The organism is Stenotrophomonas sp. 116085_Sma, assembly GCF_056479585.1.
Map to the genome: position 1 here is coordinate 2,523,249 of NZ_CM151057.1, position 55,715 is coordinate 2,578,963.

The 55,715-nt window shown below is 64.6% G+C and carries 56 protein-coding genes (2 of these 56 cut by a window edge); 28 read left to right on the forward strand and 28 right to left on the reverse strand.

Going from position 1 to position 55,715, the window contains the following annotated elements; translation table 11 throughout:
- Window positions 1-113: the 5' end (the start) of a mercuric ion transporter MerT gene (gene merT, locus ACZK0Z_RS11875; RefSeq protein ID WP_003131974.1), read on the reverse strand. 238 nt of this gene lie to the left of the window's left edge; only the first 113 of its 351 coding nucleotides appear in the window; its start codon is at window positions 111-113; its stop codon lies off the left edge, out of view.
- Window positions 114-184: 71 nt separating this feature from the next.
- Between merT and merR the strand changes: the two genes are divergently transcribed.
- Window positions 185-619: an Hg(II)-responsive transcriptional regulator gene (gene merR / locus ACZK0Z_RS11880; protein WP_005413387.1), complete on the forward strand. Its 435-nt coding sequence runs from the start codon at window positions 185-187 to the stop codon at window positions 617-619.
- Window positions 620-3,071: 2,452 nt separating this feature from the next.
- Complete coding sequence (locus tag ACZK0Z_RS11885; protein ID WP_032966761.1) at window positions 3,072-3,848, forward strand: hypothetical protein; 777 nt, start codon at window positions 3,072-3,074, stop codon at window positions 3,846-3,848.
- Here ACZK0Z_RS11885 and ACZK0Z_RS11890 read toward each other — a convergent pair.
- Both ACZK0Z_RS11890 and ACZK0Z_RS11895 read right to left on the reverse strand, forming a co-directional pair.
- A complete protein-coding gene (locus ACZK0Z_RS11890) occupies window positions 3,845-4,252 on the reverse strand; it encodes an HNH endonuclease (RefSeq protein ID WP_349675278.1) in 408 nt (135 codons plus the stop codon). The genes ACZK0Z_RS11885 and ACZK0Z_RS11890 overlap by 4 nt on opposite strands.
- Window positions 4,253-4,424: 172 nt before the next feature.
- Entirely contained in the window at window positions 4,425-4,574 is a 150-nt protein-coding gene (locus ACZK0Z_RS11895) for a hypothetical protein (protein ID WP_324615445.1), read from the reverse strand.
- 656 nt (window positions 4,575-5,230) lie between these two features.
- On the opposite strand from ACZK0Z_RS11895, the gene ACZK0Z_RS11900 reads away from it, so the two are divergent.
- The 3 genes from ACZK0Z_RS11900 to ACZK0Z_RS11910 all read left to right on the forward strand — a co-directional run bounded on the left by ACZK0Z_RS11900 (window position 5,231) and on the right by ACZK0Z_RS11910 (window position 7,043).
- Complete coding sequence (locus ACZK0Z_RS11900; protein ID WP_197650034.1) at window positions 5,231-5,782, forward strand: hypothetical protein; 552 nt, start codon at window positions 5,231-5,233, stop codon at window positions 5,780-5,782.
- A gap of 411 nt (window positions 5,783-6,193) precedes the next feature.
- On the forward strand, window positions 6,194-6,517 hold the full coding sequence (locus ACZK0Z_RS11905; RefSeq protein ID WP_080354167.1) for a DUF3653 domain-containing protein: 324 nt from the start codon (window positions 6,194-6,196) through the stop codon (window positions 6,515-6,517).
- Window positions 6,518-6,584: 67 nt separating this feature from the next.
- Window positions 6,585-7,043 (forward strand): hypothetical protein, encoded by a 459-nt coding sequence (locus ACZK0Z_RS11910; RefSeq protein ID WP_180874476.1) that lies wholly within the window; start codon window positions 6,585-6,587, stop codon window positions 7,041-7,043.
- 13 nt (window positions 7,044-7,056) lie between these two features.
- Here the strand turns inward: ACZK0Z_RS11910 and ACZK0Z_RS11915 are convergent, their stop codons facing one another.
- From ACZK0Z_RS11915 to ACZK0Z_RS11960, 10 genes are all read right to left on the reverse strand, one after another.
- Entirely contained in the window at window positions 7,057-8,349 is a 1,293-nt protein-coding gene (locus ACZK0Z_RS11915; protein ID WP_180874477.1) for a zonular occludens toxin domain-containing protein, read from the reverse strand.
- A gap of 4 nt (window positions 8,350-8,353) precedes the next feature.
- The gene (locus ACZK0Z_RS11920; RefSeq protein ID WP_180874478.1) at window positions 8,354-8,752 is read right to left on the reverse strand and encodes a hypothetical protein; all 399 of its coding nucleotides are present in this window, start codon (window positions 8,750-8,752) and stop codon (window positions 8,354-8,356) included.
- Window positions 8,749-9,003, reverse strand: a complete 255-nt coding sequence (locus ACZK0Z_RS11925) for a hypothetical protein (RefSeq protein ID WP_049396922.1) — start codon at window positions 9,001-9,003, stop codon at window positions 8,749-8,751. Before ACZK0Z_RS11925 ends, ACZK0Z_RS11920 begins: the two co-directional genes overlap by 4 nt.
- A gap of 790 nt (window positions 9,004-9,793) precedes the next feature.
- A complete protein-coding gene (locus ACZK0Z_RS11930) occupies window positions 9,794-10,063 on the reverse strand; it encodes a hypothetical protein (protein WP_180874480.1) in 270 nt (89 codons plus the stop codon).
- 197 nt (window positions 10,064-10,260) lie between these two features.
- The gene (locus ACZK0Z_RS11935; protein WP_049396927.1) at window positions 10,261-10,395 is read right to left on the reverse strand and encodes a hypothetical protein; all 135 of its coding nucleotides are present in this window, start codon (window positions 10,393-10,395) and stop codon (window positions 10,261-10,263) included.
- Window positions 10,396-10,702: 307 nt separating this feature from the next.
- Window positions 10,703-11,005 (reverse strand): single-stranded DNA-binding protein, encoded by a 303-nt coding sequence (locus ACZK0Z_RS11940; protein ID WP_180874481.1) that lies wholly within the window; start codon window positions 11,003-11,005, stop codon window positions 10,703-10,705.
- A gap of 6 nt (window positions 11,006-11,011) precedes the next feature.
- On the reverse strand, window positions 11,012-12,118 hold the full coding sequence (locus ACZK0Z_RS11945) for a replication initiation factor domain-containing protein (RefSeq protein ID WP_180874482.1): 1,107 nt from the start codon (window positions 12,116-12,118) through the stop codon (window positions 11,012-11,014).
- Window positions 12,108-12,239, reverse strand: coding sequence for a hypothetical protein (locus ACZK0Z_RS11950; protein WP_258016710.1), 132 nt, complete (start codon window positions 12,237-12,239; stop codon window positions 12,108-12,110). The genes ACZK0Z_RS11945 and ACZK0Z_RS11950 overlap by 11 nt, the downstream gene beginning before the upstream one ends.
- Window positions 12,229-12,405, reverse strand: coding sequence for a hypothetical protein (locus ACZK0Z_RS11955; protein ID WP_176425417.1), 177 nt, complete (start codon window positions 12,403-12,405; stop codon window positions 12,229-12,231). Before ACZK0Z_RS11955 ends, ACZK0Z_RS11950 begins: the two co-directional genes overlap by 11 nt.
- Complete coding sequence (locus tag ACZK0Z_RS11960; protein WP_180874483.1) at window positions 12,402-12,680, reverse strand: hypothetical protein; 279 nt, start codon at window positions 12,678-12,680, stop codon at window positions 12,402-12,404. Before ACZK0Z_RS11960 ends, ACZK0Z_RS11955 begins: the two co-directional genes overlap by 4 nt.
- Window positions 12,681-12,810: 130 nt before the next feature.
- Between ACZK0Z_RS11960 and ACZK0Z_RS11965 the strand changes: the two genes are divergently transcribed.
- On the forward strand, window positions 12,811-13,260 hold the full coding sequence (locus ACZK0Z_RS11965; protein ID WP_414489342.1) for a DUF3693 domain-containing protein: 450 nt from the start codon (window positions 12,811-12,813) through the stop codon (window positions 13,258-13,260).
- A 220-nt stretch (window positions 13,261-13,480) separates the two neighbouring features.
- Here the strand turns inward: ACZK0Z_RS11965 and ACZK0Z_RS11970 are convergent, their stop codons facing one another.
- Window positions 13,481-13,921: a hypothetical protein gene (locus ACZK0Z_RS11970; RefSeq protein WP_197631988.1), complete on the reverse strand. Its 441-nt coding sequence runs from the start codon at window positions 13,919-13,921 to the stop codon at window positions 13,481-13,483.
- A gap of 393 nt (window positions 13,922-14,314) precedes the next feature.
- Here ACZK0Z_RS11970 and ACZK0Z_RS11975 point away from each other — a divergent pair, with 393 nt between their 5' ends.
- Together ACZK0Z_RS11975 and ACZK0Z_RS11980 are read left to right on the forward strand one after the other, a co-directional pair.
- Window positions 14,315-14,767 carry a hypothetical protein gene (locus ACZK0Z_RS11975; RefSeq protein WP_152906575.1) on the forward strand — a complete coding sequence of 151 codons (453 nt, stop codon included), beginning with the start codon at window positions 14,315-14,317 and terminating at the stop codon, window positions 14,765-14,767.
- On the forward strand, window positions 14,764-16,272 hold the full coding sequence (locus ACZK0Z_RS11980; RefSeq protein WP_414489341.1) for a S1 family peptidase: 1,509 nt from the start codon (window positions 14,764-14,766) through the stop codon (window positions 16,270-16,272). Before ACZK0Z_RS11975 ends, ACZK0Z_RS11980 begins: the two co-directional genes overlap by 4 nt.
- A gap of 89 nt (window positions 16,273-16,361) precedes the next feature.
- On the opposite strand, the gene ACZK0Z_RS11985 is transcribed toward ACZK0Z_RS11980, so the two are convergent.
- Complete coding sequence (locus tag ACZK0Z_RS11985; protein WP_049429272.1) at window positions 16,362-17,405, reverse strand: ComEC/Rec2 family competence protein; 1,044 nt, start codon at window positions 17,403-17,405, stop codon at window positions 16,362-16,364.
- 118 nt (window positions 17,406-17,523) lie between these two features.
- Entirely contained in the window at window positions 17,524-19,053 is a 1,530-nt protein-coding gene (locus ACZK0Z_RS11990) for a sigma 54-interacting transcriptional regulator (RefSeq protein ID WP_197631990.1), read from the reverse strand.
- Between the two features lie 280 nt (window positions 19,054-19,333).
- Between ACZK0Z_RS11990 and ACZK0Z_RS11995 the strand changes: the two genes are divergently transcribed.
- The 3 genes from ACZK0Z_RS11995 (at window position 19,334) to ACZK0Z_RS12005 (ending at window position 23,775) form a co-directional block, all read left to right on the forward strand.
- Window positions 19,334-19,942: a hypothetical protein gene (locus ACZK0Z_RS11995; RefSeq protein WP_049429274.1), complete on the forward strand. Its 609-nt coding sequence runs from the start codon at window positions 19,334-19,336 to the stop codon at window positions 19,940-19,942.
- Window positions 19,943-20,278: 336 nt separating this feature from the next.
- On the forward strand, window positions 20,279-23,194 hold the full coding sequence (locus ACZK0Z_RS12000) for a hypothetical protein (RefSeq protein ID WP_478449092.1): 2,916 nt from the start codon (window positions 20,279-20,281) through the stop codon (window positions 23,192-23,194).
- Window positions 23,191-23,775 (forward strand): phage tail protein, encoded by a 585-nt coding sequence (locus tag ACZK0Z_RS12005; protein WP_049429277.1) that lies wholly within the window; start codon window positions 23,191-23,193, stop codon window positions 23,773-23,775. The genes ACZK0Z_RS12000 and ACZK0Z_RS12005 overlap by 4 nt, the downstream gene beginning before the upstream one ends.
- A 17-nt stretch (window positions 23,776-23,792) precedes the next feature.
- Here the strand turns inward: ACZK0Z_RS12005 and ACZK0Z_RS12010 are convergent, their stop codons facing one another.
- Window positions 23,793-24,353: a hypothetical protein gene (locus tag ACZK0Z_RS12010; protein WP_049429278.1), complete on the reverse strand. Its 561-nt coding sequence runs from the start codon at window positions 24,351-24,353 to the stop codon at window positions 23,793-23,795.
- Window positions 24,350-26,494 (reverse strand): protein kinase domain-containing protein, encoded by a 2,145-nt coding sequence (locus tag ACZK0Z_RS12015; RefSeq protein WP_197631993.1) that lies wholly within the window; start codon window positions 26,492-26,494, stop codon window positions 24,350-24,352. Before ACZK0Z_RS12015 ends, ACZK0Z_RS12010 begins: the two co-directional genes overlap by 4 nt.
- Before the next feature lie 582 nt (window positions 26,495-27,076).
- Between ACZK0Z_RS12015 and ACZK0Z_RS12020 the strand changes: the two genes are divergently transcribed.
- Window positions 27,077-29,260 carry an AsmA family protein gene (locus ACZK0Z_RS12020; protein WP_197631994.1) on the forward strand — a complete coding sequence of 728 codons (2,184 nt, stop codon included), beginning with the start codon at window positions 27,077-27,079 and terminating at the stop codon, window positions 29,258-29,260.
- 74 nt (window positions 29,261-29,334) lie between these two features.
- Window positions 29,335-29,820 (forward strand): TspO/MBR family protein, encoded by a 486-nt coding sequence (locus tag ACZK0Z_RS12025; protein WP_049429281.1) that lies wholly within the window; start codon window positions 29,335-29,337, stop codon window positions 29,818-29,820.
- 16 nt (window positions 29,821-29,836) lie between these two features.
- Here ACZK0Z_RS12025 and ACZK0Z_RS12030 read toward each other — a convergent pair whose 3' ends face one another.
- Entirely contained in the window at window positions 29,837-30,130 is a 294-nt protein-coding gene (locus tag ACZK0Z_RS12030) for a hypothetical protein (RefSeq protein ID WP_197631995.1), read from the reverse strand.
- A 266-nt stretch (window positions 30,131-30,396) separates the two neighbouring features.
- Here ACZK0Z_RS12030 and ACZK0Z_RS12035 point away from each other — a divergent pair, with 266 nt between their 5' ends.
- Genes ACZK0Z_RS12035 through ACZK0Z_RS12045 form a run of 3 tightly spaced genes read left to right on the forward strand, consistent with a single transcriptional unit; the run spans window position 30,397 to window position 35,490 of the window.
- Entirely contained in the window at window positions 30,397-32,634 is a 2,238-nt protein-coding gene (locus ACZK0Z_RS12035) for an ATP-binding protein (protein ID WP_049429283.1), read from the forward strand.
- Window positions 32,631-33,098 carry a response regulator gene (locus ACZK0Z_RS12040; protein ID WP_100443510.1) on the forward strand — a complete coding sequence of 156 codons (468 nt, stop codon included), beginning with the start codon at window positions 32,631-32,633 and terminating at the stop codon, window positions 33,096-33,098. The genes ACZK0Z_RS12035 and ACZK0Z_RS12040 overlap by 4 nt, the downstream gene beginning before the upstream one ends.
- On the forward strand, window positions 33,091-35,490 hold the full coding sequence (locus ACZK0Z_RS12045; protein ID WP_049429285.1) for a hybrid sensor histidine kinase/response regulator: 2,400 nt from the start codon (window positions 33,091-33,093) through the stop codon (window positions 35,488-35,490). The genes ACZK0Z_RS12040 and ACZK0Z_RS12045 overlap by 8 nt, the downstream gene beginning before the upstream one ends.
- Before the next feature lie 2 nt (window positions 35,491-35,492).
- On the opposite strand, the gene ACZK0Z_RS12050 is transcribed toward ACZK0Z_RS12045, so the two are convergent.
- Genes ACZK0Z_RS12050 through ACZK0Z_RS12060 form a run of 3 tightly spaced genes read right to left on the reverse strand, consistent with a single transcriptional unit; the run spans window position 35,493 to window position 37,494 of the window.
- Entirely contained in the window at window positions 35,493-36,185 is a 693-nt protein-coding gene (locus ACZK0Z_RS12050) for a Rossmann-fold NAD(P)-binding domain-containing protein (RefSeq protein WP_100443511.1), read from the reverse strand.
- A gap of 17 nt (window positions 36,186-36,202) precedes the next feature.
- Complete coding sequence (locus tag ACZK0Z_RS12055) at window positions 36,203-36,874, reverse strand: ChrR family anti-sigma-E factor (protein WP_197631997.1); 672 nt, start codon at window positions 36,872-36,874, stop codon at window positions 36,203-36,205.
- Window positions 36,871-37,494, reverse strand: coding sequence for a sigma-70 family RNA polymerase sigma factor (locus ACZK0Z_RS12060; RefSeq protein ID WP_197631998.1), 624 nt, complete (start codon window positions 37,492-37,494; stop codon window positions 36,871-36,873). The genes ACZK0Z_RS12055 and ACZK0Z_RS12060 overlap by 4 nt, the downstream gene beginning before the upstream one ends.
- A 132-nt stretch (window positions 37,495-37,626) precedes the next feature.
- Between ACZK0Z_RS12060 and ACZK0Z_RS12065 the strand changes: the two genes are divergently transcribed.
- The 12 genes from ACZK0Z_RS12065 to ACZK0Z_RS12120 all read left to right on the forward strand — a co-directional run bounded on the left by ACZK0Z_RS12065 (window position 37,627) and on the right by ACZK0Z_RS12120 (window position 49,481).
- Window positions 37,627-38,394 (forward strand): hypothetical protein, encoded by a 768-nt coding sequence (locus ACZK0Z_RS12065; RefSeq protein ID WP_197631999.1) that lies wholly within the window; start codon window positions 37,627-37,629, stop codon window positions 38,392-38,394.
- Window positions 38,395-38,475: 81 nt separating this feature from the next.
- Window positions 38,476-39,426: an acyl-CoA desaturase gene (locus ACZK0Z_RS12070; protein ID WP_049429289.1), complete on the forward strand. Its 951-nt coding sequence runs from the start codon at window positions 38,476-38,478 to the stop codon at window positions 39,424-39,426.
- Window position 39,427: 1 nt separating this feature from the next.
- Window positions 39,428-40,705 (forward strand): NAD(P)/FAD-dependent oxidoreductase, encoded by a 1,278-nt coding sequence (locus tag ACZK0Z_RS12075; RefSeq protein ID WP_197632000.1) that lies wholly within the window; start codon window positions 39,428-39,430, stop codon window positions 40,703-40,705.
- On the forward strand, window positions 40,702-41,469 hold the full coding sequence (locus ACZK0Z_RS12080) for a DUF1365 domain-containing protein (RefSeq protein WP_197632001.1): 768 nt from the start codon (window positions 40,702-40,704) through the stop codon (window positions 41,467-41,469). Before ACZK0Z_RS12075 ends, ACZK0Z_RS12080 begins: the two co-directional genes overlap by 4 nt.
- Entirely contained in the window at window positions 41,466-42,725 is a 1,260-nt protein-coding gene (locus ACZK0Z_RS12085; protein WP_197632002.1) for a class I SAM-dependent methyltransferase, read from the forward strand. The genes ACZK0Z_RS12080 and ACZK0Z_RS12085 overlap by 4 nt, the downstream gene beginning before the upstream one ends.
- A gap of 1 nt (window position 42,726) precedes the next feature.
- Complete coding sequence (locus ACZK0Z_RS12090) at window positions 42,727-43,275, forward strand: DUF2878 domain-containing protein (RefSeq protein WP_197632003.1); 549 nt, start codon at window positions 42,727-42,729, stop codon at window positions 43,273-43,275.
- Window positions 43,272-44,057 carry a DUF1295 domain-containing protein gene (locus ACZK0Z_RS12095; RefSeq protein WP_100443512.1) on the forward strand — a complete coding sequence of 262 codons (786 nt, stop codon included), beginning with the start codon at window positions 43,272-43,274 and terminating at the stop codon, window positions 44,055-44,057. Before ACZK0Z_RS12090 ends, ACZK0Z_RS12095 begins: the two co-directional genes overlap by 4 nt.
- Window positions 44,054-45,127: a class I SAM-dependent methyltransferase gene (locus tag ACZK0Z_RS12100; RefSeq protein WP_197632005.1), complete on the forward strand. Its 1,074-nt coding sequence runs from the start codon at window positions 44,054-44,056 to the stop codon at window positions 45,125-45,127. Before ACZK0Z_RS12095 ends, ACZK0Z_RS12100 begins: the two co-directional genes overlap by 4 nt.
- A gap of 8 nt (window positions 45,128-45,135) precedes the next feature.
- Window positions 45,136-45,669 carry a lipocalin family protein gene (locus ACZK0Z_RS12105; RefSeq protein ID WP_049429296.1) on the forward strand — a complete coding sequence of 178 codons (534 nt, stop codon included), beginning with the start codon at window positions 45,136-45,138 and terminating at the stop codon, window positions 45,667-45,669.
- Window positions 45,670-45,765: 96 nt separating this feature from the next.
- Entirely contained in the window at window positions 45,766-46,272 is a 507-nt protein-coding gene (locus tag ACZK0Z_RS12110) for a GNAT family N-acetyltransferase (protein ID WP_049429301.1), read from the forward strand.
- A 141-nt stretch (window positions 46,273-46,413) separates the two neighbouring features.
- Window positions 46,414-47,160, forward strand: coding sequence for a LuxR C-terminal-related transcriptional regulator (locus tag ACZK0Z_RS12115; protein ID WP_414489339.1), 747 nt, complete (start codon window positions 46,414-46,416; stop codon window positions 47,158-47,160).
- A gap of 14 nt (window positions 47,161-47,174) precedes the next feature.
- Complete coding sequence (locus ACZK0Z_RS12120; RefSeq protein ID WP_197632006.1) at window positions 47,175-49,481, forward strand: ATP-binding protein; 2,307 nt, start codon at window positions 47,175-47,177, stop codon at window positions 49,479-49,481.
- On the opposite strand, the gene ACZK0Z_RS12125 is transcribed toward ACZK0Z_RS12120, so the two are convergent.
- From ACZK0Z_RS12125 to ACZK0Z_RS12150, 6 genes are all read right to left on the reverse strand, one after another.
- Entirely contained in the window at window positions 49,482-50,237 is a 756-nt protein-coding gene (locus ACZK0Z_RS12125) for a SapC family protein (protein WP_012480151.1), read from the reverse strand.
- A gap of 110 nt (window positions 50,238-50,347) precedes the next feature.
- The gene (locus ACZK0Z_RS12130; RefSeq protein ID WP_005409616.1) at window positions 50,348-50,620 is read right to left on the reverse strand and encodes a hypothetical protein; all 273 of its coding nucleotides are present in this window, start codon (window positions 50,618-50,620) and stop codon (window positions 50,348-50,350) included.
- A 205-nt stretch (window positions 50,621-50,825) separates the two neighbouring features.
- The gene (fusA, locus tag ACZK0Z_RS12135; protein ID WP_049429298.1) at window positions 50,826-52,862 is read right to left on the reverse strand and encodes an elongation factor G; all 2,037 of its coding nucleotides are present in this window, start codon (window positions 52,860-52,862) and stop codon (window positions 50,826-50,828) included.
- 426 nt (window positions 52,863-53,288) lie between these two features.
- The gene (locus tag ACZK0Z_RS12140; protein WP_197632007.1) at window positions 53,289-54,038 is read right to left on the reverse strand and encodes a hypothetical protein; all 750 of its coding nucleotides are present in this window, start codon (window positions 54,036-54,038) and stop codon (window positions 53,289-53,291) included.
- A gap of 62 nt (window positions 54,039-54,100) precedes the next feature.
- Window positions 54,101-54,862: a heme ABC transporter ATP-binding protein gene (locus tag ACZK0Z_RS12145; protein WP_100443516.1), complete on the reverse strand. Its 762-nt coding sequence runs from the start codon at window positions 54,860-54,862 to the stop codon at window positions 54,101-54,103.
- A protein-coding gene (locus tag ACZK0Z_RS12150; protein ID WP_197619147.1) for a FecCD family ABC transporter permease crosses the window boundary here: on the reverse strand, window positions 54,859-55,715 show its 3' portion. Its footprint extends 187 nt past the window's final position; only the last 857 of its 1,044 coding nucleotides appear in the window; its start codon lies off the right edge, out of view; the stop codon is at window positions 54,859-54,861. The genes ACZK0Z_RS12145 and ACZK0Z_RS12150 overlap by 4 nt, the downstream gene beginning before the upstream one ends.

Consider the following 55,715-nt stretch of genomic DNA (forward strand, 5'->3'; position numbering starts at 1 on the left):
CCGCTGAACCCCAAGGCGATCAGAACCAACGGCCCGAGGCAGCAAGCCGAGGCGAGGATGGCGGCAAGCCCTCCAGTGAAGAGCGCGCCGCGCCCGGTTTTTGGTTCAGACATGCGCTTGTCCTTTCGAATTGAAATTGGATAGCGTAACCTTACTTCCGTACTCATGTACGGAGTCAAGCGATATGGAAAACAATTTGGAGAACCTGACCATTGGCGTTTTCGCCAAGGCGGCCGGGGTCAATGTGGAGACCATCCGTTTCTATCAGCGCAAGGGCTTGTTGCTGGAGCCTGACAAGCCCTATGGCAGCATCCGCCGCTATGGCGAGGCGAATGTAACGCGGGTGCGCTTCGTGAAATCAGCCCAGCGGCTGGGCTTCAGCCTGGATGAGATCGCCGAGCTGCTGCGGCTGGAGGATGGCACCCATTGCGAGGAAGCCAGCAGTCTGGCCGAGCACAAGCTCAAGGACGTGCGCGAGAAAATGGCTGACCTGGCGCGCATGGAGGCCGTGCTGTCTGAGTTGGTGCGCGCCTGCCATGCGCGAAGGGGGAACGTTTCCTGCCCGCTGATCGCGTCACTACAGGGTGGAGCAAGCTTGGCAGGTTCGGCTATGCCTTAGCGTGCTTTATTTTCCGTTTTCTGAGACGACCCCTTAGAAAGCCTAGTCAAAGAGCTGTCACGAGAACACCGTTAGCTTAGCGTACGATTTTTTCCGAATTCTGCGGTTCCCCCTTCCTCCGCATCTACGAGCTTGCACTGCAGGCCAGCTTCCGCGCAGATTTCACAATAGAACAGCTATCTGCCGAGCTAGGGCTGGTGGTGGACCAACTCTGGCCGAACTTTGAGAAAGCGGTTAGCGAAGCGGGATTGCCGATCGAGCAACTCGGGACCGAGTTGGTGCTTGGTGGATGGTCGTTGAAGAACGGCCGGATGATGGCCACGGCGTATGCGAAGAGTGACAGCCGGCGCCCTTGCGTTGTCCAGCCGATCGGGGGGCAGATGGCGTCGCCGGGCGAACCGCTCCAGGCCGCGACCCCTAGCATGGCCCAGGTGGATCTGCTGGCCCATGCGCGTCTCCAGGTCAGCTACCTCAATGGGCAATTGGGCCGGAAAGTAGCAGGAGGTCGACTGCTAGTTGGGTTTCTGCAGAAGGGGCAAGCCCTGCTCAAGGATCTAGGAGAGATCTAGGTCGCGGGAGTCAAATACGCTAGGGGCTGAAATCGAAGTTCAGGTCTGGCCCTAAGGCAGAAGGCCAAAGCAGACTAAGGTCGTCCGTGGATTTGGGATGTTTATCGAGGGCAGGGTGGATGTCCGCTTCTGGCCGGAAGCGGACATTGGGCGGCGACCGGCCCGGTGATGGCATCCGCCTTCGACCCAAAGCGGGCATCGTTCTCGACACACCTGAGTTGATCCGTACTCCAAAGCCTGTTTCCGCTACCCCTTGTAGTGCTCGACGTAGAGCCCCAAAGCTGCCAACGACGCATACACGGCGGACCCAGCGTTGGTCGCGTACAAGGCAAAGGGAACCGGAGGATCGCAGGGAACTGTTGCGATGAACCACGGAGCTGAGCTCGTCAAGCTCGTCCTAGGTGATGTGAGGAATCCTAGCTCCCTACGCATACCTAGCGCCTCGCGGACGTACGCCTTGTTCCAGCCGCCAGTCTTGCACGAGACCCCAAGAAGTAACTCCGTAAATGCGGGATAGCGACGGGTCTTAATCGGACGATATACACCGACGTCAATCTCGTGACGGTCAGCCGCTTTGACCACCGTCGTGCCTTTCCAGCTATGGCTTAGTGTGGTGACCTGCACTGAAATCCTAATCTCGAGCTTCTCAGTAGACGTAGATCCACTGATGTAATCGTGATCCGGATGGTTTGCTTTGCATGGAGATCCTCCAAACGTCAGGACGCCTGCCATCTTGGGGGTACACGTGAGCTTGTAGCCCGCACTATCGATGATTCGCAGAAGCCTAAGCAGCACCCGAAGTTCGTAAGCCTTTCCTTGCGCGTAGGGAGACCCGCTCGCCTTAGCACGCGAAATGGCTGCTTTCACAGCGTTGAGGATTGCTAACTTACTGATCGTCACAGTCGCGGTCCTCGTGGCGCGTGTTCCTCGCGAGGGTCGTCCGGTGGCAGATATCGAGCGATATAGGCCTCAAGATCTGCCTGCTCGTGATCCGTCAAACGCTGGGGTGATACAGTTGGTAGATGTGACCGGATTGAGCGAACTCGGCGACCTTCTGGTGTCTCAACAGTGTAATGAACGTCCTCCAGTCCGGTGAGACCTTGGACCAGCTTCCCGATCTCACCCAAGGTTTGCGAGAGGGCGTCTTGGGTCGTCACAGGTCTAAAATCGAGAACCGCCGCAAGTGCGGCTGCAGCTTGTGCATTCGTGTCGTCCTCGTAATCAGACATCGCCTGAACAATCGCGGAGCGAAGCGATCTAACAATTTGTGGATCAAGCTCAGACGCAAGGGCTAGCGCCTTCCCTATCTCCCTAATTACCTCTTCACCACCTTGATCTTCTGCCATTCACAACTCCACAGCTGTAGACATTAACGGGCCGCGCGGGATGAACCGCCCGGATTCTCTAAATTCAATTGCCGAAGGTTGCCGTTGGCAATGTTCCTTAAGAGTAAGGCACAGTGCGGTTGGTTCCATAAGCGGATCGCGCTGGCTGTATCCCGAAGTGTGCGATGACGCCGAAGCTGGATAGTGTCGCTGAATTGGACCATCAGGCACTTAGGTCTGAGCCCTGATACAGATTGATGATATGACTCCAAGTCGCGTACGGGCTGCGAAGAGCACCGGCTACTTTGGTCCGCTTCTGACCGAAAGCGGACATTCGTTTAACCAAGGGTGAAGGAAACTTTTAGGGCCAGGATGGACTTCAACTCTCTCGTTCGCTCGCTTCTATCCGATGCGAAGATGCGCCGTAACAAGCCTCTGCGAGACTAGTGCGCGAGCCAGGTCGCTGACATTGCTCCATGGCCTATGACGTGCCCCGCACCCGCTGGTCAAATGGAACCGCCCTCGGCACCATGGGCACGACCATCTAAGGAGTTCTTCATGCTCTACCAAGATAAGTACGTCGCCTTCATCGACATGCTCGGGTTCTCCGCACTTGTCCAAGAGTCGGCAGCCGACATGAGCAAGCTTGATGAAATAGCAGAGGCCATCGACAGACTAAAGAACACAGCGTGCTGCAACCCAGCAACAGGACTTTTGTTCACTTACTTCAGCGACTGCATCGTCATATCAAGCAGCCGCTCTCCTGCTGGCCTTGCCGACATCCTGAGCTGCATCAGAATGTTGGCCGAGAACCTGCTAGTGGTTGATATATTGATACGTGGAGGGCTCACAGTTGGAAGCATTCATCATGATTCTCAGATGATCTTCGGACCGGCGATGCTGGACGCCTATCGCATGGAATGTAAGGAAGCACGCAATCCCATGGTGCTCGTGAGCGAAGAGGTGCGATCGGATGCTCGCGCTGCGGGGTTAAGCAACCTGTTGACGTGGGATGACGAAGAGCCAGACCGCCACTATGTCCACTATCTGATCTCGTACAGCGCTTATGACTCTAATCCAAGGGCGGGCGTCGTGATTCTCGATAGCCAGGCCGCTCTCATCCGGCATTTCATCGCCAAGAGGCTGCTAGGCGCTCCGGGTAAGATCCTGGATAAAGCCGAGTGGATGGAACGATATTGGAACGAGAAGGTGGCGACAGGTGGAATTCTCGGACGTGTTGACAGGGTCGCAGACCTTGTTAGGCCCAATGCGCGACCATTTCGCAGCAGACTCGCCGTTCTAGCACCGCAACCGGGCGCCACTAGTGTGGACTAGCGAATCAGGCAAGCAGCTGCCGATTCCTTGCAAAGATTCAATTCAATTGGCCATACGGAAGCACGTGCAATCCCTGATGGCAGTCGGGACCACCATCTCCCCATTGCCAGCCGCGTCTGAACCAGCGCCCGGAACGCTTCAGCGGAAGGGGCTGGTCCCTTCCGCTGGTGCCTGCCCTGGTTGCACCGGCTATGCGCGGCCACCACGTTCCCGGACACGTCTCTGCCCCCGTCCTGTTGGGCCACCAGGTGCTCGGCGGTGCATTGAAAGGCTCGGGCCTTACTGGCCTTCAGCCCGAGCTCTGAGGGTGCAGTGAGCCACATCGGCAGGCCGCAATAGAAGCAACGGCCCGATTGGGCGTAGAAGGCAGAAGTGCGAAGGGATCTGCGGCGTTTGGCGGTCATGGATGGCTCCGGAATCGAAGGATTCCCGTGCCCCCATTGGGTGGACCTCGGGCACCCGGAGCCTATTGGCTATGCGGGCACAACACCGGCGCTTTATAGCGACTGGCTAAGGCGTTATAGCTCAGCGCTTGAGCCGCTACAAGGCCCAGATGCCGACCAGAACGGGAGGGAGTCACCGACGCCCAGTTAAGGTCAAAGCTTGGTCAGGGGGCGAGCGACGCGCTTGAGCAGGTGGAGCGGGGCGTGGCGCGTCACCCAGGGAAGTCGCGGTGTTGTAGTCCTGCTCAACCCGCTGAACTGTTCGCACGTTCAGGCCCGAGATCTCGTCTAATTGTTCTTGCGACCAATGTCGCGACTGGCGGAACTGGGAAGTGCAGGCGACAAGCTCTGACCGATCAGGTGCGCAGTTGGGAACTCAAGGGCGAGCTGGATGTGGAGCCAGAAATCGAGGGCGTCTTAGATGCGGATCCAGGAATCAAGGGCATCTTTGGGGGAGATCTGGAAATCGCGGGCGTCCTTGTGGGGAAATACGGGCGGACAGCTGTGGGATCTGGGGCGTTTCCGTTGTGGCAGTCACCTGGCTCGAGAAGCTGGGCGTAATGCGACCCTAAGCAGCCGTTCGGCAGCGGTGTGCCAAAAGCAGCCCGCCCCTGACGACCAAGCAATTTCAATGGCTAACAGCCTCAATTCAACTGCCGCCCGACCGAAGCTGGGAATGCTCTGCCCAGTTGCGATGTCGCCTGGGCGCCCGTGTGTGGCCCAGCTGAGTAAAACGTGTTCATCTCAGTCGCCATGTCAGGCCCTTTCCCTGTTAGCGAATACACGACCCAATGCTGAGCGCGGGCAAGGGGAGGGTCTATTGCGGCCTGATTCCAGCGTCACAGCTCTTGAGGCGGACGTTTCGCCCTTTGGACCGAACATCTGCGGGCCGTGCATTCGTCGAATATAGCCTCAAGGTAGCGCGATTTCGGCCGATGAATGCCTTTCAACTTCCAGAAGTACGCACGAATGGGCAAGAAGAGAAAGGTGAATCAGCGGCCAAGTAGTGCCACTTCATGGGGCCACGGTGACAACTCCAGCGCCGCCCCCAAGGTCACTACAAAGGACGATGATTTTGAGAAGGAACTGCGGGACTTTCTAGAACTGATGAAGGGCCTCACGCTAGGTTTGGCAGTGCTTGGTGGAGCGTTCATCGTTATGCACAGCTCCATGCCAACTGCCTTGCGCGTCATCGGCCCGTGGGCATGCGCGGTGCTGGGACTTTCCGCCGGAATGGCCTCTGCCCTGATCTATGCCCGCCACCGATTCAGTGTCAAGGGGCAGCCCTTACTGATCGTCATTGTTCGTGGATTTGGGCTGATCACGCTGCTTCTGGCGATTCTTGGCACCTTCGTCGTGGCTGGCGAGATCAACCGACAAACTTCAGCATCTGGCAAAGCTTTGTTGGCTCCAACTACAATTTGCCCATCCGAGAGCGGAGAAGTAGTTGCTTCACAGAGCATAGCTAGAATCCCAGCGCCCGGTGACTGACCTGCTTCGCCGGCGGCGCTTTTGCTTGCATGTTCCCGGGGCCAGTTCTGTGCATGGACCTTCGACATCCAGTGAACTCAAAACAAGGCACTTCAAGGGCACGTACTGCTCGGCGCCGGAATCGGGATTGCCCATGCCCAACTGCCGTTCCCGGTGAATTCTGAGGACTTCGGCTAGTTAGATGACGCTGGATTTCACGGCAGTCGAAGCATTCCGAGCGGTCGAGGCCCAGAGAGCTACCTCAGCCATCATCACCAAGCCAGAGCCGGAGCCATTGCCACGCGGAGCCCACGAACCGTATCAGGCCAGATACGGCATTTCGCATAATGTATATTATGTTCGCAGCATCTGGGCCAGACTGGCACGGAGCTTGCCTCGACCCTCAGCCCTGCTGTGGCATGGAGCCTGATTGTGCGTGATCGCAACCTAACCGGCCCTTGGGCCGGTTTTTCGTTTAAGGCCGGTCGACTGGTCACACCCGAAGGCCGTGAGCTGGAACCGCAGGATCTGGCTTGGCTCTCTCTGCTGGCAGCACAGGCGCAGGAATGGCGTCGGATGATGGAGATTGCCCGAGGCGGCCAGAAACGGCCGTTCGGGCGTGCCGGTATCGTTGACCTGGCCGAGGTCGCCCATCGTCGCGCAAAGCGGTCTTCGGGGGTGATGGCTGGTCCTGACGCCGATCCTGTGGCGGGTGTCCTGCCAGTACCGGGGCCGAGGCCTCGCCAGCGCGTGTGAGGCGCTTCCGTAGGGGCGCTGCCCCTACACCCCGGCTACAATGCGCTCAGGACGCCTTGGGGGACGTATGGAACGCGAACGACCGGAATACCTGCCGCCTATCGAGCGGCGCCGCTGGTACTTCCCGTGGCTGGTCACAGGGTTTCTGACGGTGATAAGCCTTGCCACCATCGGTGTACTGACGCTTGGACGCACTAACAGTGCATGGAACGAGCGTTTTGAGGGGCTGCGACGCACCGCTGATGCTGTCGAAACAGCGGCCCCTACACAAGCCATGCAGCAGCGTGAGGTCGTAGCAGCACCGGTTGTGACGCCTTCCCGCGCACGTCCCGAGCAGCTGGGCCGTGATATGCGATGCATCAACGGCATGCTGTTCCGTCGCATCGAAGGCGGCTGGGAGAATCTACCGGGCTCGCGCTGCGGCGACCAGCCGACGATGAACGTCCAGTGCTTCGCAGGAAAGCCGTACAGGCAAATGGCCGCTGATGGTGGCTGGGTGCTTTCTCCGAACGATCGCTGCCCGTGATCAGTCACACAAATCAGAAGCTGGCCTGATACGGCGGCGTTTCGGGGAACGTGCCCAGCGGGCGCTTGCCAACTGCAATCAGGGTGCTCCCGTTCGCCGCGGCGGTGGTCGGCTGTGTCTCGCTCGCGCTCGTCACAGGCGACCCCGCCGCAGCCCTTATGCGCTCGGTAGTTGAATCGGACTGTTCGCCGAACGGATCCACGGGCCAAGTGGTCGCGATGATCTCATGGCCTTTCGCTGACAGCAGCACACCAAACTCTGTCCGTTTTACGGACCAGCCCAGCGCCCACAGCTGCTCCGTAGTGAATCTGTCGAGCACCTGCCCTCCCCCCGATGCTCGGAACTCCACGATATCCCGGTGACCGTACCAACCAGCGTGCCGCGCCCTGGCATTGGCCGCCATGTCGAGGACGTACTGCACGCCTGCGGGCATTTTCTCCTTGGACTTCGGGGTGTCCACCACCTTCGTGACCACGGTGGCCGGCTGTGCGCCGGGCGCTTGCGCGATTGCCGGAATCGCGGCTTTCTGCGACTTCACAACCTCTTTCAGCTTGCTTTCCTCGCCGGTTGAGCCACCAGCGAAGAAGAATCGCAGGAACATGACAACGCCGATAACGAGTGCAAGCCCCATCACGATTGAGGGCCCCCGCAGTGTCTTCCACAAGGTGCGGGTGTTGCCCTTGTAGACCTCGTTTGACTCAATGCCCGGCTGCACGCCGTGGTAAAGCTCCCAGATGGCCGGATCGTACTTGCGAACCTCGGTGCCTACCGTCTCGTACTTGCCGGTGCCGGTGGCGGCGTAGAACCTCACCGAATAGCGCTGATCGGAGCCCAGCGCATCGAGCTTGGTATACGTGTTCTTCTTCGCCATGCGGCGAATGATCAGCCGGTGCAGGTCTTTGCAGTCCTGCGAAATGATCACCATGTCGAGGCTAATGTGGCCGTGCTTCGCGAAGAAGTTGGCCGTGCGCTCCGGCAAATTGGCCCGGTTCGTGGGCCAGTACTCATGCGCCTCATCGATCACGACTAGAGCATGCTTCTCGATGTGCGGGAACGAGATAGCGCCGTCGTTGTCCGTGTCGCATACACACCAGTCAACCACCTCCTTGTCGCCCATCACGTGGACAAGATCACGCACTTCTTCCTCAGGCATCCCGAGGTGAGCCGCAATCTTGCCCAGGCTCTCACCTACGCCGTTGAGGCGCACGTACACGTGCCGCTTAGCGCGCAGCGCGGGCAGGATGTGGTGGAGCACTGCCTCGTAGCTCTTGCCGCTGCGCGGCAACCCTTCATGGCCGAAGATCATTTCGTTACGTCCACTGGAATACGGTCAGGAACACCCGCACAAGGCGGAAAATAAGGGCTGCGGTCAGCAGCGCGATTGCCTCTCCGACACGCAGCTGCCCGACTATGAAGGCGGTCCATGGGCCGGCCGCATTGAGCATCGCGCAGAAGCTGATTTGCGTAAGGAAGTCCGGTGCCGGGATCAGGTACACAATCGCCTTCACGAACGACAACACGAGCTCGATGAAGTCCGTTTGCAGGTCCGTCATGAAATCGGAGAAGTCCGCCCACAGCGACGTGATCTGCTCTTTGGCCCATGCGGTGATCGCAGCAATCGGGCTCACGCCTTCGGCATACGCCCATGATGCCGACAGCGCCAACACAAGAAGCGCTGCACCCAACACGATCAGATGTTTCCGATTCATAGCAGTGCCCACCTCAGGGCAACAACGCCCATGCCCGCAAGGAAGACAAATCCGGCGTACTGGAAAAGCTGCAGCAATGGCCCGCTGCACAAGCTGCTCAGATCGAACTTACCGACGTACTGACCGCCGTCCCATGTTGCGGTGGGACAGGAACCGCCTGCGCCGGTGCAATTGCCGAAGAACCCCTTGACCTTGGACAGGATCGGCGCGCCCTCAATGGCGGTCTTGAACTCGGCCAACACCTTCTGCACCGTCTTGCCGGACTTCTTGTAGAGGCGCCCTGTCGTCGGCCCCGCCCCGCCGCCCTCGCCTCCTTCGCCACCATCACCGGGACCGGGGCCCGGGCCGGGACCGGGGCCCGGGCCTTCGCAGCCCGCAGGGTCTTTGCAGTCGCCGTCACCGTCGCCATCACCTGGGCCGGTTCCACCGCCGCCACCACCGCCGTCACCACCGCCGTCGCCGCCGCCATCGCCGCCGCCATCGCCGGGGCCGGTGCCACCTCCGTCGCCCCCGCCCTCGCCCGGGTCGGGCGTAGTAGGGGCGGGATGATCGTCAGTACTGCACGTTTGCCCTGTCGGCTGGAAAAGACGACCAACGGGAGAGCCCGCGTAAAGCGAACCTTCGTAGGCGCAACCGTTGTGGCAGACAGCACCCAAACCATCTGTACCTCCGCCTTTCCACCCCGTTTCTTCCGGGCGTTTGTCGCACGTCTCGTTGCAGGTGTAGGACCAGAGGCCCAAGTACCCCGTCCCAGTTTTAGAGGTAAGTCCCACCAGGCATTGCGTCTTTGAGCCGGGCTGCGGGCCAATATCAACGCACTGCTTTGTCGATTGCGTCGAGTTGAATGACGAACTGTTGCGGCAGTCCCGCATGGCTAGCCCAATGTCGTAAGCAGCAGCCCGAAAGCTGGGGAGATAGAAGCAGAGGGCCAGCAGGACTGCGACAAGAGCGCGCATCACTGGCTTGCCTCATTGAATGCCAGGGCGACGGCGTGCCCGGCCAATCCCCCGATGAATGCGAATACCATGCATACGAGCATCGTCAATCTCCCCTTTCTGGCGCGCCGCAATAGACGCATTCGCCGCCGTCATAGTCGTGACCGGTGTCACCACACACCGCCTCCTCCACCTCGCCTGCCTCATCATCGGCATGCTCATCGGCGTCCTGATCCTCGCGGTCCTCAAAGAACCCGGCGACCTTGTCGACACACCACCGGCCAAACCACGGCAGTGCCATCAGTGTCCCAGCCGCCACGATTGCAGCGACGGCCTGAGCGACAGACAGCCCGAGAAACACCCCACTGAAATCCATCACCTACCCCTAGTAGTCGATGACGGTGCGGCACTCCGTACACCACAGGCTGCCGTCGTCCAACACGATCACGTCATCACCGCCACACTCAGGGCACCAGTCGTCCTGGCATTCATCGGTGTTGAGGTCATCGGGCTGTGTTTGCATAGGAATCGGGGCCGGTTTCCCAGCCCCTCCCCGTCACGATTCGACCGCGATCAGCGGAAGAAGGTCGCGACCTTGTTGGTCGCCCAGCGGGCGAAGCCCGGGGACGCCTTGATGGCACCTGCGCTGATGATTGCGCTGACTGCGCTGGCGGCTGCGAGGCCGGTCAGAATGTCGCCGAAGTCCATTGCACTGCTCCTTGGTTATGCGCGTTGTGCGCGTTGAATGGGGTGGTCAATCCCGCTCTGTACTGACCGACTTCACGACGGCGCCCACGATGTAGCCGAGCACGTTCAGTGCTAGAACCAGCGTGAACACCCCCGAGAACCAACCAGTCGCCACCTCAGGTTCCGGCCACTGGAATAGATCGATGAGAATTGAGGCCTGTGCGTGCTCTGCTGCTGACACAAGCACATACCCACCACACTGCGATGCAGGCTCCCCGGTGGGTACGAGCGTCCCCTCAGCCGTCAGAGACACGCACACGGCCATGACTTAGGCCTGCGCGGTTGAGCGCGGTGCAGCCTTGGGCACCATGCGCAGGACGGTGAACTTGCTCAGCGAGGCTACGCCCTTGTTGACCTGCAACATGGATTCAACATCGAGCTCGTACTCGCCCTCGGGGTAACCCGGCTGGCCCTTGTCCAGGCGCACGTCGAACGGGTAGGCAAAACCACCGGTTTCCAGCTTGGCCTTCTGCTTGCGGGTGGTGTATTCCACGTTCTCGCCAGCGTCGTTCTTGAAGCTGCCGCCGCGTTCGTCAATTTCGTTCTTGAGGACGGTGACCTTGATGCTCATGTGCTGTTACCCCTTTGAGGTTGGCTGTACGGCCGCGATTTCGGGCCAGTGCGCTGCTGTGTCACCTGTGACCCACTTCGGCAGCGATGGCGAAGTGCAGGATTCGATTACCGCCCGCAATGCCTGATCGTCAGGGCAGTTCTTGGCGATGAAATTGAGGGCTGCGCCGTACTGGCGGCGGATGTGGCGCCGAACACTCTTCCACGTCGCTTCAACGGCGGCTTTCGTGATTTCGATGCGCGTGGCAACGCAGCGCAGAAAGGACAGGACCGGATAGGCACCCAGCAGGTAGGAGGCCGGGTCACGCAGAATGTCGAGCGGCAGTTCCTTACGGTTGGAGTTGCGGAACTGCGCCTCATAGCGCACCCACGGCGAACTCTTGTCGCCCTGCTCCCTGCCCTTCTCGTAGACGCGCAGCTGCTTTTCCGACTTCTTACCGCCGACGTAGAACGTCTTGCCGTCACCGCTGTCGTAGTCGTCCACCAGCTGCGCCTTGGGGCGCTGACCACGGTTGTCGAAGTCGCCATTGGCGTACCACTTCTGCGCCATACGCAATGGGTAGTCGCCCACCAGGTCATCAGCGCACACGTCGACACGGGTGATCCTTCCGGCGCAGCTTTCGAGCTTCGCTCGAAGCTCCAGCCACCGCTGCGCATGGCCGCAGCGCGCTGCGCCTATGGCCTTGCATCCATCACCCGTTAGCTCGATACGAGCGGTATACGTGCCATCGGCGCGGCGGCAATCTTCGCCGCCCAATTCGATCATGCCAACGAACTTCTTAGCTGCGTCGATGATCTTGATTCGCCACGTGTAGAAGCGACCGCCGCCCACGGTTTCATCAAGTTCAAGGCCGAGCCCGGCGAAGAACCAGCAGAACACCTGCAGGGCCGCGATGCGGGCGTTGTCCGGGGAGAACTCGATCCACTGGCGGACCTCTTCGAAGCTGTCGCCATCACGGAACGCGAGTTCGTCCAGCGCTGCGCGCAGATCGATGGAAGCGGAGAACCAGTCAATGCCGACCGTCAGGGTTCCCTCGGGGTTCCTGAATTCACTGACTCCCCTGTTAGACGAGGGGAGTCCCGACCCGGCCAGCACCGCGCGATCACCGACCATTGCCCGGCTCCTTCTTGCGCAGCGCAAACACGACAGTCCAATACACGACCGTCACCAGTACGCCGCCGGCAGTAGCAACAACGAGCGGATCGCGGAAGAACTCAGCAATCTCAGCGGCCATTGGAACGATCCTTCCGCAGCTTCCACAGGCGACGAAGCCCCAGCCATGCCTGCTCGATGACGATGGAGACGATGGCCCCGCCGAGAACGAGCGCGAGAAAGACAGCGCATGCTGTGAGGCCCATGTCGAACTCGGCGAGCTCGGCGAATGAGGGATACCTGCTCATGCGGCGCGCTCCTGCTCTTCGGCGTAGCAAGCGGCGCCCAGCAAATCGCCGCGCTTGGTGGCGGCGATTTCGGCCTGATAGAGGGTTTCGTGATCAAGGGTCCAGCCGGTTGCTGCCAGCTCGGCGCGTGCCTGGGCTACGAAGATGGCTTCGCGGGACTGCTGCGAGGCGGTGTAATCACGCCGGTCGAGCAGCCACGAAACGAGCTTTGCGCCGCCGATGGACACGGCCACGATGGCCGCCAGCAGCACGAAGGTAATGAGCGGATCGATCATCCCTGTCCCCTGCCCCAAGCCCCAAGGGGACCCGCCACGGCCTTGGGGTGCCGGTGGCGGGTGTGGTCCATCTGGACCACGCGGAGCATGTAATCTAAAAGGACCACACGTTGTCAACCAAGAGGACACCATGACCGCCGTAGGTGAACTGCTAGATGCCGCCCGCGAACGCACCGGAATCCCGTCTGACAACGCTTTGGCGGCGCGACTGGGAATTCAGAGGCAGCTGCTGTCGAAGGCCCGTGCGGGCGAAAAACCGATCTCTGATGAGCGAATTGCGCAGATTTGCGCCCTGGCGAAGCTCGATGGCCCGACTTGGATCGCCATGATCCATGCCGAGCGCGCCACGACGGCGACCGAACGCGCCCTGTGGCGGCTGATGCTGGACCGAATGGGCGCGGCGGCTGCGGTCGTCGCGCTGGTAGCGCTGTCGATGCCGGGCCTCGCAAACGCAAAAACCACCCAAAATCAGGCGGTTAGCGTCGGTCTACTGGCCCATTCTGTATATTATGTTACACACAACGGGGGACTGCCATGCTTCCTGCCTCAGCCTCGACACCTGCTCAGTCTTGGCGTTTGATTGTGGGTCATCGCAACCTGGCCGGGCCGTGGGCCTGTGTGATCAACCGTAAGGCGTCGTATTTGGGAGTGCTGCTCAGCTGCCCACCCTTGCCGGGATCATCTCGCAGCGGGACGACTGCAGAACGTGCAGCTGGATCTGAAGCCAGCGCCCCTGCAGCTGCTTGGCGCCTACAGCCACCGCCATTCGGTCACCGCTCGGGTCCGGGCGGCGCTGGAGTTCATACTGACCCGGCTGCATCCGACTGTGCGAACAGCTCCATTCGCTCCGCGCCAAACCGATCGCTCAGGAAACAGGGCCGGTCAACCTCGGTGATGACATGTGCAGGCTTGTCACGCAGCTGATACTCACCTGCATCCGCCGCGTTGAACCTGGGATTCGGCGTGACGGCGGTCTTCTCGATGACGTTGAACTCCGGCCAGCCACATTCAGCGGCAATGCTGATCAAAAGCTCGTCGATCAGTGCGGCGTCATTGTCGCTGTTGGTCATCACTACCGCACCCTGCCCTGTATGCGTGTCGCCATACAGCTGAGTCCGGAAGCCATCGGTACCGCCGCAATGGCCGAAGCTGGTTCCGTCCCCCAGCTTTTCAACAAACAATGCCAGTTCGTAGTCGCCCAGTGCGCAGGTGAGGCCGCGCGACCCGGCTTGCCGCGCCATCGACAACAAGCCACGTGTTGGACATGTGTGCAGATTCTCGTGCAGAACCAGTAAGGGACGGGATCGGGTATTAATATCGAAGAATCAAATGACTTTCAGTGATGGGTACCTGCCAGAAGTCACGCAGTAGAGACGGAGGCTGGGCATGGATATTGAGCGCTTCACCGCTCCTCCGGCACGACAGCACGCTTGCTATCAGCTGCGCCGCTCCACGGTACGCAGGCAGCCGTGCCTGGCGTAAGCCCTGAAAGGGCAATGCGCGTTTGTGAGAAAAGTCACGGTTGCCAATCGTGAGGGGAATTAATGTTTGATCCATCGGCATTATATTTAGCCGGAACGGGACTCTGATATTCCCAGCCTGGCAAAATGGCTTGAAGCGGAGGGGCAATGCGCATGGCATCCTGGCGTTTCTCAATCAGACGGGCAGCTTTCACGCTTGCGATGATCGCTGCCGGCATTTCAACCACCCCATCGGCAGTGGCTCGGGAGACCCGGTCGGTCGTGCTGGTCAGGCTTTCGCCCGCGGCCAGCGCAGTCCTCGCCACAGGCCTGCTTAGAGGCAGGCTGAAGCCCATCAACGGCTGTGTTTACTTCGTTGATCAGAATGGCACGGCCTACCTCGCGGCGTGGCCTTATGGCTACTCGCTGGCGCTGGATGGAGGGACGCCGATCGGCATTCAGGGCGCGGGATCAGGACAGGTCCTGAAATTCGGGGTTGCAGCCTCTTTCGGGGGTGGCCACGCGGCTGAACTGCCCCGATCGAGCCTTGCCACCAACATCCCGGCGGGCTGCAGCGGCCCGATGATGACCATGCACTTGATTCGCCAGGCAAAGGAGTCGCCATGATCAACCTGATTCCGAACAACTGCATCCGCCTGCTGACATGGCTGGCGCTCAGTTCAATTGCATTCGGTTCACATGCGCGTGCGGGAGTTGAGAACCCCTCCGCTTATACGTACTCGCGCATTTTCGGCGTGTCTGAGGCCGAGGCCAGGTATCGATCGTTGAAGTCGGTCGCTGCAGCGCCCTTGGAGGCGAGGATCCAAGCAGCGGAACCCGCAACCTTTGGCGGCCTGTATGTAGAACACCAACCAGACTTCAGAATCGTCGTCATGTTCACCAGGAAGCCTGCCGAGACGTTGGCGAAGTACACCCAGGATCCTGTCTTTGTCGCTGGCACGTCCCCCCAATCCCTTGAGATGCTGCTGGCTACCCAGGCCGAGGGCGGCGCCCAGCTCCAGGCAAGAGGTGTCGAGTTCGAGTCGGGGCTTGATGTCAAACGGTCTTTGGTGACCTTCTATGTGAAGGACGAGGTCGCCGCCAGGCGTACGCTACGGCCGCTGCTCGTTGCAGTCGATTTTGTGAAGATCAAGGCGGTCAAAGGGTTCACTGTCACCACAGCGATCCAGGGCGGCAACAGAATCGCCGGGGCTACCATTGCGTGCACCACCGGTTTCAACGTCTTCGACGCAGAGCGTGAGCTTGGCATTCTCACCGCAGGCCATTGTGACAATGCCGCCAGCTATCAGGGTGTCGCAGCGCCTATGGTATTCCAGGCGGAGCAGGACGCGGGCGACTACGATGTCCAGTGGCACAAGGAATCAGCCACCGGGCCACGCCAGCCACAGGCAAATGAGATCACCCTGATCAACGGACCGTCGCCGACCCTCGAGATCACCAGCGTACTCCCCTCGACGGCAATGCATCTGGGCGATGTTGTCTGCAAGAGCGGAATCAGCGGTCATTACGCGTGCGGCACCATCCAGGACATGAACTCAATGTCCAACTACAACGGAGTGATCGGGCGCTACATTCGTGCGCGCAACCTTTCCGCAGGCCCGCTGAGCGTCGAAGGCGACAGCGGAGGACCAGTCTTCTCCAATCACGCAGCCGTTGGCATCATTCATGGCCGCGGGGGGGAAGGGACCGGGTTCGAGAACGACTTGTACTACATGCCCATCGAGCGGGTTTCGGTACTGGGCGTTTCCGTGCTGACAGAGGCGTTTGAAGTTACCGGCATCGCTGATCGTACAGAAAACTATTTCAGGCCATTCTCCGTTCCGGTGACATACAGGGGAGTGCCGAAGTTCCCGATCGAGCTGACGCTCGAGCGTCCCGTATGCCCCAGCGGCCCCTGCGAACCTGCGACGGAGACGCTGTCCGAGAAAACGCCCTCTCCTCTCAACTACACCTGGGTCTGCTTCTATCCAATCGTGCTGTACCCGCCACCGGTCATCCCACCTCCGCCCCTGACCTGGAGGGAACGGGTGACCTTGAAGGATGCCTCTGGAATTGCGGCCGAGCCGGTGGAGTACAACCTGCACTGCAGCGGATGCCCTGATTGCCCATAGCTTGCTTGAGGCGGATGGCGATGGACAGTGAGGCCGTCCGAGGCGGCTGCCCGCCGGCAGCCGCCTCGTTCAGCGCACCGCTTCGTCGATCAGAACTTCACCGGCAGCACCTTCATCGCGCCGTGGGTATCGGCTTCGATGACGATCAGTCCGTTGGAGTCGGTCACCAGGATGTTGTCCGTGGTCTTCCGGTTCTCGCCCGTACCGCTGTTCCCGCAGAAGTACTCGTGCTCAGGCAGTGCAGCGCCCACGGTGGTGTAACGATCCACGGCGTCGCAGCGCGGGTGGCTGTAGCGGAGCCCGGCGCTGAAGATCACGAAATCGGGGCTGGTCGCCTTGGCCCACTCCACCGAATTGCTGCCCTGGCTGGACGCGCCGTGATGTGCTCCGGTCAGCAGATTGGCCTTGAAACTCTTGAGACCGTTCGGCAGCTGCAGCTTGTTCTCGGTCGCCTGGGTCATGTCACCGGTGAAGGTCGTGGTGAAGTCTCCATAGCGCATCGCCACCACCATGCTTCCATCGTTCTTGGTGGTGCCCGCGTTGACGCCCAGGATGTAGCTGGCCACCTGCATGCTGCTACCCCCGTGCTCGGGCTTCCAGCAGCTCAACCCCGGCTCGGGCGTGGCGGATGCGTAGAACCCCGTGTACATGTTGACCTGCGCCGCACTTTTGATCCTCTGCGTCTTGACCCAGTCTTGGAAGGTGCTGTTGTACTGGCTCCAGTCACCGCCCAGATACAACGACGTCACCTTCATGTTGGCAAACACCGGGGCGATGTAGTTGTAGTGGTCCTCGTCGGGATGGCTGATACTGACCGTGATCTCGCTCTTGTCATCGATCAGCGTTTCGACGTAGCCCTTTACCTTGCCCGCGTCCCAGTCCTGGGTGCCGGCGCCCTTGGAGCCGCAGTCCATCACCACCAAGCGGTTACCCGAAGGGCATTGAGCGATCTGGCAGTTTCCAGCACCGATCGGCAGCGTATGCACGACCAGATTGCCAGGATCCACCACGTTGACGACGGGAGCGCCCACCAGTGGTGGTGGCGTGGGTTTGATGCTGCCTGTGCTGCAGGCGGCCAGTAACAGGATCGCGGACAACAGCAGCCCGCGACCGACGAAGTCGATGCGTGTCATGGGATGACCCTCGTTGGGTTGAGACAGGCCGGATGGCTGTCACGAGGGATAAACGCACGATCCATGCCAAGTCATCGGTGTGCCTGCAGCACACCGGTTCGCACCGCGATCGCGTGGTCTACAGGCGCTTGGCCAGGCCCAGTTGGCGCACGCGCCGGCGCAGGGATTCGCGCGGCGTGCGCAGCTGCGAGGCCCAGTGGCCCGGATCGTCAGGGGCCTGCGCGACCGCGCGGCTTATCTCTTCCAGCGGAATGTCATCGGCGCGGCGGATGCTCGGCGATGCGTCCAGCAGCACGTAGAAGGAAGCACGCGAGACGCAGAGATGCTCGGCCGCCTTGCGCACACACCACTGGTGTGCTTCCAGTGCAGCAATCACATCGTCCTCGCGGACCCGCGATGGTGAGCGATAGCGCACTGCCGGCGCCACAGCGGCCACCTGGCCTGCGTTCATCGCAGGCGCAGACAGGGAGACGGGCGCGGGCACGGGAGCCGGCAGCAATGCCTGCATGTCCGGCCATTCCTGTACCTGTGCCGCCAGGCTCAGTCGCCGCAGCACATGTGCCAGCTGGCGGACGTTGCCGGGCCAGTCATACAGGCACAACGCCTGCACCACCGAGCCAGGCAGCTCCACCGGCGCCGCGTCGCTGCCCTGCCAACGTTGCAGCAGCTGCACGATCAGAACACCGATGTCCTGGCGACGCTCGCGCAGTGGCGGCATTGCAATCACGAACGCTTCAAGGCGACGTAGCAACGGCTGGTTGAAGCCTGGCGTGGAGAGATCCCGATCGGTGGCCGCTATCAGGCGCACGTCGGCGCGCTCGTTGCGTGCACTTCCAAGCGGTCGGTATTCGCCGGTTTCCAGCGCCCGCAGCAGCATCGGCTGCACCGCCGCAGGCGTGTCGCCAATCTCATCGAGGAACAACGTTCCGCCGTTGGCTTCGGCGAAATAGCCTTCGCGCGCCACCTGTGCTCCGGTGTAGGCCCCTTTGTTCGCGCCAAACAGATCCGCCGCCGCCAGCGACTCGTTCAAGGCGGCCATGTTCACGCTGACCAGCATCCGGTGCGAACGCGCACTGGCGGCATGGATGGCCTGCGCCACGAGCTCCTTGCCGGTGCCGGTCTCCCCCAGGATCAGGGTCGGCATGTCGGTTGCCGCGACCTGGGCGATCGCTGCACGTACCCGCGTCATCGCCGGGCTCACCCCGACCAGTGCACTGCCGCCCTGCCCGGCGCTGCCGATACCGATATAGCCCAGGCACAGCAGGACACTGCCACCCAATCGAAGTACCACCCCACGGCGAAGCCGCGTCGTGTCGAATGCAATGGGCGTCCCGCGCATGTCTTCGCTGATCGGCACACCGTCGATCTCGACGCGCATCGTCGATGCCGGGGCGCTCAGCAGCACACTGCCGTCGTCGCCTGCACGAAAGCACAGGGATTGCCTCGAAACGCCCTGATGTTCAAGCGCCTCGCCGACGTCACTGGCGGCGGCGAAGAACGCGGGCGCATTCCGGTTCAATTCGGCCGCGCCACGCTCAAGGAGCAAGGCTGCCTGCTCACCAATGCGACGCCGACGCGGATGCCAGAGCACCGTCAATCCGAGCGTTGCCGTGGCCTGTGCCGCCAGCGCCTCGATCGGCGCGGACAACGTGGCTTCCCTGTCAGCTGTGCGTCGCGACACCGGTCCCTGCCCCCATTCCGTGGCCGTTGCCGGATCGTACCTGATGTCGGCGCGGACCGCGGAGGGACATGCCGGGCATGTCAGCCGACATGTCAGCCGACCCGCCAGCCCTGGCCATGGCCTGTCCGGGCTGGCGCGAACCCTTGCCATGGCGGGTTCGGTGGAGTTGGCACGGTTTGTGTGTACGCCCTCATCGAGGCGCACGCTGCGTCTCGCCCATCAACCCTCAATCTCAAGGAAGTCCTTCATGTCGACCATCACTCTGATCAACGAAACCGGCGAAACCGTTCGACTGGCCGTGTTCCAGAAGCCGGTGAGCAACCCGACCCTGGCCACGATCGCCTGGCAGGTTGCCGCACCGCCGCCGGGTGGCAACTCGGTCATCCAGATCCCGGATGACTTCGGCCTGCAGGTGCGTTACTCGAACGATGCTTCCCGTCCCGACCAGCTGGACACCTCGGCCAAGCCGGCCTCCTTCGCCGAGACCTCCGCCGCGTTCACCATCGACAGCGTCGCCTCGCAGGACCGCCGCTCCAATGGTGCGGTGATCAACCAGAGCTTTACCGACCTGGTGCTCAATGAGGTGCGCGTGGTCAACAACTTCAGCATCGGCGTGGAAGCTTCCATCCTGCGCGGCCAGGACGCGATCTACGAGCCGCAGGTCATCTGGCCGGGCGGCCTGTTCATGGAAGATGTACGCGCGAGCATGTTCGTCGCCGTGGTTTCCCAGTTCACCTACAAGGGCCAGCGCCTGGTGCAGGAAGAAATCAGCCAGACCCAGCTCGAGGTGCTCGAGGGCGATTCGCTGATCGTCACTGGGTCCAAGTGGAAGGGCTACTCGCTGACCAAGGCCTGATCCGCAGCGGGACGGGCCCTGGCCCGTCCCGCTCCACTCCAAGGAGTTCCATCATGACCACTGCGCCTTCGCTGCCCCCGCTCCATGCCGACTCGCTCCCCCTGCCCAGCAACATCTGGGCGCCCTCGCCAGACGCCAGTATCGAGATCTACTGGAGTGATCCCGTGGATGGTGCATTCGATGTCGCCCTGCTGTTGATCGACCGGGCCATCTCCTCGATGGACCCGGTCAACCTCATCGCCCGCAGCATTCTGGACAGCACCACCCCACGATTGACGTTCTCGCTTGTGGACCCCTATTCCAACAACCGGATCCTGTGGGGACGGATCGAGCGTCGTGTCGATGCTGACGGCTGCATCGGAGTCTGGCTGGTGGACACCGGCTATCCCGGCGGCTTTACCGATCTCGCAAGGATTGCTGGTCCCTTCGAAGGAGGCGCGCATGGCGATGCCGGGCACTGACAACGCGGGGGTTTTCGAGCAGGGGCCGGTGCGCATCAACTGGACCTTCAGCGCCGATGCGCTGGCCTGCGATGTGGATGTGTCCTGGCAGGGGCAGCTGCTCGCACGCAAGCATCTGGTATCCAACGATCCGATACTGGCGTTCGATGCGCGCGGCGAAACCTCGCCGGGCATGATGATCGTCGGGCAGCTGCATTTCGATGCCAGTCGCGCCGCACTTCTGCTGGACCAGCTCCGCTATCCCGGCGGAAGCGCCCCGCCGCAACTGCTGGGCGAAGCAGTGCCGCCCGCCCCGGTGCCGGAATCGGCGCAGGGCGAAGTGGTGCAGTCGCGGCTCGAGGAGGCGGGCGACTTGTTCCCCTATATCCAGCTCCGGGCGTGGCCGGGCACTTCGACCCGGACCCAGGAGGACAACTTCATCGCTTACTCCGGCACCTGCACGACCGCCGACCCGCGCCTGTACTGCCAGCTGGCCGCGTTGCTTCCAGCGGGAGACAGTGCGCGCAGCCAGATGCTTGAGCAGGCGGTGATGTTCCTGCAGGGCGATGCGCCCTATACCGGCCAGTGCGTACCCACGATTGCCGTGCTGGGGCCGGACGCTGTTGCGCTGGAGCGCTTCGCGCTGGCCGCTGCAGCGATTCCGCTGCCAAGCCGCGAAGCGTTGATCGATCTGATCGTGCAGCTCTGGGGTCAACCCTGGCCGGCGATCACGGAGGCCATGGCCTCGACGGAATTCGCGCAGACGCTTGATCGGATCTGGCAGAACGTGTTCGCCTTGAACTGTGTGCTTGGCTATGACCGTCGCCAGCGCGACGCACTCACCCGCACCCTCCAGGCGGCAACACTGCTGGGCCGCCTGTCGCGCGATACCGCACCGGGTTTCGAGGGGCGTTGGCCACCAGAACGTCTGCGTAATGGCCTGGCCGCCACCCTGTTGTTGCCTTCTCCCGTCTTCCCGCTGCCCGCCGCCGGGCCCGCCCGGGCCGAAGAGCCGTCGAGCATCCCGATCCAGCCCTATGCGATCGGTGAGCTGCAGCAGGTCAAGCGCCGCCTGTTGGGCTACGCGCTGGGAGAAGTCAGCCACATCGAGAGCGTGATGGCCGATGAGCGCAAGGTGCGCGCCCGGCATGAGCGCGCTGACACGCTGAGCGAGCATAGCGCTCGGACAGGCGTGGCCGATACCCATGAGGATCTGCGCGACGGCCTCGCCAGCACGCTGGAGTCGGAAGTCCACAACGCGCTGCGCGAACAGTTCAAGCTCGAGTATTCAACCACCTACGGTCCGCCCACCCAGTGCCAGCAGGACGGAAGCTGCACGCTGATGCCGGTGGACACCCAGCCCACCCGTGATCGCCTGGCCGACAGCGCGACGCTGGCGCGGCGGATCGTCCAGCGTGCCGCACAACGGGTCACCACCCAGCTGGGCGAGCAGCGGCTGCAGCGGCATCGTCACACCCGCCGCAATGAAGTCTCACAGTGCTTCGATCGTCGCGGCCGCGCCAACAACCAGCGTGGCGTCTACCGCTGGCTCAATGCCCGCTACCGGTGCTGGGTGGTCTCCGTCGGCCATCGGCTGATGCTGGAATACCGTGTCCCGCGGCCGGGCGAGCGGCTGGTGCACGCTCGCCGTGACCAGTATGGGCAGGCGCTGGAACAGCCGCTGGCGCCTGCACAGCTGGGCCTGCGCCAGTTCAATGATCTTTCGCTGGATCCGCAGAGCCCCTGCTACTACGCTGCGCTGGCGGCACGCTACGGCGTGGAGGTCACCGAGCTTCCGCCCACGCCCGAGGCACATGCCTGTACGGTGTTCGAGAGCGGCACACCCTTGTTGAGCCAGCAGCTACCGCTGCCGCCGGGCTATCAGGCGATCTCGGCGAGCATCGCCCTGGCCAGTGCCAGCCCGGGTTGGAGCATGCGAGGCAGCATCGGCACGGCCGGGTTCACCACCGAGGGGAATGCATCAGCCGTACTGCCGGACATTGCCTTGGCCGGGCAGACCGGCGCGCTGCCCATCAGCATCGTCCTGGTCGCACCTGCCGGCGCGGAGAAGGCGTCCGACCCTGCACCCACGGCAACGCCGCTGCCCGTCTTTGGATTGAACATCGATGTACGCCTGGCCAGCACGCCGGAGCTGCTCGCGGCCTGGAAATCACGACTCTACGATCGGCTGATCGAGGCCTGGCGGCGCGAGCTGCTCCGCTATTTCGATGCCGCCGGTGCATCGCCCCGGCGCCACCCCGACGGGCAGGCACAACAGCGCAGCATCCGCCTTGAACTGCAACGGGCAGGAGTGCGCGGGCTGCTTTGCCTGTCCCGCCGGCGCACCGGTACCGATGCGCCTGACCAGCAGGTGGCGCCCACCCTGCAGCTATGGCTGGACCAGGCGCTGGAATGGCCGGAGCTGACCTATACCCTGATCGATGATCCGGAGGCTGCACCCGCGCTGGATCCTGATGACGCCGGGTTGACCCCGTTCCTGCAGGCCGCGCAGGCACGGGTACTGCTGCCGGTCGCGCCGGGCCATGAGAACGCGCTGCTGTACTTCCTCGCTACAGGCATGATGTGGCTGGGTGATGACGCGCTGGTGCCTACGTTCCAGGCAACACTGGAGGCAGCCCCCGCTAACCAACCTGCGACGCTGCGTTACCTGGACCTGGCGGACGATCTCAAGGTGATCTCGGCCACACCGGCCCCAGCACCTCAGCGGGAGGCGTGGGAGCTGATGGTGGCCACCGATATCAGCGTCCTGCAAGACGGTGAAGCCCTGCCCGACTTCAAGGACGAGGCATGAACACCGCCCAGCCCATCGGCAGCGTCTGCCTCTATCTCGGCGACCTTGCACAGGTTTCGCAGGCCCCCAATCCGGCCTGGTCGAGCGGCGACAGTGCCGTTGCCGCGTCCGCCGCGAGCCGCACAGATGGCCCACTCCGCGCCTTGCTGGAACCGCTCGGTTGGATGCCCTGCGATGGCCGCGAAATGCGCATCTCCCGCTACCCGGACTTGTTTGCCGCGCTCGGCTGCCTGTACGGCGGCCAGTACGAACGCGGCATCTTCAACCTGCCCGACCTGCGCGGCATGTTCGTCCGCGGGGTTGACGACGGCGCCGGCGTGGATCCGGACCGCGACCAGCGTCGTTCCCCGGACGGCAACCCGGACTATTCCGGTGTCGGCTCGCTGCAGTGGGATGCCCTGCAGGCGCATCAGCATGACTACAGCGAACCCACCGGCAGTACGGTCTCCGGCGATGCAGCGCAGGCCTGCAATCTGCCAGCCAAGCCCCAGAAGACCACCGATCCTGTCACCGGTCGCGTGAGCGTGCATGAGACACGCCCACGCAACATGGCCGTCCACTACATCATCCGTGTTGAGTAGTGGTGACCGCCAGGGGCTTAGACCGGCGGCTCGGTGCCCGACCCCACCTCGGCTTCTGGGTCGAACGAGAACACCCGGATTTCCTGCTGCGGGCCCGCCTTGGTCAGGCGTTCGATCACCACGGTGAGGATCAATGACAGCTTCCAGCGGCCGTCGTCCTGCACGACGGTCAGCGGGGTCAGCGAGTGCTGCACCGACGCACTGAAGCCGGGTTCACGGTCATGCTCGATCCGGGCCGGCTGCCACTGCTCGATCGGCGTGGTGGCTCGCACGCTTGAGAACGGCGATGGCGCCGAGAACCGTTCGCCCGAGGTGTGCGGAACCGTGTAAAGCATCGCATCGAGGATATTGGTTGACAGCAGCGTACCGCTGCGGCCAAAGCCGGTGACCTCCACGCTGACCGTATCGCCTTCTCGGAAATGCACGGCACCGGCATAGCGGCCGACCGGCGAATAGAGATCTCGGTGCGTCTTTGCGACGGCAGCCTGCCACAACAGGTCCGAGCTGACCTGGTCGATATCGAAGCTGACCCGGATGATCGCGGCATCGGCCGCGGGCGGGGTGATGTTCACACTCATTCTGTCTTCCCTGTAAGCATGCGGTGGTAGCGCCGATCCCGGCGTAGAGCCAGAAGATCCGGCTCCCCGGCGATCATATGCGGGGGGTAGCCGCGCGCGATAGCGTCCTGCAGGTGAGCCAACGCAGCTTCGCGACGGCCGCCAAGTTCGGCCACCAGCGCTGCGCGAAACTGCAGGTCTGCATTGTTATTGCCACCGGCGAGTGCGGCGTCGATGCGCTGCCGTGCCAGCGAAGCCTGTCCCAGCCGGGCGGCGTACAGCGCGCTGCGACTCTGCAGCGTTGCGCTGTCAGGGCTGCGCTGCAGCAGCGTGTCCACCATCTGCAGGGCGCGCTGGTGGGCCGCGCGCGCCTGCGCTTCATGGCCAGGCAACCAGCGCAGGGTATCGCCCAGATTGGCCCATTTCAGGTAGTCGTTGGGGCTGCCCTTCGCATCGGACAATGCACGCTCGAACGCCGTGGCGGCCTCAGCGTAGTCTCCCCGCATGTACAACAGGGTGCCGAGGTTGCCATACAGGCGGCCATTGCTGCCCTGCCGAAGGCCCTGCTGCAGCACATGAAGCGCCTCATCGAGACGGTTCGCGCGCAGCAGCACGCCGCTCAAGCTGACGTAGGCCTGCACGCCATTGGGCTTGAGCAGGATGCTGCGGTGGAACGCCTGCTCGGCACCGGCGAGGTCGCCCTGCTGGTAGAGCAGCGTCCCCTGGGTGTCGACAAAGCCGCGGTCGGCAGGGAGCCGCCGCATGGCGTCGGCCAGCACCTGCTGGGCCTGGCTTGCGCGGCCCGACTGCGCGTACAGGCGCGCCAGGCCCAGCAACGCATGGCGATCGCCCGGGTCCAGCATCCGCGCCCGCAGATAGTGGGCTTCTGCGTCGGCCTTGTTGTTCAGATACTCCTCCACCCAGCCTCGCGCCGCCTGCACGATGGCCCGCTGCGGTTCCTCACGCTCGGCCTGCTGGGCTGCCGCGCGTGCGCGACTCAACCAGACCTCATCGCGCTCATCACCGGCGTAGCTCAGGCAATACCCGATGGCCAACAGCGCTGCGGCACCGGCATCGTGCGGGTCGCTGGCCAGTCGCTGCTCCAGCAGCGCCACCGCTTCGGCTACAGTGCCGGCCTGGTCGAAGTCAGCCAACAGGCGTTCCGCGCGGACCAACGGGTCGATCGCAGCACCGGCCTCCGCCACAGCCTCTGCCCCCGCCAGGCGCACGTCGCGCGCCTGGATGAACACAGCGAGCAGTCCGAACAACACGATCAAGCCCAGCACCCCACGCTGCTCCGCACGCTTTCGGCTTCGCTCGTGCCGCTGCTCCTGCGCCTTCAGCAGCGCCCTGTGCACATCGGACATGGAGCGTGGACGGTCCTGCGCGTGACGGCGCGTCATCCGCTCGACCAGATCGGTCAGCGCGGCGTCGGTACCGCGCGGCAGCCGTCGCCCTGCCGCTCCACCATGCAGGCGTCGATGTAATCCGCCCCACGCCGCGCTGGCCTCGAAATCACGGCTGCCCTTCAGCGCCTCGTGCAGCACCAGCCCAAGCGCATAGATGTCACCGGATGCGCCCGCGCGCGCGCCCAGCAGGCGTTCGGGGGCCAGGTAAGCCAGCGTCCCTGCCGCGCTCTGGGCAGTCACCGTGCTGACGGTCTGCTCGGGGTCGATGGCCGCAGCAGCACCGAAATCCAGGATGCGCACGTCCCCGCATTCGGTGAGCATCACGTTGGAGGGCTTCAGGTCACCATGCGCCCAGCCATGGCGATGGGCCACAGCCAAGGCTTCGGCCACCGCCGCACCCAGACGCAGCACACGCTCGGCGGGCAACGCGCCGGTCCGGTCCAACGCCTGCGCCAGAGTGATGCCGCGGATGCGCTCCATCACCATCGCCAGCTGACCGGCGTGCTCCTCCAATGCATAGACCGCTACAAAAGCACGGTGCGCCTGCGCGGCCAGCCGCTGGGCCTCGTAGCGCAGACCTCGTTGGCCGGATTCATCGCCTATCGAGAACTTGATCGCGACTTCGCGCGCCAGCCGCTCATCCCAGGCCAGGCAAACCCGACCGAAGCCCCCCTCGCCCAGCGTGCCTCCGATCCGATAGTGACTGAACTGCTGTCCCGCCCCCGTAGAGGGTTGCTCCACAACGTTGTCCATTCCCACTCCTGATTGATTGAGAGGGAGCAAGGATCAGTCACTTTTCGCGACTTCACGGGGTTGAACGCGCGTGTGCGATTGCAGTCCTCCACGTGCCGGGTGCGTCACCCTACCGCAGCAGACACTGCCAGAAAATTGACAGGCGCCGCTGCACAGGCTGGCTGCAGAAGCCACCAGCATTGCCACCGCCGCTGCACGCCATGGCTGCACCGATCAGGCGCACGCCACCCATGATCTTGTGCGATCGTGGCAGCGATGCCGCGCTGCGACTGGCGACCTCCTGGTACGTGGAAGCAGCGTGGGGGTGTCTGGGCCTGGAACCAATGCGTGCGAAACGTGCTGCCCTCAAAAGCGCCCGCGAATGGCCGTCTTGAAAAGGCAGCACATCCTGCGTCGCGCATGCCCCACATCACGTCGAAATCGCCTGCACGGGCGGGCCGGATCTCCATGCGTCTACTGCAGATCTGTGGTCGTGACCAGGCCGGGTACTAGCAGATTCCAGCAAGCGCCCCGCACCCGCTTCACGCGCCACCGCCATCGGTTCGGCAATAGTTGAGTGAATTCCGGCCCTTAGAGCAGTACATGCCCCCTACTTCCGCGCGCATCCCGCACCGGCTCCGCCGATGGCGCGTCGCTGGCTACGTCCTGCTGGGCATCTACCTGGTGTATCTGCTGGCCGGCAACATCTTCCTCAACACGCCACTGTTCGACCAGGTCACCAACCGCAAGCCGCACAAGTTCGTGATGACCACGGGCCCAGCCCTCACCTTGCTGCCCGGCCACGTGATCGCCTGGAACGTGCACATGCGCGGCCACGTCAACCACACCGTCTACGTGCTGCATGCCGACCGGGCAAGCGCCAGGCTGGCAGTCCTGCCGCTGTTCCAGCGCGAAGTGCGGGTTCCGCGCCTGCAGGCCACGGGCGTCTCGGCCGAGATCAGCCGTGTTGAAGAGGCCATCCCGCCGCCCCCGCGCAGCGACCAGGGCTGGACGCTGCGGTTCGATGCCATCCACAGCGACAGCATCCGCAGCGCCCGTTTCGGCAAGCTGCTGATCATCGGCAAGGGCCAGGGCACGGTCGGCTTCGTCAAGCAGCTGCGCGGCGGTCCTTCGGAACTGCTGGATTCAACAGTCACATTCAAGGGTGCAGACACCAGTTTCGACGGCGTGCAGCTGCTGGGCGACATGAACCTGGCTGCGCGCTTCAGCTACCCACGCCACTACCGTGACCAGGCGCCTGGGCTGGCCAAACTGAAGATCCTGCATGCCCAGCTGGACGTTGATGCACGCAGCCAGGGCCTGCGTATGGATACGGATGCCACCACCCCGAAGATCTCCAGCGCCCCGGTGCCGGGCCGCCTGCAGCTCTCGGCACACCTGATCGATGGTCAGCTGCAACCCGGCGACCGCGCTCTCTGGCAGGTGCCGCTCTATCTTGGCGACGGGGCTCCAGACCGCGGCGTGCTGGCCCTTCAGCTCAACGTGGCCAACGACCTGCGCCTGCAGGCACGCCTGCCACCACGGCCCGGCTCAGGCAGCGAAGTGGACGCGGACCTGCACATCACCGGCCGTGAAATCCCCTTCCAGGATCCGGGCCAGTTGCTGGAGCGCAGTTCAGGTACGGTACGCGGCGAATGGACATTCACCTCGCTCAACTGGATCCCTGCCCTGTTCGTCCGCAAGCCGTGGCTGCAACTGGACGGCGGCGGCACGCTGAAGGCCGACCTGCGGCTGCACAATGGCGAGCTGAGCGAAGGCAGCACGGTGGACATTCCCTCTGCCGAAGCAGTTGCCGAGGTCGCCGGCGTCCTGCTTGCCGGTACCGCCAGCGCGCATGGGGAACTGAAGTCAGGTACTCCGAATCAGGCGCTGCTTGCGGTCCGCCTGCCCCGCTTCACCGCGCGTCCCACCGATGCCAAGGACGTTCGGCTGTTCGACGGCCGCAATCTGGCGCTGGACCTGACCGGCGACGGTCGTCTGCAGGAGCTGCGCAAGGGCGTGCGCGCGCACCTGAGCTTCAGCGAAGCCACCATTCCAGATCTGTCCGCCTACAACCGTTATCTCGGTTCAAAACAGGTGCGCCTGCTGCGCGGCACCGGCTTACTCAGCGGTGATGCCACCCTCGATACCGATGGCCGCGTTGGCCATGGCACGGCCCGCCTGCAGGGGCGCGGCACCAGTGCGAGGGTGGCAGGGCTGGACATGGGCGGCGATGTGGACGTGAACGCAACGCTGCGCCGGGGCGACTTCAACCAGCGTCATTTCGACCTGTCCGGCACCACGGTCGAGCTACGCAACGTGCAGGTGGCCGGCACGGAACGCTCGACGGCGTGGAAAGGGCGTGCCACCTTCAGACGCGGCCGCATCGATGCGCAATCGCCCTTCCAGGTGGACGCCACCACCGACCTGGCGCTCAGTGATGCGCGCCCCTTGCTGGCGTTGTTCGCCGAGCGCACGGACTACCCGCGCTGGACCTTGTCGCTGCTGGACTCCGGCCAGGTGGATGCGCAGGCCAGGCTGCGCTGGCGCCCGGGCCATCTGGTGATTGATGGCCTGCAGGCCGAGAATGATCGGCTGTCGGTGCGCGCGCGACTGGATCTGCTGGAGCAGCGCAAGCGCGGCGACCTTTATCTGCGCTGGGGGCTGTTGGGCGCGGGCATCGAACTGGATGGCGACCAGCGCCAGTGGCACCTGGCCAAGGCGCGCGAGTGGTTTGACGAGCGCCCTTCCCTGCTGCCAACAGGCACTGGCGGATCCTCAGACTGAATGCCGCGGCATCTGCATCCATATGCCGCGTTCATGCGTATGCAGGGGCATACGGAGCATGGAGCGGTATCGGGATGAAGCGCGGCACACAGATTTCCGGGTTTCTGGGCTGGTTGGCGATCACCTTCGCTGCGGCCGCATTGGGCGCGTGGGCATCTTCATCGGCGGCCACCTTCTATACCACGCTTGCCCTGCCCGCGTGGGCGCCGCCGGCCGGCGTGTTCGGCCCGGTGTGGACGCTGCTCTATGCGCTGATGGCGGTTGCGGCTTGGCGGGTCTGGCGCGAGCGCGGCTGGCGCGGCGCGCAACCGGCACTGCGGCTCTATCTGTTGCAGTTGGCCGTCAACGCACTGTGGAGCTGGCTGTTCTTCGGCTGGAAACTTGGCGCCCTTGCGTTCGCGGACATTCTTCTGCTGATTGCGCTGGTGTGCGCCACGATCGTCAGGTTTGCGCGCGTCAGCCGCATTGCGGCAGTAATGCTGCTTCCCTACCTGGCCTGGATCGTGTTTGCCTGCGCGCTGAACTACGCGGTGTGGCGCGCCAATCCCGCACTGCTGTGAGCGCAACAGATCTGAGTCAAGCCTGGGCAATGGCCTGCGGGCGCCACGCCCGCAACAGCGACGACTTGAAGGCCTGCTGGCCACAGCCGGTGGGGCAGCGCACCACTCTGGCTGCAGAATGGCTCACCAACCCTTGGCCTTCCTCTGCCTTGAACACCGTTTCGCAGGAAAGGCAGCGGGCCACCAGCGAGTACAGGTGCAGAAGACGACCGCTGGCAGGATCCTGCAGGGCATCCACATCCAGCAGTTCAAACTGGCAGTTGTCAGGCAGCATGCGGTACGGAAGAGGTGGGAGCGTCTGCAGGTTCACGGGCGTGGCAACGGTTGGAGGTGGATTCACCCTAGGACAATCGCTGTCGAGCTGGCGTGCAGCCGATATGCATTGGATGCAAAACCTCTGCACGGGCGCCTTACACATCGTCCGCCGCTGTGTAGATGAAGAATTCAGGTTTGGATGAAACGGCCTTCACGGGCATCAGGTGGTAGGCGAATGCGCGATTTTGCTTCACCATCCCTGCTAGCCGGATGTATCGCTGGGCTTTTCCAGCCATCCATGAAACATGAGCCCCTCCGTTGATGCCTTCTGCCCAGTCCACGCCCGACCTTGCGCTGTCCCGTTGTGCGCGCGAACCCATCCACACACCCGGCGCGATCCAGCCCTACGGTGTGCTTCTGGTGCTGGAGCCGCAGTCGTTGCGGGTGCGCGAGCGCGCCATCAGTCAGCCGAGCGTCCTTCAGCAGTTCGGCGAGCCGTTGCTTCAGCACGTCAGTGAGGTACTCGGTGGCGTGCTGGCGCCCTTCCAGGCGCTGCTCCGGCAGACCACCATCGGCAGCAGTGCGCATGTGGGCGCCGTGCACCTGGATGGCCACGGCCGCCATCAGCTGCTGGTGCATCGCTCCGCCACCGACCTCCTTGTCGAGCTGGAAGCGCCGGTTGCGGGCCAGCCCGGTTCTCTTGAAGAGCTGTATCCGGCCATCCGCGAGCTGATGACCGCCATCGAATCGGCCTCGACGGTGGAAGACCTGTGCCAGCTGGCCGCCGCGCACATGCGCCGGCTCACCGGCTTCGATCGCACCCTGGTCTATCAGTTCGACGCCGGCTGGAACGGCATCGTGGTGGCGGAAGAAGGCAATGGCCTGTTGCCCTCGTACCTGGACCTGCGTTTTCCTGAATCTGACATTCCCGCCCAGGCACGCGAACTCTACCGCCGCAACCGGGTGCGCCTGATCGCGGACAACAACTACACCCCTGCCCCGTTGATGCGGGCCGAGGAGCATCGCGACGCACCGCCGACTGATCTGAGCCTGGCGGTGCTGCGCAGCGTATCCCCGGTGCACCTGCAGTACATGCGCAACATGGGCACCGGGGCGTCGATGTCGGTCTCGCTGGTCCATGAGGGCCAGTTGTGGGGGCTGATGTCGTGCCATACGGTGCAGCCGCGCCGCCTGCCCTACCACGTGCGCACGGCCTGCGAGTTCATGGGCCAGATCCTGTCGCTGCAGATTGCCCTGAAGGAGCGTGCGCGCGCGATCGAGGAACGCGTGGTTCGCCGTTCCGTGCTGGTCAAGCTGCTGGGACGCATGGCCGGTGACGAGGACTTCATTGCCGCGCTGCGCCTGGATGAGACCAGCCTGCTGTCGCTGACCGGTGCCGCTGGCGCGGCCATCGTGCACAAGGGCGACTGCATGCGCGTTGGCCGGTGCCCTTCTGCCAGCGACGTCCTGGCGCTGACCGACTGGTTGTCCGCGCAGCATGCCGGCCAGGAAATCTACTGCACTGATCATCTGGCCGCCGACTGGGCGGAGGGCGCTCGCCTGGCGGAGGTGGCCAGTGGCCTGCTGGCGGTCTCCATCTCGCAGCTGCATGACAGCTACCTGATGTGGTTCCGCCCAGAGGTGGTGCGTACTGTCAGTTGGGGTGGCGATCCCCGAAAGACCGCAGCGCCGGATGTCGTGCTGTCTCCACGCCATTCCTTTGAGGCATGGAAGGAGACCGTGCAGCAGCGCAGCCTGCCATGGGGTGACGCCGATCGCGATGCCGCGCACGAGATGCGAACCGCCATCGTCGACGTCGTGTTGCGCAAGGCCGAGGAAATGGCCGAGCTGAACGAGCAGCTCCTGCGCAGCAACAAGGAACTGGAGGCATTCTCCTATTCGGTCAGCCACGACCTGCGCGCCCCCTTCCGCCATATCGTCGGTTATTCGGAGCTGCTGGGCAGCTCGGCCGGTGAACGCCTCAACGAGACCGAGCGCCGCTTCCTGGACACCATCGTCGAGTCGGCAAAGTCCGCCGGAACGCTGGTGGACGACCTGCTCAGCTTCTCGCAGATGGGACGCTCCACGCTGGGACGGGTGCGGCTGGACATGGCTGCGCTGGTCGGCGATGTCCGCAAGAGCCTGGCGCTGGACTACGCCGGTCGCGATGTGCAGTGGACGATGGCGCCGCTGCCGGAGGTGGAAGCCGACCCGACCATGCTGCGCCTGGTCTGGCAGAACCTGTTGTCCAATGCGGTCAAGTTCACCCGCGAGCGCGACCAGGCGGTGATCGAGGTCGGCCACGAACGCAGCGACGATGAAGATCACTTCTTCGTGCGCGACAACGGCTGCGGCTTCGACATGCGCTATGTGGACAAACTGTTTGGCGTGTTCCAGCGCCTGCATCACGTCGAGGAATTCGAAGGCACCGGCATCGGCCTGGCCAACGTGCGTCGCATCATCGGCCGCCACGGCGGCCGCACCTGGGCCGAAGGCGAACCCGGCAAGGGCGCCACGATCCACTTCACCCTACCCCGTTCCACAGGAGATTACCCATGAGGGACCTGCGGCCGATCCTCCTGGTCGAGGACAGCCCAAAGGATGCCGAACTGACACTGGCCGCGTTGTCGCGCTGCCAGCTGCTGAATGACGTCATCCATGTACGAGACGGCGCCGAAGCGCTGGACTACCTGCGCTGCGAGGGAAAGTTCGCCGGGGCCAACCATGGTGGCCCCGTGGTGGTGCTTCTGGACCTGAAGCTGCCCAAGGTCAACGGTCTGGAAGTGCTGGAACAGGTTCGCGGAGATCCGCAGCTGAGCAGCACCCCGATCGTCATGCTGACCTCTTCCCGCGAAGAGCAGGATCTCGTGCGCAGTTACGAACTGGGTGTGAATGCCTTCGTGGTGAAGCCTGTCGACTTCAAGGAATTCTTCGACGCGATCCAGGGGTTGGGCATGTTCTGGGGCATCACCAACCAGCCACCGCCACATCGCCCCTCCGGTACGGGGCAGCACAATGCATGATGGATCGCGCAGCAGCGAGCGCCTGCGCATCCTCATGCTGGAGGACAGTGCGCTCGATGCGGAGCTGATCACCGCACAGCTGCAGCGCGCCGGCCTGGACTTCGAGGCCGAGCGCCTGTGGACCCGCAACGCCTTCATCGAGGCAATCGACAGCCGACCGTTCGACGTGATCCTCGCCGATCATGTCCTGCCTGGCTTCGATGGCGACGCTGCACTTGCCCTGGCACGCGAGCGCGTGCCACAGACGCCTTTCATCTTTGTCTCCGGCACGCTGACCGAGGAGCTGGCGGTCCAGGCTCTCACGCGCGGTGCCCGCGACTATGTGGTGAAGCAACGCCTGCAACGCTTGCCCGATGCGATCCGCCGCGCCCGCCAGGAGGCGCACGAGCGCACCCAGCTTGCCAATGCGCAGGCCGCGCTGAACGACAGCCAGGCCCAGCTGCAGCAGGTGACCGACGCCGTTCCTGCACTGATCGCCCAGCTGGACAAGGACCATCGCTACAGGTTTGCCAACAAGGCGTTTCTGGACTGGCATGGCTTCAGCCTTGCCGAACTGCTGGGCCGCACCGCACGGGAAGTCAGTGGCATTTCTGCGTTTGAACATGCGTTGCCCAGCCTGGAGCGCGTGCTTCAGGGCGAGCGCTCCAGCTTCCAGGTGGAGCTGATCCATCGCAGTGGCCAGTCACGATTCGTGCAGATGGATTGCGTGCCGGAACATGCGGCCGACGGCAGTGTGGTTGGCTACATCTGCATGGCCAGCGACGTATCCCTGCTGAAGCAGGCCGAACTGGCGCTGCGCGAAGACAACCAGGAACTGGAGCGGCAGGTCCAGGCGCGCACGGCCGAGTTGAGGGCCAGCAAGCGTCGCCTGCAGGCCATTTTCGAATCCAGCTTCCAGCACCAGGTACTGCTCGATCTTTCCGGCGGCGTGGTTGATGCCAACGTCGCCTCGCTGGCCGCCGTGCTGGCCGACAAGAAGGATGTGGTGGGCCAGCCTTATGTGCAGTCGCCGTGGTTCGCCACGACCGACGAGGTTGCCACCACCGTTGATCAGGCCGTCACCGATGCCGTGCACGGCCACAGCTCGCTGCATGCGCTGGATATCGAGCTGCCGACCGGGCGGCGCAGTTTCGACTTCTCGTTCCGCCCCCTGCTGGACGCAGACGGTGCGGTTACGGCCGTGGTCTCCGAAGCGGTGGAAACCACCGCCCGGCTGCAGGCCGAACACGCGCTGCGCCAGTCGCAGAAGATCGAGGCCGTGGGCCAACTGACCGGTGGCATCGCCCACGACTTCAACAACATCCTGACGGTCATCTCCGGCAACGTCGAACACGCCATGCTGCTCAGCGAGCGCGCTGGTGAACCGGCCGCGCTGGTCGGTCGCGCTCTGGACAATGCCCTGAAGGGCGTGGGACGTGCCGCCAGCCTCACCCAGCGGTTGCTGGCATTTGCCCGCCGCCAGCCGTTGCATAGCCAGGCGGCCAACCTCAACGACCGCCTGCTGGACATGCACGACATGCTGCAGCGTGCGTTGGGCGAACTGGTGCAACTGGAGATCCGCAGCGCCCAGGACATCTGGTGCGTGGAGATCGACGTCAGCCAGTTGGAGGCCTCTGTGCTCAACCTGGCGGTCAATGCCCGAGATGCAATGCCTCACGGTGGCCGGCTGGTCATCGAGGTCGACAACAGCCACCTGGACCATGACTACGCCGCGCTGTTCCCCGATGCCGAACCCGGCGAGTACGTGATGCTTCGCGTGCGCGACAACGGGCACGGCATGGATGCAGCCACGTTGGCGCGCGTGTTCGAACCGTTCTTCACCACCAAGCAGGTCGGCCGTGGCACTGGGCTGGGCTTGTCGATGGTGCACGGCTTCGTCAAGCAGTCCGGCGGTCATGTCCTGATCGATTCGGTGGAAGGCGGCGGCACCAGCATCACCATGATGTTCCCGCGCTCGCCGCTGGCGCTGCCCAGCGAAGCGCGTGCGCCACAGTCTGGCTTGGCCGGCTACGCGCCGCGTGAGGAAACCATCCTGGTGGCCGAGGACAACGACGATGTGCGCGCGCACACGGTTGATTCACTGCGCCTGCTGGGCTACCGCGTACTGGAAGCGCATGACGGACCGTCCGCGCTGCGATTGCTGGAGCGCCCGGACACGAGGGTCGACCTGCTGTTCTCCGACGTGGTGATGCCCGGCATGTCGGGCTGGGAACTGGTCCGCGAGGTCCGCGAGCGCTGGCCTGAAGTTGCTGTGCTGTTCACTTCGGGCTATCCACGCGACCACGAGGCGGTGGGTAGTCAGGGTCGGTTCGCTGCGCTGCTGCCGAAGCCGTTTACCCGCAGTGACCTTGCACAGGCGGTGCGCACCGCGCTGGACGCTGCCGCGCACTGAGCTCACGCCGCCGGATCACGCGTGCCTGCCGCGATCCGGTTGATGTCCGCGCACTCCACCGTGGCAGGCGGATGCTCTCTTCCTGCCAGTGCGATCATCGCTTGGCCCACCGCCAGATTGCTGGTGACCAGTGAAGGGACGAGTGCGCCCGCCAGTTTCATCAGCGGCGCGCCACCCCAGTACAGGGGCTTGAGCACCGCGTGGCGCGTGCCGGTTCCCGATACCGGCCGCACGCCTCCCGGGCGCAGCATCACGGTACGCACCGGCATCCTGCGGAGCGCCAGTTCGATTTCGCCCTTGATCCGCAGCGGCATCACCCGGCTCTGCGGGTCCGCGCCGGCGCCGGACACATACAGAAAGCATCCGTCGGGATTCACTGCCGCCCACGCGCGGGCCACGGCCAGTGTGGTGTCCAGCGTCACCCGCCGGTACTCGGCTTCGGCGGTGCCCACCGGAGGCGCGCCCGCGCAATAGAAGCACGCGTTGAAGCCAGCCAGATCGTCACGCTGCTCATCGATGCGCAGGAAATCCGGCACGACCCGCTCGCTTCCCGCACCGCTGAGGCTGCCCGGACGCCGTACCAGCGCGGTCAGATGGCCGACCTGCGATGAGCGCTGGCAGGCCAACGCCACGCCCTGCCCCACCAACCCGGCGGCGCCGGTCAACAGAACACGCAATGCTTCTGCCCTCGCCATCACCGTCTCCCGCCCCGCTAGAGCTTCACGAAACGCTGCACCTTCCGCGCCAGCCAGCCACTGAACACCAGGGGTGCATCCAGCGCCGACACGCAGATACACGGCACCCCTGGCGCGGTCACCGGCTGGTGCTCCACGTCCTCATCCAGGTCCGCCACGTCGCCGGGCGCGAACAACCCCAACGCATCATTGTACGAGCCCCGCAGGATCTGGGTCAGCTCGCTTCGGCCGTGGCTGTGCATCGGCAGGCACTTGCCCGGGGCAATCTTCAGCATGATCAGCGAAGGCATCTGCTCGGCACGGATGCAGTGCACGCCCGGCGCCATCCAGCGCCAGCGCAGGCCACTGAGCGACGCGCCGAAATACGGGTGAAGTGACGCAGGAAGATGGTCCGGATCGGCTTCGGGGCGCTCTCTGGAAACGGTCCGTGATGACACTGCCGCGGCAGGCACATCCGTCGCCAGGCGCATCAACATCGCGTCGCGCAACTGCTCGCGGCGTAGATCGCCCGTGGATGGCTGGGTCTGTTCCAGCAAGACCGATCCGATCGCCTCGGCCTCGCGCAGGCGCTGGCGACAGTGCGGGCACTGCTCCAGATGGGCGCCCGCCACGATGCTCAACGGCGCCGGAAGCGCGCCTGCGGCGTAGCTCATCAGTGTGGATTCATGCAGATGGTGGTGCGGATTCACAGCGCACCTCCCACTATCGACTGCAGTTGCAGGAACGCACGCCGCAGGTGCGATTTCACCGTGCCCAGCGGCATGCCCAGTGCCTCGGCGATCTCGCTGTGGCTCTTGGCCTCGAAGTAGGACATGCGCACCAGCCGCGCCTGCACTGCCGGCAACTCATTGATGCGTTGGCGAAGCCGGGCCTGGTCGGCGAACTGTTCGGCGCTGCTGCGCTCGACCACGTCCATCGTTGCCGCGTCTTCCACCGCCACCTGTACCTGCATCCAGCTGCGCTCGCGGCGCACGCGGTCGATATGCAGGTTGCGGGCGATGCGGTACAGCCAGGTGCTCAACGCACCCTGCGCGGCATCATAGTCGGCCGCGCGCAGCCACAGGCGCAGCAGGCACTCCTGCGCCAGCTCCTCGGCCACCGCCTCGGGCGCGCCCAGCCCGCGCAGATAGACGCACAGGCGCGGCATGAAATGGTCGTAGATCCGCATGAAACAGTCGCGGTCGCGCAGCCGCGCGACACCGTCCATGTCGCCGGCCCAGTTTTTCGGCTCGCTGCTGGGCTGCTGGGAGCTGGACACGATGCGTGCGCTGTTGAAGTTGGCGAGGGTGCTGGCGGCGTCAGGATACATCTGCGTTCGCGGCGGGCGGGTGAAGGTCTGTCCCCTGTACGCGCGGGAATGGCAATCGGATGCAGCCCGCATTGCGCATCCAACCCGCCCCGCCCGCCGTACGACCTGGACCCGCCCTTACGGATGAATGCCATGCGCATCGCCTGGCTGTTGTTGTGCCTGCCCCACGCCGGACTGGCGACCCCTTGGCTGCGCAGCGAGGGCGTGGCGACGTCCTCGCAGGGCCGGATCCTCTACCACGAAGTTCACTGGCGCCGCGACGCCAGCGAGGGGGCCGAGCACTGGGTGCTGTACCAGTGCCCCGGTGGCCAGCCGTTCGCCCGCAAGCACCTGCCGGCCAGCCCCCTGGCGCAGGCTCGTGGCTATACGCTGCAGGACCGGCGCAGTGGCCAGACGGCCGAGATCGAGGCCGCCAGCGGCGCTGTGTCCGTCGTCTGGAAGGAGGATGCCGCCAGCCCGCTCCGGCAGCGCAGGCTTGATTTGCCGCCGGATGCGGTGATCGATGCGGGATTCGACGCGGCGGTGCGCCTGCACTGGACAGCGCTGATGCAGGGCGAGCGCGTGTCGATGCCGTTCCTGGTGCCCGGGCGGCAGCGCTACTTCCCGGTGCAGGTGCGGCATACCGGCGCCCTGCGCTGGCAAGGCATCGACGCCCAGTCGATCGAGGTCAGCCTCGACACCTGGTATGGCGGCGTCGCACCCCGCCTGTCGCTGGTCTATGCCAACGCCGACAGGCGCCTTCTGGAATTCAATGGCACCAGCAACCTGCGCGATGCACGCGGCACCTATCCGCGGGTGACGGTGCGCTTCAGCGCACCTCCCGCGCAACGCCCCGCGTCTGAGTGGCAACAGGCATGGGCGCAGCCACTGGTCGACCGCTGCCCTGTTACGAACACGTGAAGCCAACATTCACCGCAACACGTCGCATCCATTGCGCATTCTGGTGCGTACAGGAAGACACGACACCCGCCGAGATCCGCCATGGCCTCTGTATCGCCCCTCCCCCGTCGACGCTGGCGCCTGCTGCGCACCCTGCAGCGCTGGGTTGATACCGGCGAAGCCGCGGACGTTGGCGCGGAACAGTCGGGCCGCATCGACTGGCTGCGTGCGGTGCCGTTCGCACTGATGCATGTGGCGTGCATCGCGGTGATCTGGGTAGGTGTCTCATGGACGGCTGTCATCGTGGCCGCAGCGCTCTACGCGGTGCGCATGTTTGCCATCACCGCGTTCTATCACCGCTACTTCTCACACCGCACCTTCCAGGCACCGCGCGCGGTGCAGTTCGTGTTCGCGGTGATCGGCGCGGCCAGCGTGCAGCGCGGCCCGCTGTGGTGGGCGGCCCATCATCGCCACCATCACCGCCACGCAGACCAGCCACTGGACCCGCATTCGCCGCGCGAGGGAGGCTTCTGGCGCAGCCACATGGGCTGGTTCCTGACCCGCGAAGCCTTCGCCACCGACCTGTCGCGGGTGCCGGACCTGGCGCGCTTCCCGGAACTGCGCTGGCTGGACCGCTTCGACACCGCCATTCCCGTGCTGCTGGCCATCGGCCTCTATGCATTGGGCGCAGCACTGGAACACTGGGCGCCGGGCCTGCACACCTCCGGCCCGCAGTTGCTGGTGTGGGGATTCTTCATTTCCACCATCGTGCTGTTCCACGCCACGGTCACCATCAACTCGCTGGCCCACCGCTTCGGTCGTCGCCGCTTCGAGACCCGCGACGACAGCCGCAACAACCTCTGGCTGGCCCTGCTGACGTTCGGCGAAGGCTGGCACAACAACCATCACTTCTTCCCCGGCACCGTACGCCAGGGCTTCCGCTGGTGGGAGATCGACCTGACCTGGTACGGGCTGCGCGTGATGGCGGCGTTCGGCCTGGTCAAGGGACTCAAGCCCATCCCCGAATGGGTGCTGGCAAAGGCGAGGTACTGACATGCGCATCGCCATCATCGGTTCAGGCATCTCAGGGCTGGCCAGCGCCTGGTGGCTGCAGGAGCGGCACCAGGTGACGCTGTTCGAGGCCAACGATTACCTGGGCGGCCACACCCATACCCACGACGTGCAGATAGACGGCACGCGCATGGCCGTGGACACCGGCTTCATTGTCTTCAATCCCCGGCACTACCCGCTGCTGACGGCACTGTTCGATGAGCTGGGCGTGGCCTCGCAGCCGACCACCATGAGCTTTTCGATGCACAGCGAGCGCAGCGGCGTGGAGTACAACGCCACCTCGCTGGATGGCCTGTTCTGCCAGCGACGCAACCTGGTATCGCCGCGCTTCTGGGGCATGCTGGCCGACCTGCGCCGCTTCTATCGGGATGCCCCGCTGTTGCTGGGCGAGGACGAAGGCCCAACGCTGGGCCAGTACCTGCGCGATCAGCGCTACGGCGAGGCCTTCATTGAAGAGCACCTTCTGCCGATGGCCTCGGCACTGTGGTCGTCTCCCACCGCCACGGTGCAGGACTTCCCCGCGCGCTATCTGGCCCAGTTCATGGCCAACCACCAGATGCTGCAGATGACCGGGCGGTCCTCCTGGCGGGTCGTTACCGGCGGGTCGGCCCGTTACGTGGATGCACTGCGCCGCCGTTGGCGGGTGCATGAGCGCCTGCAGTGCCTGGTGCAGCGGGTGGAGCGCACGCCTGAGGGCGCACGCGTGCACAGTGCCGCCGGCGTCGAAGCCTTCGACGAAGTCATCCTGGCCTGCCATAGCGACCAGGCCCTGGCCCTGCTGGGTGATGCCGACCCCGTCGAGCGCGAGGTGCTGGGTGCCATCCGCTACCAATCCAACGAAGCGGTACTGCATACCGATGCCTCGCTGCTGCCACGCAACCGCAAGGCCTGGGCCGCCTGGAATGCACATGTACCGCGGGATCCAACCGCGCCCTGCACGGTCAGTTACTGCATGAACCTGCTGCAGGGCCTGCCCGGCAGCACGCCATTGGTGGTCACCCTCAACCGCAGCGAAGCCATCGACCCGGCCAGGGTGCTGCGCACGCTGCACTATGCACACCCGGTGCACGATCATGCTGCGGTTCGCGCGCAGCAGCGATGGGCAGACCTGCAGGGCCATCGCCACACCTGGTTCGCAGGGGCCTACTGGGGCTGGGGCTTCCATGAGGATGGTATTCGCAGCGCCCGCCGCGTGGTGGATGCGCTGTTGGCCTGCGCACCGCATCGCCAGGTATCGCTGGCGCGCGAGGTGGCGGCATGAGCGCCAGCGCACTCTATTTCGGGCAGGTGATGCATCGCCGGCATCACCCGCATCCGCATACGTTCCGTTATCCGGTTGCACAACTGCTGCTCGACCTGGATGAACTAGAGACCGTGTTTGCCGGGCGCTGGCTGTGGTCGGTCAATCGGCGCAACCTTGCCGAGTTCCGGCGCAGCGACTATTTCGGCGATCCCGCACAGCCTCTGGCAGACGCCGTGCGCGACCATGCCGCGCAGACGCTTGGCCATCGACCTTCGGGGCCGGTACGCCTGCTGACGCACCTTCGCTTTGCCGGGCATGTGTTCAACCCGGTCAGTTTCTACTACTGCTACCAGGCCGACGGCAGTTCGCTGGACTGCATCGTGGCCGAGATCACCAATACGCCCTGGAAGGAGCGGCACGCGTACGTGCTGCCGGTCACCACGGCCGTCCACGAAGGTGCGTCACTGCGTTGGCAGTTCGACAAGCGATTCCACGTCTCGCCGTTCATGCCGATGGACTGCCGTTACGACTGGCGCTTCAACAGCCCCGATGAGGACCTGCGTGTGCACATGCAGGTCTGGCGAGACGGCATTCGCCAGTTCGATGCCACCCAGACGCTGCAACGCCGCCCTCTGGATGGCCGCGGCCTGGCGCGGGTTCTGGCCTGCTATCCACTGATGACCACCCAGGTGGTGGCCGCCATCCACTGGCACGCACTGCGGCTGTGGCTGAAGCGCAACCCCGTACACGACCACCCCACCCTTGCCGGGAAACCGCGATGAACTCGATGACACCTTCGGTGACCCTGCCGCGCCCCAGCGCGCTGGACGCCTTCCTGCGCCGCCGGCTGCTGGCACAGCTTGCCCCCCTGCGTGATGGCCACCTGTGCGTGCGCGATGCCCTTGGCGAGGTCCGGCTGGGCAACGCCCATGCCGGGCTGCAGGTGACGGTGACCATTGATGACCCGGCGTTCTACCGGAAGGTCGCTGCGCAGGGCAGCGTCGGCGCCGGCGAGAGCTACATCCAGGGCGAATGGCACTGCGATGATCTGGTGGCTCTGATACGCCTGCTGGTCCGCAACCGCGACCTGCTTGATGGCATGGAGCAGGGCCCGGCCCGTGTGGCTGGCTGGCTGCTGCGCGGCTGGAACCGGCTGCACCGCAACAGCCGCGAGGGCAGCCGGCGCAACATCGCCGCCCACTACGACCTGGGCAACGATTTCTTCGCCCTGTTCCTGTCGCCGGACCTGATGTACTCGTCGGCGCTGTTCACCAGCGAATCCGAATCGCTGGAGTCTGCCTCGCGCCGCAAGCTGGACCGCATCTGCCAGCAGCTGCAACTCACGCCGGGTGACCGGGTGGTGGAAATCGGTACCGGCTGGGGTGGCTTCGCGGTGCACGCGGCGCAGCACTATGGCTGCCACGTCACCACCACCACCATCTCCGCCGAACAGCATGCGCTGGCCGTCGAGCGCGTTCGGGCCGCCGGCCTGCAGGACCGGGTCACGTTGCTGATGCAGGACTACCGTGACCTGCAGGGCCGGTTCGACAAGCTGGTTTCGATCGAAATGATCGAAGCGATCGGCGCCGAGTACCTGGACACCTACATGGCCACGCTGCAGCGGCTGCTGAAGCCCGATGGCGTTGCCCTGCTGCAGGCCATCACCATCGAGGACCATCGCTACGAGCAGGCCCGGCGCAGCGTCGACTACATCAAGCGCTACGTGTTCCCCGGCAGCTTCATTCCCTCCATCAACGCGATCATGGCGGCCAAGACGCGGTCCAGCGACCTTCAGCTGATCGCCCAGCAGAATTTCGGCCATTCCTACGCGCTGACCCTGCGCACCTGGCGCCAGCGCTTCCTCGCACAGCTGCCCGCCGTGCAGGCACAGGGGTTCGATGCGCGCTTCTGCCGCCTGTGGGACTTCTACCTGGCCTACTGCGAAGGCGGCTTCCTGGAGCGTTCGATCGGTGTTTCGCATCTGCTGCTGGCGCGCCCGGGCCATCGACCCGCGGTCCCGGCTGGCGAAGGCAACTGAAATGCGCCGGTTCTGGGCCAACCTGCTTGGCAACCAGCTGGTCTGGCTGTGCGCGGTGGCTGGTGCGGGGCGCGGCTGGCAGTGGCCCGCGTTGCTGGCCGCGTCGCTGTATATCGGCAGCCAGCTGCTGACGTCGGCGCATCCCCGACTGGACCTGCGGCTGCTGCTGCTAGCGTTGGCCTGCGCCTGGCTGGTCGACGCCAGCGCTGCCGCCAGCGGCACCGTGCGCTACGCCGCTGCCCCGCTGGGATGGGCGCCGCCGCCCTGGATCATGGCCTTGTGGGCTTCATTCGCCATGACCCTGAGCACCTCGATGCGCTTCCTGCAGCGACACCCTGCCCTGCCGCCCCTCTTCGGCCTGGTGCTGGCGCCACTGGCCTACCTGTCGGCCGCGCGTGGATTCGGCGCGGTGCAGTTCAACAGCCCGACGTGGCATGGCGTCCTGGTCCTCGGCACGGGCTGGGCCATTGCGCTGTCCCTCCTGTGCCGCGCCGCCCTTGGCGGCACGCGTACTACGCCACACCCCCCTCTCGCCGGAGCGTCATCATGATCAACCTGCTCTGGGTGCTGCTCTACGCGCTACTGGTGATGAGCTGGGGCTGGGCCTGGCAGCGCCGCCACCACAACATCGGCGTTGTGGATGTGCTCTGGGCCAAAGGCGTGGCTGCCGCCGCGCTGTTGCTGGCGCTGCTGGGCGATGGTGCGGTGACGCCACGGGTGGCGCTCGCTGTGCTCGGCGGCCTGTGGGGCGGTCGCCTGGCCCTTCATCTCTGGCATCGGGTCCGGCACGAAGCAGAGGACGGGCGCTATCGCTACCTCCGAGAGCACTGGCAGGGACACCAGGGAAAGATCTTCGCGTTCTTCATGGCGCAGGCACTGCTGGTGGTGCTGTTTGCGCTGCCCTTCGTCGCGGTCGCTGCCAATCAAGCCGCTGGCACCCCCCCCTGGGCGTTGGCGGCCGCGTTCGTCTGGCTGCTGAGCGTGGGCGGAGAAGCGCTGGCCGACCGCCAGCTGGCCCGGTTCCGCGCGAACCCGGCCAACAAAGGCCGTACCTGCCGTGATGGGCTCTGGCGGTATTCCCGCCACCCCAACTACTTCTTCGAGTGGCTGCACTGGTTCACCTACGTGCTGCTGGCCGTCGGCTCCCCGCTGTGGTGGCTGGCCTGGCTCGGCCCCGTGCTGATGTATGTATTCCTGCGCTATCTGAGCGGCATCCCGTTCACCGAAAAGCAGGCCCTGCGCAGCCGCGGCGACGACTACCGCGCCTACCAGCGCAGCACGCCGATGTTCTTCCCCTGGTTCCCCCACCCTTCCAAGGAGCATTCCGCATGAGCGCGATACCGTCACTGAATCCGGCCGAGGAAGCAGAAACCGGGCTGACCGCCTGGGCCGAACGCGGCCTGGTGCCGGACGCTGCGCTGCGTGCCGGTATCCGACGGCTGTGCGCGCAGCGCCTGCAGGAAGAATCGGCAGGTGGTATCGAAGCGCAGTCCGCGCGCTTCAGCCGCCGCATCGCCGAACTGGCCGACAGCCCGCTGGCACTGCATACCGATGCAGCCAATCGCCAGCATTACGAAGTGCCTGCGGCGTTCTTCCAGGCCTGCCTGGGCAAGCGCTTGAAGTACAGCAGCTGCTACTACCCCAACGGCCACGAAACGCTGGACCAGGCTGAAGAGGCGATGCTGGAGCTGTACGGCCAGCGCGCTGGCCTGGCCGATGGACAGCACATTCTCGAACTGGGCTGTGGCTGGGGCTCGCTGACGCTGTGGATGGCCGAGCGCTACCCGCGCGCAACGATCACGGCCGTGTCCAACTCACACAGCCAGCGCGAACACATCATGGCCCAATGCCAGGCGCGCGGACTGCCCAATGTGGAAGTGCTCACCCGTGACGTGAACCAGCTGGAACTGCCCACCGCGCAGTTTGATCGCTGCGTTTCGGTCGAGATGTTCGAGCACGTGCGCAACTACGAGCGCCTGCTGGCGCGCATTGCACAGTGGCTGAAGCCGGACGGTGCGTTGTTCGTGCACATCTTCGCCCACCGCACGCTGATGTACCCGTTCGAAACCGAGGGCGGCGACAACTGGATGGGCCGCCACTTCTTCACCGGCGGCCTGATGCCCGCCGCCGATACCTTGCTGCATTTCCAGCGCGACCTGCGGCTGGATCAGCGCTGGTTGCTGGACGGCACCCACTACCAGCGCACTGCCGAACACTGGCTGGCCAATCAGGACGCGGCACGCGATCGGGTGATGCCGGTGCTGGCGGCGACCTATGGGCCTGCGGCTGCGCGCATCTGGTGGCAACGCTGGCGGATGTTCTGGATGGCGTGTGCCGAGTTGTTCGGTTACGACGATGGCCAGCAATGGCTGGTGGCCCATTACCTGTTCCGTCCCCGCTGAGGTGTGACATGCGCATGTTCTCGCTGCTTCCGCTGATCGCGGTCGGCCTGTTCGGCTCGGGCTGCTCGTCCAGCGACACCCGGCCACTTCCGCGTGCGCCCTCGGTGGATGTGCCGCGCTTCATGGGCGACTGGTATGTGATCGCCCATATTCCGTCCTGGCCCGAGCGCGAGGCCTACGATGCGGTGGAAAGCTATGCCCTGAAGCCGGACGGGCGCATCCAGACCACCTTCACCTATCGCAAGGGCAGCTTCGATGCCCCGCCGAAGTCGATGCACCCCATCGGCCGTGTCGAAGAGGAAGGCCATGGGGCGGTCTGGGGCATGCAGTTCATCTGGCCGATCCAGGCCGAGTACATCATCGCCTGGCTGGATGACGACTACCGACAGACCATCGTGGCACGCAGCAAGCGCGATTACGTGTGGTACATGGCGCGCACGCCCCAGGTGTCCGATGGCGACTACCAGAAAGCCGTGCAGCGCATCGCCGACATGGGTTACGACATCCACCGGCTGCGGCGTGTGCCGCAGTCCATCCGGTAGTGCATGGCAGCGAAGTGCCGATTGCGTTCTTCGTCATGCATCGCCCGGCAGAGGGTGCCAGAATTGCCGGACAGACCTGAGCCGGGGATCAGCATGATGGGCAGCCACGCAGAGGCGACATGGAACGGGCTTGAAGTGCGGCAGATCCGTGCGGGCGACCTGGATGCAATCTGCGCCCACCGCGAAGCCATGTTCCGCGATAGCGGGCGAACCGAGGAGGTCCTGCGGGCGATGGCGGCTCCTTTCCGTTCCTGGCTGGCGCCGCGCCTGGCCTCTGGCGAGTACTTCGGCCATGTCCTTGCAGACCACGGCAGAACCATCGCCGGCATCGGCCTGATGCTGATCGACTGGCCGCCCCACCCTGCCCATCCGGACCAGGGCTACCGCGGCTACGTCCTCAACGTCTACGTGGAACCGGAGTATCGCCGCCGCGGTATCGCCCGGAAGCTGATGGCCCTGGCAGACGACGCCTTCACCGAGCGTGGCGCCACTTACGCAGTCCTGCATGCCACCGCGCAGGGGGCGCCACTGTACGCCGACCTTGGCTGGGCTGGAACCAGCGAGATGGCGCGCAGCCTGCACGGCAACGATCAGACACCATGAAGTCGATCCCGGTGGGCGCGGATCGGCGCCGTGCTGCCCCAGATGTTTCCCGATGACATCCGCACCAGGCGCCATCTCGCTTGCGGAAACGGATTGCCCCCGGCCTGGCAATCCATACCATCGATGGATAGCCCGGAATCGATGGATGCAGCACATCGACTCTTAGGAATAATCGCAAAAATCAAGCAATTTCGATGTTCGACGCGACAGCAGCGCCAGAATGATCATCACGCCCCACGGGCGCCGATCACCTCCCAGCGCATGAATGGAATTCCTGCACCGCGTCGGCTGCGGCTGGCGCTCCTGGACGACCATGAAGTCGTTCCTCGTGGTACCGCCCTGCACCTGTCCGGCGATGACCGTTTCAGCATCGTCGCCAGCCATGCGTGCAGCGACGAATTCATCGGCAGCCTGCGGAAGATGTCCGTGGACGTCGCAATCATCGACCTTGCACTGGGCCGCGAAGACCGCAGTGCCACAGAACTGGTAAGCCTGCTGCGTGACTGCTTCGCTCGCGTGCCCCTGCTCGCCTTCGCCACCCTCTCGCCCACCACGCACGTCAGCCAGCTGATCGCCAGCGGCATCAGTGGCATTGTCAGCAAGGCCGAACCGCTGGCAATGCTTTCGGATGCCATCGTGCGGGTGTCGCAGGGGTTGTCACGACTGCCTCCCGATTGCACGCTGCCGGCCGCTTTCGACGAACTCAGCCGCAACGAGCGTGAAGTGCTCGATCTGCTGCTCGCAGGCCTGACCGTCTCCGAGATTGCGCTTCAACGCCATCGCAGCGTAAAGACGATCAGCACGCAGAAGACCGCGGCCCTGCGAAAGCTCGGGCTGCGCAACGATGCCGAGATCTACGCCATGCGACGACAGCTGGAGGCGATGTGAGAACGGCCAGTCGAATGCGCCTGCACATGCCGGCCCTGCTGCTGGCGCTGCTTCTGTTGCCTGTGGCTTCCGCAGAAGACGCGCCAATCCGGCCATGGGAGTCCGGCCGCGAGGTCCGGGTGGCCACCGCACCCGCCCTGCGCCAGATGCCCGCCACCCTCGCTGATTCGGCGCCGATGCCGAGCCTTGCACATGGCTATGCCAGCCTTGTGGAACGACACGCACGGCTGCGCTTCCTGGAGCAGGCCTATCCCAGCGGCAGCGCCTCGGTTGTCGCGGTCTGCCAGCACAAGGCCGATCTGGTACTGGTAATGGGGCAGTCCCGCCAGCAGCCACGCCCGTGCCCCGGGCTGCTGGAGTCGGTCGCGTTTCCCGGAGGAAGAACCATGCTGGCCGGACGCGCCGGCCAACCCCTGCCGCACGATATCGTGGAGTTGGGAACAAGGGTGCTGGCCGTCGTCGAAGGCGGGCCCTACGCCGATTGGCTTGCCCTGCACCATCCCAGCATCAAGCGGCTGCACCTGGCCGATCGGCATGCCGCGCTGGCGGCGGTCGAGAGCGGCATCGCCGACGTCGCAATCGGCCTGGAAACGACCTTGCGGCCCCTGATCCGCCATCACTTCCGCGGGCAACTGCAGCTTCAGCGGTTCGACAGCGACTTTTCCACCGACCTTCACCTGCTTACGCGCAACGAGGACCGGCAACTGCTGTTGCGCATCGAGCAGGGCCTGCGCGACATCACACTGGAAGAACATGCCAGTCTGTTGCAGGCATGGGCTCAGCAGGCAGTGCCAGCGACCGTCGAGCGCGCGTTGGACTGGATGCGCGCGCCCTCTTCGCCCTGGCTGCTCACCCTGCTTGCCACGCTGGCCGGCACCCCTCTGCTGTGGCGCGCGGTGCACAGCCACCGGGCCCGCAAGGGACGGAGCCACGCGCGCGCAGTCGGCATGATCAGCCACGAGATGCGCAATGCTGCGCAGGCCGTGCTGGCCTCGATCGACCTGCTCGGCCAGTCTCCATCGCCCAAGCGGCAGCGTGAGCTACTCGCGGCCGCGCATGCGGCTGGGCATTCGCTGCGTGGCCTGCTGAATCGATCGCTGGAATTCTCACGATTGGCCAGCGGAACCTACAGACCCCAGGCACAACCCTGCGACATTGCCCGGCTCTGCCGTCAATCGCTGGATGCCCTGCGGCCACACGCGCGACAGAAGGGGTTGGCGCTTCGCTTCGAGTGCCAGCCCGACCCCGCCCCGGCTGTTGCGCTTGATCGGGAGGGGCTTCGCCAGATTGTCGGCAACCTGCTTGGCAATGCGTTGAAGTTCACCGATATCGGCGGCATCGAGCTACGCCTGCAATTGACACCGCCTGACCATCCGCAGGAGCTGCTGCTGGATGTGATCGACAGTGGCATCGGCATCCCGGCCAGGCAGATGCCCCTTCTTTTTCGCCCGTTCGAACAGAGTGAAGGCGGGCAGGCGCGCGGCGGTAGCGGGCTGGGCCTGATGATCGCGCATGAACTCAGCCGGGCGATGGGCGGCAATCTGTCCGCGCACAGCGTGCATGGGCGTGGCAGTCGCTTCACCCTGCGCCTGCCGGTGCAGGCAGTCAGCAAGAGCGAAGGGCCGGTCGGCACGCCCGAAAGCGACACGCCACTGGCTGGACTCGACCTGCTGCTGGTCGAGGACCATGCGCTCAATCGCCGGATCATCGGCGAGCAGCTGCGACGGCTGGGCGCCGACGTGCGCGCGCTTGCCGACGGCGCCAGCGCGCTCGCCGAGCAGGCCGCACAACCGCGCAGCGTGGTGCTGCTCGACATCGGGCTGCAGGACATGGACGGCTATGCATTGGCCACACAGCTGCGCCGTCAGGCACAACAGCCATTGCGACTGATTGCGCTATCAGCAAGGAAGGGGCCCCGGCACGCAATACGCGCCCGCAAGGCTGGCTTCGATGCCAGCCTGGCCAAGCCGTTGCAGGTCGCGGACCTGCTGCTGGCACTGGACCTGCCCATTGACGGCTACACCGAGCGGTCCGTAGCCCCTGCCTGCCGGGATCTGATCTATCGGGAAGACATCCGCCACGAACTGGCGCAGATTGAACAGGCCGTGGAAGCCGCTGATGCAGCCTCCCTCTGCCACCATGCCCATCGCCTGCAGGGCGCACTGCAGATGTGCGGCGCCGCCGCGCAGGCCGACACTGCGGCCGACCTGTGGGACCTGGCTGGCGAGCCCACGCCCGACTGGGTCGATGCGCGACGCCTGCTGCAAGCCCTGCAGCAATGGCATGGCTCCCGCACTGCGGAAGCCATGCCCAGGGCCTGATCAGGCCGCCAGACGCTCGACTTGGCGACGGGTCAGGTCGTTGAAGCGACCCAGCGACATCAGGTGCTGGTGGATCAGGGCCAGCCAGCCGCTGCGGTGCCACTCGACCACGGTGGCTTCCGGCAGCGCGACGAACTTCTCGACGTCGACGACCTGGAAGCCATTGAGGTTGAACTCACGGCCATCCGGGGTACGCACGGTTGCATTGCGCTCGACCAGCAGGCCGTTGTCGATCAGGGCCTTGGAGAAGGCCTGGGTCTGTTCGTGCTCACGGGTGAACTGGCCACAGAACTCAAGCGCCTGCTGCACCATGTCGGTGGCCTTGCCGTCGACGAACAGCGGCTGGCCTTCGTCACCGCCCTTGACCACGCGCGAGCTCTCTTCGTCGATGCCCAGCAGGAAATCATTGTCCGAGCCGGTGTCGATGAAGATGAAGGGATGGCGACGCAGATAGGCCGGGATATAGGCCTCGTCTTCCCACAGGCCGTCCTTGATGAACAGGTTCTGGTCGGACACGCCAACGGCGGCCATCGGCACCGCGGTCGGGCCAGCGAACAGGATCGGGAAGTGGTGCAGTGCCAGCGAGAACTCGCCGAGCACCAGCGGAATGGCGTTGTTGCCCGCGGCAAACTCGAGCCTGCCCGGCAGGATGCGCAGGTCGGCATGCACATCGGCCTGCAGCGGCACCGGACGGGTGTAGAACAGGGGGGCGTTGCTCGGCGCCGCTTCGGTGGTGGTGTCGCTGGTGGTGGTCATCTTGGGAACCGTTCGATCATGCGCGCCTGCCATCCCGGGCGCGCCAGCGGGAACAACCTGAATCCCGCATTATCAACAAGCTCGATGACAACGGCCACCCCATCGTTGGCCTATTTCAGCTGCAGGGGGTACCGCTGCCAGAGCACATGCACCAGGAAACCGGCCAGCTCAGTGTCGCGGGCGCTGACCGCCGCGCGGATCTTGTCCAGCAGCACCATGTCCGAGCAGGAACGCACATCGGCATGGTTGGCCTGCCCCGCCCGGCGCGCGCGATAGCGTGCGGCCCGCTGCGCATCACTCATGGCGTACCCGAACTTGGGCGGACGACCGCGCTTTCGCGGCAGGGTCAGCTCCAGGGTTCCGGGGTCTTTGTCATCACGCATGAGAGGGGTGCGGGCGGCGGCGAGCAACGGGGGGTGCGCAATTTATCGTGAGGCATCACTTTAATCCAGCTTTTTCTGCAGTTTTGTTGCAGTGCAGTGCAAAAAAGAAAGCGACCCGACGAATTCATCCACGCATGGCGTGGACACGAAACGCCATCAACACCCACAAAAAAGGGAGCCCGCGCACGGGCTCCCCTCGCCTTCCTCATGCAACCCGCACCGGCTCGTAGCCATGCAGGTGCGCTTCGCTGCTGGCGCGTCCCTGGCTGAGCGAACGCAGCGAGGTGGTGTAACCCACCAGCTGCGCCAACGGCGCGAAGCCACTGACCTCAGCCCGACCTTCCTGGTCGTCGATGCGGGTGATGCGGCCGTGGCGGCGGTTGAGGTCGCCAACAACGTCACCCACCGACGCCGACGGCGAATGCACCGTCACCGCCATCACCGGCTCCAGCAGCTGCGTGCCACCCTCGGCCAGCGCCGCCTTGATCGCCTCGGCACCCGCGCGATGGAACGCCATTTCGGAGGAGTCCTTCGCATGGGTCTGGCCATCGACAAGACTGACCTCGATACCGACCACCGGATGGCCCTGCGGACCCTCCGACAGCGCGGCACGCACGCCCTTCTCCACCGCTGCAATGAAGCTGCGCGGCACCACGCCACCGACGATGCGGTCGTTGAACACCACCTGGTCGTCGTCGCGCGGCGCCACATCCAGCACCACGTGCGCGAACTGGCCCTGGCCGCCGGTCTGCTTGACCAGCCGCCCGACTACACCGGACATCGCGCGCATCGGTGTCTCCTGGTAGGCCACGCGCGGCGCACCCACGCCCACATCAACCTTCCACTCGCTGCGCAGGCGCTCGACCATCACCTCCAGGTGCAGCTCACCCATACCCCAGACCAGGGTCTCCGCCGTGTCGCGGTCGGTTTCGACGCGGAACGAGGGATCTTCCTGGGCCAGGCTGGCCAGGCCCTGCGCCATCCGGATCAGGTCGGCCGCACGCGCCGGCTCCAGCCGCCACGCCAGCACCGGCGCCTGAGCCTGGATGTTCTCCAGGCGCAGCGGCTGTGCACGGCCGCTCAGCGTTTCACCGCTGACTGCATCCTTCCAGCCCAGCACCGCCACGATGTCGCCGGCCACGGCCTGTTCGATGTCATGGGTCTGGTCGGCCTGCACCCGCACCAGCCGGCTGACACGCCTGCCCTGCGGATGCTGCGAGCTGGCCACCGCGTCGCCCACCTTCAAGGTGCCCGAGTACAGCCGCACGAAGCTGAGGGCGCCGTGCTGCTGATGGGTGATCTTGAACAGCAAGCCTGCCAGCGGACCATCCGGGTCCGGCGGCAGTACCACCTCGCCGCGCTCGCTTTCAGCGGTCACCGCAGGCCGGTCCAACGGCGATGGCAGGTAATCGACCACGGCGTCCAGCAGCGTCTCGATGCCCTTGTCCTTGAACGCGGCACCGGCCAGAACAGGCACGCCCGCACCCGCCAGCGTCGCCCGACGGATCGCTGCGCGCAGCTGTTCGGCATCGATAACGCGCCCTTCCAGCCAGGCATCGGCCAGCTGCTCGTCGTGATCAGCCACGGCTTCGACCAGCGCATCGCGCTGTGCCTGCCACTGGGCGCGCACCGCGTCGTCCCACGGGGTCATCGTGGTTGCGTCGCCCTCCTGCCACTGCAGCACGCGCTCATCGACCAGATCGACCCAGCCGTTGAACGCGCTTTCGCTGCCCAGCGGTACGCCCAGCGCCCACGGGCGTGCCTGCAGCTTGCCCTGCAACTGCTCCAGCACGCGCTCGAACGAGGCGCCGACGCGATCCATCTTGTTGACGAAGGCGATCAGCGGCACGCGATGGCGGCGCGCCTGGCGCCACACCGTCTCCGACTGCGGCTGCACGCCGTCTACGGCCGAGAACACGGCCACGGCGCCGTCGAGCACGCGCAGCGAACGCTCGACTTCAATGGCGAAGTCGATGTGGCCGGGCGTATCGATCAGGGTCAGCCGATGCGGCGGCAGGTCGCGCGGCGCCCACTGCGCCTGCACGGCGGCCGCGCCGATGGTGATGCCACGTTCTCGCTCGATCGCCGAGAAATCGGTGGTCGCGTTGCCGTCGTGTACTTCGCCGACACGATGGATCTCGCCGCTTTTCCACAGCAGGCGTTCGGTCAGCGTGGTCTTGCCGGCGTCGATGTGGGCAATGATGCCAAGGTTGCGACGGCGGGAAAGGACTTGGGTGTTCATGTAAGGATTCCTGCAAAGCCAACTTCGGGGGCCGCGCACCCCGGTTGGCGACAGGGTGCGCGGCTAGCGTTCGGTCTCGGCGATCTGGTGCATGGCACGTTCTCCTTGGGTACTGGGTAGAGTCGACTGTTGGTCGACTTCCGGGAAAGCAGAAACGAAAAGAGCGCCCCGGAGGGCGCTCTGTCGAAGGTCCATCGATGGCCGTTTCAACGGCCCCGTGGGGCTCCAGGCAGACACGCCCGTTCCGCGCTTGCGCGGGTCAGGGTGAAAAACTTCAGGAGCGGCATCCGGTTCATGGGGCGCATTCTAGACCTGCCAATCTGGCGCGCAAGTGAATATTGCAAACATAAATGGAACGATGAGGCCAGCAAAGATCGGGGTCAGATCCCTTTGCCCCGGGCAAAGGGATCTGACCCCTGGTGGCCCTCACTTGCAGCCGTGCAGCTTGCGCGCCTCGGCCACCGTCGCAGCCTGGTCATCGCCCATCGAGATCCAGCCCTTCAGCGACATCGCCGGATCCACATGCGGCTGGCGTGCGCCACCGCGGACCACCACTTCGGTCCAGCTGCCCACCGGCGCCAGCTCGGACAGGCGTGCCGCCTGGTCGTCCTCGGTGCTGAACATGTCATCCGGACCCGCTGGTGGCGTGGTATTCACGGTTTCCGTCTTGTGGGTCCGGACCCGAAGTGCGCCGTCCGGCAGCCGCTGGGTGATCACCTCGTATCGCTCAACACCATACGCCCAGCTGTTTTCGCCAACGCTGCGGGTCTCGCTACCGTCATCCGCCACGGCCACCACTTCGCCTGCCGGCCCGACAATGCCCGCGACAGCCCCCAGACCGGACATCAGCGCCTGATAGACGATCATCTGCCGCTGCTCGGTGGTCAGCGCACCGCCCTCCAGTTTGGCAGCAGGAATCTTCAGGTACGCCGCCTCCTTGCACAGCACCAGCACCTGCTGGTCGTCCCAGCTCACCGACATTTCCTCGTTGGCGAAGTACTGCGTCCTGATCGAGGTGACGGCAGCGCCCTCGCCAGTGGCATGCCGGGTCTCGATCCGCGAGGCGTTCTCGGCCGCATTGGCCAGCGAAACCTGGGAGGTCGACGCTGCATTGGCAGCGCACACCGAAGCAACCATCGCAGCAAGCAGCACGCCGCGCGTAACGGTACGGATCATGGCATCAGTCCATTGAAGAAAACGAAGCAACCATGATACCGGAGCAACTTGGCGACCTTCGCTCAGGCAACCACCACCAGCGGCACCCCGCGCCGAGGATGCTCCAGCACCACTACATCCTGCTGGTAGACGCGCTGCAGGTTGTCTTCGGTCAGCACCTGCAAGGGCGTGCCATCGGCCGCCACCCTGCCCTGCTCCAGCAGCACGATGCGATCGGCATAGCCGGCCGCCAGATTCAGGTCATGCAGCACCACGATCACGCAGGCACCTGCCTCGGCACAGGCACGCACACTGCGCAGCGTACGCTCCTGATGGCGCAGGTCCAATGCGGCGGTCGGCTCATCCAGCAGCAGCAACGGGGTGTCCTGCGCCAGCACGCGCGCGAACGTGGTCCGCGCGGATTCGCCACCGGACAGCTGCTGCACTTCGCGCAGCCGCAATGCCTGCAGTTCAGCGGCATCGATCGCCGCTTCCACCTGGGCATCATCGGCCACCGCGTCCGGCGGGTGCGGTAGGCGCCCCATCGCCACCACCTCTTCGACACTGAAGGCAAACCGCACGCCGTGCTCCTGTGGCATCACCGCGCGCTCACGTGCCAGTGGCCCGGCCTTGTAGCTGGCCAGCGGCTTGCCCAGAAGGCTCACCTCGCCCGCATCGGCGCGCAGATCGCCGGCCGCAACCGCCAGCAACGTGGATTTGCCTGCGCCATTCGGGCCAACCAGCGCCGTCACCGTACCCGGCTCGAACGCCAGCGAAATGCCATGCAGGATCACGCGCTGCTGGCGACGCACCACCACGTCGTGCAGCTTCAGCAACACGCTCATGGCGTCGCCTTGCGGCGCTGCTGCAGCACCAGCCAGAGGAAGAACGGCGCGCCGAGCGCAGCCGAGAACAGGCCCAGCGGAATCTCCGCCGGCGGATCAAGCGTGCGGGCTGCAGTATCGGCCACCACGATCAGCAGCGCGCCGAGCAGGCCGGACAGTGGCAGCAGCCAGCGATGGCCGGGGCCGACCAGGAGGCGCGCCACGTGCGGCACCACCAGGCCAACGAAGCTGATCGAACCGGCAAAGGCCACCGCCGCGCCCACCAGCAGCGCACTGAACGCCACCAGGCGACGACGCGTGCGGGCCACATCCAGCCCGAGGTGCTGTGCCTGGCGCTCGCCCAGCGCCAGCATGTCCAGCGGCGTGGCCAGCCGCTGCAATGCGCACACGCCAATGGCGAACAACGGCACCACCGCCGCCACGTCGGCCCAGTTGGCACGCGCCAGCGAGCCCATCTGCCAGAACACCAGCGACTGCAGTTCGCTTTCGCTGGCGATGTAAGTGAGGAAACCAATCAGCGCCGAGCAGAACGCGGCCATCGCGATGCCGACCAGCAGCAGCGTGGCGTTACCCATGCCCTTGCCGGGCCGGGCCAACGCATACGTCAGGCCGATCGCCAGCGCACCGCCGGCGAACGCGGCCACCGGCACCAGCCAACCCGCAGCGCCCGCCGCGCCCAGCACGATGGCGGCCACCGCACCCAATGCAGCACCCTGGCTGACACCGACGATGCCCGGATCCGCCAGCGGGTTACCGAACAGGCCCTGCAGGCTGGCACCGGCCATCGCCAGCGACGCGCCCACCATCGCACCCAGCAGGGCACGCGGAATGCGCAGTTGCCAGACCACGGCCA

Coding starts and splice junctions, on each gene's coding strand:
- merR (WP_005413387.1), top strand. CDS start 185: ATGGAAAACAATTTGGAGAACCTGACCATTGGCGTTTTCGCCAAGGCG.
- ACZK0Z_RS11885 (WP_032966761.1), top strand. CDS start 3,072: ATGCTCTACCAAGATAAGTACGTCGCCTTCATCGACATGCTCGGGTTC.
- ACZK0Z_RS11890 (WP_349675278.1), bottom strand. CDS start 4,252: ATGACCGCCAAACGCCGCAGATCCCTTCGCACTTCTGCCTTCTACGCC.
- ACZK0Z_RS11900 (WP_197650034.1), top strand. CDS start 5,231: ATGCCTTTCAACTTCCAGAAGTACGCACGAATGGGCAAGAAGAGAAAG.
- ACZK0Z_RS11910 (WP_180874476.1), top strand. CDS start 6,585: ATGGAACGCGAACGACCGGAATACCTGCCGCCTATCGAGCGGCGCCGC.
- ACZK0Z_RS11915 (WP_180874477.1), bottom strand. CDS start 8,349: ATGATCTTCGGCCATGAAGGGTTGCCGCGCAGCGGCAAGAGCTACGAG.
- ACZK0Z_RS11920 (WP_180874478.1), bottom strand. CDS start 8,752: ATGAATCGGAAACATCTGATCGTGTTGGGTGCAGCGCTTCTTGTGTTG.
- ACZK0Z_RS11930 (WP_180874480.1), bottom strand. CDS start 10,063: ATGGATTTCAGTGGGGTGTTTCTCGGGCTGTCTGTCGCTCAGGCCGTC.
- ACZK0Z_RS11935 (WP_049396927.1), bottom strand. CDS start 10,395: ATGGACTTCGGCGACATTCTGACCGGCCTCGCAGCCGCCAGCGCAGTC.
- ACZK0Z_RS11940 (WP_180874481.1), bottom strand. CDS start 11,005: ATGAGCATCAAGGTCACCGTCCTCAAGAACGAAATTGACGAACGCGGC.
- ACZK0Z_RS11945 (WP_180874482.1), bottom strand. CDS start 12,118: ATGGTCGGTGATCGCGCGGTGCTGGCCGGGTCGGGACTCCCCTCGTCT.
- ACZK0Z_RS11950 (WP_258016710.1), bottom strand. CDS start 12,239: ATGGCCGCTGAGATTGCTGAGTTCTTCCGCGATCCGCTCGTTGTTGCT.
- ACZK0Z_RS11955 (WP_176425417.1), bottom strand. CDS start 12,405: ATGAGCAGGTATCCCTCATTCGCCGAGCTCGCCGAGTTCGACATGGGC.
- ACZK0Z_RS11960 (WP_180874483.1), bottom strand. CDS start 12,680: ATGATCGATCCGCTCATTACCTTCGTGCTGCTGGCGGCCATCGTGGCC.
- ACZK0Z_RS11965 (WP_414489342.1), top strand. CDS start 12,811: ATGACCGCCGTAGGTGAACTGCTAGATGCCGCCCGCGAACGCACCGGA.
- ACZK0Z_RS11970 (WP_197631988.1), bottom strand. CDS start 13,921: ATGGCGCGGCAAGCCGGGTCGCGCGGCCTCACCTGCGCACTGGGCGAC.
- ACZK0Z_RS11975 (WP_152906575.1), top strand. CDS start 14,315: ATGGCATCCTGGCGTTTCTCAATCAGACGGGCAGCTTTCACGCTTGCG.
- ACZK0Z_RS11980 (WP_414489341.1), top strand. CDS start 14,764: ATGATCAACCTGATTCCGAACAACTGCATCCGCCTGCTGACATGGCTG.
- ACZK0Z_RS11985 (WP_049429272.1), bottom strand. CDS start 17,405: ATGACACGCATCGACTTCGTCGGTCGCGGGCTGCTGTTGTCCGCGATC.
- ACZK0Z_RS11995 (WP_049429274.1), top strand. CDS start 19,334: ATGTCGACCATCACTCTGATCAACGAAACCGGCGAAACCGTTCGACTG.
- ACZK0Z_RS12005 (WP_049429277.1), top strand. CDS start 23,191: ATGAACACCGCCCAGCCCATCGGCAGCGTCTGCCTCTATCTCGGCGAC.
- ACZK0Z_RS12010 (WP_049429278.1), bottom strand. CDS start 24,353: ATGAGTGTGAACATCACCCCGCCCGCGGCCGATGCCGCGATCATCCGG.
- ACZK0Z_RS12015 (WP_197631993.1), bottom strand. CDS start 26,494: ATGGACAACGTTGTGGAGCAACCCTCTACGGGGGCGGGACAGCAGTTC.
- ACZK0Z_RS12020 (WP_197631994.1), top strand. CDS start 27,077: ATGCCCCCTACTTCCGCGCGCATCCCGCACCGGCTCCGCCGATGGCGC.
- ACZK0Z_RS12025 (WP_049429281.1), top strand. CDS start 29,335: ATGAAGCGCGGCACACAGATTTCCGGGTTTCTGGGCTGGTTGGCGATC.
- ACZK0Z_RS12035 (WP_049429283.1), top strand. CDS start 30,397: ATGCCTTCTGCCCAGTCCACGCCCGACCTTGCGCTGTCCCGTTGTGCG.
- ACZK0Z_RS12040 (WP_100443510.1), top strand. CDS start 32,631: ATGAGGGACCTGCGGCCGATCCTCCTGGTCGAGGACAGCCCAAAGGAT.
- ACZK0Z_RS12045 (WP_049429285.1), top strand. CDS start 33,091: ATGCATGATGGATCGCGCAGCAGCGAGCGCCTGCGCATCCTCATGCTG.
- ACZK0Z_RS12050 (WP_100443511.1), bottom strand. CDS start 36,185: ATGGCGAGGGCAGAAGCATTGCGTGTTCTGTTGACCGGCGCCGCCGGG.
- ACZK0Z_RS12060 (WP_197631998.1), bottom strand. CDS start 37,494: ATGTATCCTGACGCCGCCAGCACCCTCGCCAACTTCAACAGCGCACGC.
- ACZK0Z_RS12065 (WP_197631999.1), top strand. CDS start 37,627: ATGCGCATCGCCTGGCTGTTGTTGTGCCTGCCCCACGCCGGACTGGCG.
- ACZK0Z_RS12070 (WP_049429289.1), top strand. CDS start 38,476: ATGGCCTCTGTATCGCCCCTCCCCCGTCGACGCTGGCGCCTGCTGCGC.
- ACZK0Z_RS12075 (WP_197632000.1), top strand. CDS start 39,428: ATGCGCATCGCCATCATCGGTTCAGGCATCTCAGGGCTGGCCAGCGCC.
- ACZK0Z_RS12080 (WP_197632001.1), top strand. CDS start 40,702: ATGAGCGCCAGCGCACTCTATTTCGGGCAGGTGATGCATCGCCGGCAT.
- ACZK0Z_RS12085 (WP_197632002.1), top strand. CDS start 41,466: ATGAACTCGATGACACCTTCGGTGACCCTGCCGCGCCCCAGCGCGCTG.
- ACZK0Z_RS12090 (WP_197632003.1), top strand. CDS start 42,727: ATGCGCCGGTTCTGGGCCAACCTGCTTGGCAACCAGCTGGTCTGGCTG.
- ACZK0Z_RS12095 (WP_100443512.1), top strand. CDS start 43,272: ATGATCAACCTGCTCTGGGTGCTGCTCTACGCGCTACTGGTGATGAGC.
- ACZK0Z_RS12100 (WP_197632005.1), top strand. CDS start 44,054: ATGAGCGCGATACCGTCACTGAATCCGGCCGAGGAAGCAGAAACCGGG.
- ACZK0Z_RS12105 (WP_049429296.1), top strand. CDS start 45,136: ATGCGCATGTTCTCGCTGCTTCCGCTGATCGCGGTCGGCCTGTTCGGC.
- ACZK0Z_RS12110 (WP_049429301.1), top strand. CDS start 45,766: ATGGGCAGCCACGCAGAGGCGACATGGAACGGGCTTGAAGTGCGGCAG.
- ACZK0Z_RS12115 (WP_414489339.1), top strand. CDS start 46,414: ATGGATGCAGCACATCGACTCTTAGGAATAATCGCAAAAATCAAGCAA.
- ACZK0Z_RS12120 (WP_197632006.1), top strand. CDS start 47,175: ATGCGCCTGCACATGCCGGCCCTGCTGCTGGCGCTGCTTCTGTTGCCT.
- ACZK0Z_RS12125 (WP_012480151.1), bottom strand. CDS start 50,237: ATGACCACCACCAGCGACACCACCACCGAAGCGGCGCCGAGCAACGCC.
- ACZK0Z_RS12130 (WP_005409616.1), bottom strand. CDS start 50,620: ATGCGTGATGACAAAGACCCCGGAACCCTGGAGCTGACCCTGCCGCGA.
- fusA (WP_049429298.1), bottom strand. CDS start 52,862: ATGAACACCCAAGTCCTTTCCCGCCGTCGCAACCTTGGCATCATTGCC.
- ACZK0Z_RS12140 (WP_197632007.1), bottom strand. CDS start 54,038: ATGATCCGTACCGTTACGCGCGGCGTGCTGCTTGCTGCGATGGTTGCT.
- ACZK0Z_RS12145 (WP_100443516.1), bottom strand. CDS start 54,862: ATGAGCGTGTTGCTGAAGCTGCACGACGTGGTGGTGCGTCGCCAGCAG.